This is a genomic window from Saccharothrix sp. CCNWYY140, from assembly GCF_037401995.1.
Taxonomy (GTDB): Bacteria; Actinomycetota; Actinomycetes; order Mycobacteriales; family Pseudonocardiaceae; genus Actinosynnema.
Genome location: NZ_JBBEGC010000004.1, coordinates 1 through 57671, shown reverse-complemented (window position 1 = coordinate 57671; position 57671 = coordinate 1). Strand labels below are relative to the sequence as shown.

Genomic DNA, 57671 nt, shown 5'->3' with positions numbered 1-57671 from the left:
CGCGCACACCTTGGACCGGGTCGCGGCGGACGGGCACCGCCGCACGCTGCTCGCCGTGCCGTCGACCACCGACCGGGCCACCGCGCACCGGGCCACGGCCCTCGCCGCGGAGCGCGCCACCGCCCAGCCCGCGGCCGACCTCGGCGCGGGCACCTCGACCCCACACCCGGCCGACCTGTCCGCCCTCGCGGGCTGGGAAACGGACGGTGGTCGGGTCCCGCAGCAGACGACCAGGAGCACATCATGACGACTTCGACTTACGTGTCCACCTACGAGCGCAGGGTCGAGCTGGTCCGGGAAGCGCTGACGGCGCATTCCCGACTCAGCCGGCAGGACGCCCGCGCTCTCGCCGTGCACGTGCTGGACGTGCTGGACCACATCCCGGAGAAGGTGCGCTGACCCTCGACCGGAGGATTCCGGAGGCCGCCCAGCGGGCGTTCGGAGCTCCGGCCTCCCCCGCGCCGCCCACCGCCCGGGTCGTGAAGTCCCGGATCCGTCCGTCGGTGCCGGCCTTCGTCGACAAGTCCGTCCACGGGTCCACGGTGTCCACTGTGGACCCGTTGAGCTGAGCCGGTCGAGCCGCCCGTCGGACGACCCGCGCCGCCCCACCGTGGCCACTGTGGATCCCGTTGTCACTCGATGGTGTCGACGGGATCTTGCGCGAAAGAAGTCCGCAATATTCGGGTGAGCAATCCTCTGTGGACTCGCCTGGCGGCATGGGTAACTCGTTCGAGTGGACATTTGCGTTGTTCGCGCTGTTCGCCCGATTTTCGCGTGGCGTTCCGCATTCAGCGCCCCTAGCGTCTGCCGACGGTGGCCGGGGCCGCCGAACCGGGTCATTGGCTGGTCCACAGTGGACTCGTGGCCCGGTCGCATGTCCGCGTGTGCGGAAGACCTCGATCACTTGGGCGGGCCGGTGCTGGTGCCGGCCGGTTGACTGATCGACCGAGGGCAACACGGATGAACCGCATACCCACAGCGGCGTCGCCAGAGGTGTCCCGGCACCTCAGGTGGGCCGCGCTGTTGGCCGTCGGTGCCGTACTCGGCACCCTGATCCTCTTCGGCACGTTGTCGAGACCACCCGAAGCGCACGCCGTCGAGGCGCCGGTGGACCTGGGCACCGCGGAGAGCTTCTCGGTACTGGGAGGTGCGTCGGTCACCAACACCGGTGACAGCACGTTGAACAGAGACCTCGGCGTGAGTCCGGGTACCAGCATCACAGGCTTCCCGCCCGGCATCGTCGGCGGCACCATCCACAACAACGACGCGGTGGCCGCTCAAGCGCAGTCCGACCTGACAGTCGCCTACAACGACGCCGCGGGCCGCGCGCCCACCGCCGAGGTCCCGGCCGACCTCGTCGGACTGACGTTGGTCGGAGGCGTCTACCGGGCGCCCGGGGCGCTCGGGCTGTCCGGGGCGATGACCCTCGACGGCCAGGGGGACCCGAACACGGTCTGGATCTTCCAGGTGGCCTCGACGTTGATCACCGCCTCGAACAGCTCGATCAACCTCGTCAACGGCGCTCGGGCGTGCAACGTCTTCTGGCAGGTCGGCAGTTCCGCGACCCTGGGCACGAACTCGGACTTCGTCGGCACGATCATGGCGCTGACGTCGATCTCGGCGAACACGGGCGCGGACGTCCAAGGCCGGGCGCTCGCACGCAACGGCTCGGTCACCCTGGACGACAACACCTTCACCACCGACCTGTGCGAGGTCATCCCGACCACGACCACCACAACCACGACGGACGCCACCACCACGACGACGGACACCACGACCACGACCACCGACACCACCACCACGACCGACACCACGACGACCACGACCGACACGACCACGACGACCACCGGCACCACGACCACCGGCACCACGACCACCGGCACCACGACGACCGGCACGACGACCACCGGCACGACGACCACCGGCACGACAACTACCGGCACGACGACCACCGGCACGACAACTACCGGCACGACGACCACCGGCACGACAACTACCGGCACGACGACGACTGGCACGACTACCACCGGTACGACCACTGGCACGACCACGACTGGCACGACCACGACCGGTACGACCACGGGCACCACCACGACCGGTACGACCACTGGTACGATCACGGGCACCACGACGTCGGGCACGACCACGGGCACCACGACGAGCGCCCCCACGTCCGGCACGACCACCACGACCTCGCACGGCGGTGGTGTGGTTCCCAGCACGACACCCAAGCCCGGCGACTTCAGGCCGACGGAGCACGTGCCGCCACATCCCACGGGGCTGGCGGCCACCGGATCGACGTCTCCCGTCGGCCTGCTGATCAGCCTGGGTGCCCTGTTCGTGGCACTCGGTGCCGCGCTCATCGGCGTCGCACGTCAGCGAGCACGTCTGAAGAGGTGACGACCTGAACGACGATGCCCGGTCGGTGCCGAGCACTACGCGCACCGACCGGGCATCACGTGCGAACTCGCCGACGTGCGCCGGCCGGTCAGCGACCGGTGGAGCGCGACCGCCGGCGGCGGCTCGCGTTCACGCGGACACGCCTGCGCCACCACGGGCTGCGGGCCGCGGTGGTGTCGGCGGGCTGGGGGACGGGTGGTGGCTGTGGGGCCGAGGGGTCCGGTGTGGTGGTCACGACGCGCTGCCTTCGGCGGGGTGCGCCGGGCGTCGTGGTTCGCGCAGTGCCGCTCGCAGGCCGCGCGTGGCCCCGTCGGCCGTCGTCAGGACGTCCTCGGTGGTCGGGTCGGTGAGGTTCGTGGTCATCGGGGTGGTCCCCGTCTCCGGTCCGCCAGGCTCTGCCGGACGTCGTCGTGCGCCCGCCGGTGGCGCCGGCTGGGATGTCGGCGGTCAAGGCGCATCGGTACGTCCCACCCTACGCCGAAATTCGCCGACCGACCGGCTTCGGTCGTTTTTTCGGTTCGACCGCCGCAGCCCGGCCGATTTTCTCGAGAATTTCACCCGGTGAGGTTTGAAACGGCCTTGTTCGGGGTTCTCGCCCGGCTCTATGCTGTGCGTGGCGAGTTCCTCCGCCCGGACCCCGCGGACGGCCACCTCCAGGTGAGAGGACCCTCATGGCCATCCCCGCTCGTAGTCCCGCTCGTCCACTTCCGCCCGATGCCGCCCTCCTGAGCTCCGGGCTGGCGTCCGCTCGACTGTTCACGGTCGTGACCCGGACGCTGTCGTCGTCCACCGTGGTGTGCGCGGTCTCCGGGGAAGTGGACCTCTGGACGGCGCCGCGGCTGCGCGACAGCCTGGTGGCGCAGCTGCGCCCGGCCGGTCCGGACCTGGTCGCCGACCTCGGCGAGGTCGGTTTCCTCGGCGCGGCGGGGCTCGCCGCGCTGGTGGAGGCCCGGTCCGAGGCGGACGCGTTCGGGGTGCGCTTCTGCCTCGTCGCCCGCACCCGCCCGGTCCTGCGGCCGTTGGCGGTCGCCGGACTGCTCCTCGCGTTCGACCTGTACGTCCACGTCGACGGCGTGCCGGCCCGGGCCGCGCCTCCGGGTCACCGCCTCCCGGGCTCCTGACGGCGGCACGCGCCGGGCGTGAGGCCGCACGGGGAGGCGCAACTCCTGCCGGCCGGCACTGACAACGCACCGCTCGTCTGATTGTCCGGGCGGTGGCGGAAAAGCTCGAATTCACCGTGGCCGGGTCGGAAGTCCGCGCGCGAATTTCCGGCGTTCCGGTGGTTTTCGATTGTTCTCAGCGGAATCTCAGCGGCAATTCCGCCGGCGCGGCGTAGCGTCGGATCACCCGCCCGGGGACGTGACCGCCGTCGCCGCTCCTCCACCTCGAAAGGTCTTGGCATGGCTCGAACCTACGGGTTCCTCAGCACGTACCCCCCGACGCAATGCGGTCTGGCCACGTTCACCGCCGCGCTGCTCGACCACCTGGTCGCCGCGACACCGGGAGGTCGCGGGAGGGTCGTCCGCGTGCTCTCCGACACCGACCGGCCGCACGGCCCGACGTCGCCCGTGGTGCACGAGATGGTCGCCGGTGGTGTCGAGGCGGGCGCGGACGTGCTCAACGACTGCGACGTGGTCGTGGTGCAGCACGAGTACGGCATCTACGCCGGCCGCGACGGCGAGGACGTGCTCGGTGTGCTCGCCCGGCTGCGCGTCCCGGTGGTCGTCGTGCTGCACACCGTCCTCACCGAGCCCACACCAGGGCAACGCCAGGTGCTGGAGGACGTGGTCGGCCAAGCGGACGCGGTGGTGACCATGTCGGAAGCGGCACGGGACCGGCTGCTCGCCGGGTACGCCGTCGCACGCGCCGAGGACGTGGTGGTCATCCCGCACGGGGCGCTGCCCGTCGACACCCCCACGACCGAACCGCCGCCGCGCGCCGACCGGCCGCTGATCCTCACGTGGGGGCTGCTCGGGCGTGGCAAGGGCGTCGAGTGGGGCATCTCCGCCCTGGGGATGCTGCGGGACCTGAACCCGCGCTACCTGGTGGCCGGTCAGACGCACCCGAAGGTGTTGGCGTCCGAGGGCGAGGCCTACCGCACGCACCTGGGTGCGCGGGCCGCCGCGTTCGGGGTCGCCGACCTGGTCGAGTTCGACGCGACCTACCGGCCGGTGGACGCGCTGGCCGAGCTGGTCGGCCGCGCCGACGTGGTGCTGCTGCCCTACGAGTCCTCCGAACAGGTCACCTCCGGTGTCCTCATCGAGGCCGTGGGCGCCGGCCGACCCGTGGTCGCGACGGAGTTCCCGCACGCGGTCGAACTGCTGGCGGGCGGGGCGGGGCTGGTGGTGCCGCACCGCGACCCGGTGGCCATCGCCGCCGCGCTGCGGCGCGTGCTGACCGATCCGGGGTTGGCCGCGGGGATGGGCGAGCGGGCCCGGCGGCTCGCGCCGAGCGTGAGCTGGCCCGCGGTCGCGCGCCGCTACCTCGGCCTGGCCGAGCGGCTCACCGCCGCCCGGGTCGTGGCCACCCCGTGACCGGCCCGAGCTTCGCCCACCTGGTCCGGCTCAGCGACGACGTGGGCCTGCACGAGCACGCCCTGGGTCCGCTGCCGCTGCGCGAGCACGGCTACTGCCTGGACGACGTGGCCCGCGGGCTGGTCGTGCTGTGCCGCGAGCCGGACCCGTCCGCCGAGCTGGTCGCGCTGCTGGAGCGCTACCTCGCCTTCACCGCCCACGCGCAGACCGCGGACGGGCGCTTCCACAACCGGCTCGGGCACGACCGGGTGTGGCGCGACGAGCCGGGTCTGGGCGACTGGTGGGGCCGCGCCCTGTGGGGCCTGGGCACCGCCGCCGCCCGCGCGCCGCTGCCGTGGCTGCGCGCGGCGGCCCTGGCCCGCTTCGACGCGAGCGCCCACCACCGCCCGCCGTCGGTGCGGTCGATGTGCTTCGCCGCGCTGGGCGCGGCCGAGGTGCTGCGCGCGGTGCCGGACCACGAGCTGTCGGTGAAGCTGCTGGCGGACATCCCCGCCGTCGTCGGAGGGCCGGACCGGGCGGTGCCGTGGCCGTGGCCCGAGGCACGCCTGTTCTACGCCAACGCCGTGCTGCCCGAAGCGCTCATCGCCGCCGGCGAACTCCTGCGCGACCGCCAAGTCCTCGACGACGGCCTGTGGCTGCTGGCGTGGCTGCTGGCCGCGGAGACCCACGGCGACCGGCTCTCGCCCACGCCCGTGCACGGGTGGCGCGCCGGCGAGCACCGCCCGGCGTTCGACCAGCAGCCCCTCGAAGCCGCCGCGCTCGCCGACGCCTGCGCCCGCGCCCACCGGGCGACCGGGGAGCGGGCGTGGCTGGCCGGGGTCCGGCGCGCGGTGGCGTGGTTCGGCGGCGACAACGACACCGGGGTGCCGCTGCTGGACGACGAGACCGGCGGCGGGTGCGACGGCCTGTCGCACGACGGGCGCAACCCCAACCAGGGCGCCGAGTCCACGCTGGCGCTGATCTCGACCCTCCAGCACGCCCGCGCGTTCACCGGGAGCGCCGGGTGAGCGCCCTGGTGACCCGGGGCCGGGTGCGGCTGCGGCCGGACCCGCGCCGGGTCGTCACCAGGCTGTTCGTGCCGGGGGAGGAGAAGCCCGAGCACGAGTCCCGTTCCGCGGCCGTGGTCCGGCGGGTGATGGCGTTGGACGAGCCCGCCGTGGAGGCCGCGCTGACCCGCACGGTGCGGTCGTTCGCGCGGCGGCACCGCGACCTGCGCGAGACCTTCGCCGACCACTTCGCGAGCGTCGGCCACCGCCTCGACCCCGGCGTGGAGCTGACCGAAGCGCGGCGGATGCTGATCGGCGCGTACTTCACCCACGAGTACTCCGTGGAGGGCGCGGCGCTGTGCAACCCGTCGCTGGTGGTGCACCCCGACCAGGAGGGCGTGCCGCGCGGCCACCTGCGGTGCGTGCTCAGCGTGCGCGGCATCGGTGAGGGTCACATGTCCTCGATCGGGTTCCGCACCGCCGTGATCGCACCCGACGGCACGCTCGCCGTCACCCCGCCCTCGGCGTTCGCCACGGTCGGCGTGCGGCGCGAGCCGGTGCACGAGAAGGCGCTGTTCCGGGGCAAGCTCGCCGAGTTCGGCCACGACGACGAGGTCTCCGCCGTGCTCAACCGGTACCTGCCCGAGCGCTTCACCGGCGGCGAGCTGGACCTGCTGCTGGCCACCCTGCACCCGCGCCTGGTCGCCCGGCAGGAGGCGCACCGCACCATCGAGCTGATCCGGTGGATCGCCGCGTGCAGCTACACCGCCGAGTTCGCCGAGGACACCTCGCTGAGCGAACGGGTGCTGTGGCCCACCGGCCCGTCCGAGCGGCAGGGCATGGAGGACGCCCGGTTCGTGCGCTTCACCGACGACGACGGCGAACGGACCCACTACGCCACCTACACCGCCTACGACGGCGTGGACGTCGCGCCACAACTGTTGGAGACCAAGGACTTCCGCACCTTCCGCGTCACCCAGACCACTGGTCCGGGCGCGCGCAACAAGGGCATGGCGCTGTTCCCCCGGCGGATCGGCGGCCGGTACGCGGCACTGTCGCGCGGCGACGGGGAGAGCACCTTCGTCACGACCTCCGACGACCTCCGCTGCTGGACGTCGCCACGCCGGGTGGCGGCGCCGTCCCGGGACTGGGAGCTGGTGCAGGTCGGCAACTGCGGCTCGCCCATCGAGACCGACGAGGGCTGGCTCGTGCTCACCCACGGCGTGGGCCCGATGCGGGTCTACTCGATCGGCGCGATGCTGCTCGACCTCGACCACCCCGAGCGGGTGCTGGCGAGCCTGCCCGACCCGCTGCTGGTTCCTTCCGGCGAGGAGCGTGACGGGTACGTGCCCAACGTCGTGTACTCGTGCGGAGGTCTGCTGCACGGCGACACGCTCGTGATCCCGTACGGAACAAGTGATTCCTCCATCGCGGTGTGCACCACGTCGCTGACGGCGCTGTTGGCCGCGATGGGGCGTGGGGTGGGGTGACGGCGTCGGTGGGTGGTCGTGGCGGGCCGGAGTGTGCCCGCCGCGCAGACCGGCTGTGCCCGTTTCTCGTTCGTCTCGGTGGGGTAGTACTTCCGGATAGTCGCCGGTGGTGCTCTTCTTGACAGGAGTCGGGATGTCCCGAGCGCGGATGACCGCACCTTCCCCGGTGCGTGTGGCGACCCTGGCCGTGAGCGCGCTGTTCATCGTGGTCGGCGTGGCGGGGTTCATCCCGTGGGTGACGGCCGACTACGAAGAGTTGCGGTTGGCGGGTCGGCACTCGCACGCCCTGCTGTTCGGCGTGTTCGAGGTGTCGGTCGTGCACAACCTCGTCCACCTCGCGTTCGGCGTCACCGGTGTGCTCCTGGGCAGGTCGGTGCGCAGCGCGACCCTCTTCCTGGTCACCGGCGGCGTGCTCTACCTGCTGCTGTGGCTGTACGGGTTGTTGATCGACGAGGACAGCGCCGCCAACGGCCTGCCCGTCAACGACGCCGACAACTGGCTGCACCTCGTGCTCGGCATCGGGATGACCGCGCTGGGGTTGAGGCTGGGCAAGCCGACCCCGCCGCGCGCCACCCGGTGACCGCTCGTCGGAGCCCAGCGGTGGACTGAACGTTCCGACCCGCTCGCCCGAATGGGCGGCGGAGGCTGCCCGCGGGACGGGGCGCGGGGGCGTTGTGCTCGTCGGACGCCCGGCGGAGCTTGGGGGCATGGGCACCGCCCGTGAAGACCGCACACCGCCCGTGCCACAGCCTGAGCCGGTCCGCAGACCCCGACCGGCCCCAGCCGGCCTGCTGGCCCTCCAACGCGGCGCGGGCAACGCCGCCACCTGCGCGGCGTTGCGCCGGATGCCCGTGGTCCAGCGGGCGATCGGGTTGGAGATCGAGGTCTCCATCCCGGCCGACCGGCTCACCGCGCCGCAGGCGGCGAACCTGGCCGCCTTCGAGGCGGCTGTGCCGCCGAACCGGCTCGGCGCGGCGGCGTACGCGCAGGCGAACGGGTGGATGCAGTACGGCACCATCGTCCGGCCGCTCGCCAACGGGTTCCACGTCGAGGCCGACCACGACAACCGCGTGGTGACGCAACCCGCGTTCCAGCAGCCGCTGCCCGAGGCCGGCATCGACACGATCCTGGAGATCGTCACCGACGCCAACGCCGCGGACACCGTGCCCCAGTTCCGCCAGGTCGTCCAGAACGTCCGCAACTGGATCACGGCCGTGGAGGCCGCCACCGCGGGGATGACCACGCGCGCCGCGCCACCCGGCGGCCTCGCCAACCGCCACATCGGCCCGATGACCTACGGCGCCCCGCTCGCGGCACGCCTGCCGCACCACAACTGGCTGGGCAGCGTCCAGGTCAACCTCGGCATCGACCTGCGCGAGTACCACAGCATGATGAAGTGGTACGCCGACTCGCGCTTCGCGAAGGCCAAGCGCGTCCCGCCCGGTGACCAGCAGATCTTCCGGGACATCAAGGCGCACATGCGGCTCGCGGTCGCCGTGGGCCGGACCGTCACCGCGGACATCATCGCGGGCAACCTGCCCGCCGGGGCCGGCGGGATCGTCGCGCCCCCGCTGCCCGCGCCGGTGGTCCAGCAGGCGGGCAACCTGCGCGGCATCCGCGGCTGGGTGACCCACATGGCCCTCTACCTGGCCCGCGCGCACGCGGCCGGGTTGGGCGGCAGCCTCAAGAACCTCACGCCCCTGCTGATGAAGACCCCGCCCGCCGTCGCCACGCACTACGGCCTGACCGCCGCCGAGATCGCCGTCTTCAACGCCCGCTCCCAGGCCATCCTGGAACACGTCCTGGCACTGGTCGGCCGCCCGGTCGGCCCGGGGGCGGGCGGCGGCACGGCGGTGTTCGGCGCGCACCTGGCCACCGCGCACGACGTCGCGACCAACCCCTGGACCGTCGTGGCGCCGACCGGCGGACACCTGGCCAACCTCGCCGGCGGCGTGACCCCGTTGACCGGCCGCCCCCTGCTGGGCGCCACCGGCGTCGGCCCGGCCCGCACCGGCGCCCACCTGGGCGGCCTCCCCGCACCCGCCCCCGGCGTCGTCGGCGGCCTGCACGCCCCCGGCGGCGCACCTGCCGTGGTGGGCGCGGGCGCCCGCGGCGGCTTGGTCACGGAGTTCCGCACCCTGCCCGGCCTTTATCCGCCCGACCAGTGGGAGGCCTTGGGCGTGGCGTTCCTCCGCGCGGCGATCCGGCGCAACTCCCGTCCGGGCGTGTGAAGCTGATTTCGACGACGATTCCGGGCCGACTACGAGGCGGCGCACTGACCGACGCGGCTGTGGCTACTCCCAGGTGACCTGGAGCAGGTCGGAGGTGAGTTGGGTGAGGCCGTTGACCGCGCAGTCGGCGTTGGTGTGCAGCACGATCGGGTAGGCGTTGGCGGTGTCGCCGGCCAGGGGGCCGCTGGTGAAGTAGGCGCTGATGGTCAGCCGGTCCGCGGTCGGGTCGGTGTTGACGGTGATGCGGAACTTGCTCTTCTCGCCGGTGTTCCAGGTGAGGACGGCGCCTTCGGTGATCGTCATCGCGGGCGCGCAGGGGGCGGTGCCCAGCGGCCTGGTGACCGTTCCGGTGCCGGTGCGGACGCCTGACTTGAGGCGGGTGTACTGGCCGTTGGGTGACACGCAGTCCACCAGCCCGCCGCCCACGTCGGCGGTGGAGGTGGTGTTGGTGGCGGTCAGCGGCGGGGTGAAGTTGAACTGGAAGTTGCCGGTGCAGGTCAGGTCACCGGTCGCCGCGTGCGCGGTGGGCCACTGCGTCCACGTCATCAGCAGGGCGGCGACGAGCACGGCCACCGCGCGGGACCGGCGCGGCACGCGTCCGGTGATCGGGTCGAGGGGATGCTTCATCGAGTACCTCCCGAACTGGCGAGCCGAACCGGTGCAAAACCCAGGGAATCTTCGACCGGCCACATGGCGGCTGCCAATCCGCCGTCGGAGTACCCGGACTGATCCTTTCGGGCGTCGGCCGAGGGGTCACCGGGGGAGCGGTCTGCCGCTCGTTGTCCGGTGGAAGGCGGTGGAGACCTCGCTGAGGAACAGGGTGTCGTCCACCAGGTCGGTGCCTCCCGACGGGGTGGCGGGGTGCGGGTGGGGTGGTGCACCTGTGGAGCGGGCGTGGAGGGCGGCGGCGATGGTCGCGGCTTCTGTTGCGGCGTCAGGGGTTCGTGCGGTCGGGTAGGGGCGGTAGGGCTGGAGGGCGAGCAGGCCGTCGCGGATTTCGATGACCCTGCGGTACAGCCGCAATCGCAGGTGGCGCAGCACCAGGACGTCGGGCACGGTCGTCCGGTCCAGTGCGATCGCGGGGTCGGCCCGGTACAGGGCGCGCCACAGCGGGCCGAGCCGGCGGTACAGGCGGTGGTGGTGCAGCCAGCCCAGGGCGGCGGGCAGGGCGGCGCCGAGCAGGACGAGCACGTACGAGGTGGTCGGGAGCACCTTGCCGGGCAGGACCGTGCGGCCGAAGGGGAATTCGAAGCCCAGGCGCGGCGAAACGGCCAGCACGGTCTTGTTGGCGAGGTACAGCAAGCCGAGCGCGGTCCCCGCGGTGAACACCCGCAGGCTGACGCGGATGGCGTGGTCGGGCGCCCGGCGGGCGTGGCGCAGGCCGAAGTGGATGACGGAGACCAGCGCGGGCGCCTGGGTGGCGGCGTAGGCCAGGCAGTACTCCATGACCCACGGGGACTGGGGGAGCAGGTCGGGCAGCGCGGCGAACAACGCGCACATCACCGCGAACCCGGAAATCACCCACCACGTCTGCCACCGGGGGCCACGCGGTCGGCCGTCGACACGGGCGATGAACTCCTGGGCGGCCCACGCGGTGAGCACCATGCCGGTGTGGCTGATCAGCCGGGGTGCGTGGGAGACACCGGTCGCCTGCCCCAGTGCCGCGTAGACGGCCGGCACCTGCACGGTCAGCGAGCACGCCAGGCCCACCAGCACCCAGCGCAGCCACACCCGCGTGCGGTCCCTGCTGCCGGAGGTCAGCACCAGCGCCCAGGCCAGGGCGGCCGGTCCCCAGTGCCGCAGCGCCTCACCCATGCAGCGCTCCACCATGCAGCGCCTCACCCATCAGCGCCTCACCCATATCGGGCGCCCTCCAACGCGGTGCGCAGCGATCCGGTGGGCACGTCCCGCTGGCGGATGAGGGAGGCGAGCAGTTCGGCCTCCCGTTCCTCCGCGGTCGAGTAGCCGGCGCGCCCCAGGACGCGCTGCACGAGGGCGGGGTCGAGGTCGGGCAGCAGCAGCCGCGCCCGTTCGGCCAGTGACACCGAGGCCGGGTAGTGGTCGCACAGCACGTGCGCGAGCTCGTGCAGGACGATGTGGTCGCGGTGGGGCGGGGTGGTGTCGCTCTCGTGGAAGATCAGGTCGGTGGTGTCCGTGGCGATCCACAGGCCGCACACGCCGGTGAGACCGGCCACGGGGATCAACCGGATCGGCCTGCCGCGGGCGTCGGCGACGGCCCGGCACAGCGGGCCGACGTCGAAGGGCACGGGTGTGGGCAGTTCGCGCAGCAGGGCCGCGTGCCGGCGCCGCATCCGCGCCCGGGTCACGGCGGCGGGTCCGGCGATTCGGGCTGGGGCAGTCCTTCCAGCTCGCGCACCCGCTCGACCATGTCGGCGATGGCTTCCAGGCTCCTGGCGGACAACCCGTTGGCGCGCAACGCGATCTGCCGCACCGGTGCGTCGCGCAGCGCGGTGAGCAGGGCCAGTTGCGCGTCGATGCGCTCGGTCTCGGCGTCGTCGAAGAAGTACGCGGGCGGCACGCCGAAGAACCCGGCGACCGCCTCCAGGTGGCGCTTGGTCGGGTTGTCGCGGATGCCCTTGCGCAGCTGCCAGAGGTAGGTGGCGGAGATCGTCGGGCCGCCCTTGTCGCGGATGGCGCGGGCGACCTCGTCGAAGGAGTACTCGCCGCCGTCGTGCGGGCGCACGGTGCGGAACAGGTGGTCCACCTTGGCGGCGAGCGTCCCGGCGTCCTCGGACATGGCGTCAGCCTAACCCGGCGACAACTGGTGTGGACGAACACCGCTTCACCCGTTTGCCCGCGTTGACCGCTCCGTTCACGCCGGTTTATGGTCTGCGCTGCCTTCGTCAACTGAGATGGAGGGGCGACCGCGAGCCGGGGGGACTCGCGGTCGGGGGAGCACGCCGCGCTTCTACCTCGGGGGGAACCCATGTCCGCACGGTCGGCGCGCTCCACCGGCAGACCTTCACCACGCAGGACGAAGGTGACGGCCGTCGCGTTGGCCCTGGTGCTCGCGGCCTCCGTCGCCGAGACCACCACGGCACCCGCCGCGATCGCCGCGCCGGAGCCGACGAAGGCCGCACCGGCGCCCGTCCAGTCCCGCCCGGACACCGTGTCCGCCGCCGTCAGCGCGCGGGCGCAGGGGTCGAAGGTCGAGGTGGAGTCCCTGCGGACGGAGTCCTCCACCACGTGGGCCAACCCCGACGGCACCATGACCACCGACGAGCACTCGGGTGCGGTCCGGTTCCGCACGGCCGAGGGCCGGTGGAAGGACGTCGACCTCGCCTGGCGCCGGAACCGGGACGGCACCGTGTCGCCCGGCGGACACCCGCTCGAGGTCAAGCTGGGCAAGGACCACGGCAAGGCCGGCGGTCTGCTGGTCGCGGCGGCGGCGCGGGACGGCGCCCGCGAGGTCCGCTGGGACGCGCCGTGGCCGCTGCCGAAGGCCTCCCTCGACGGCACGAAGGCCCGCTACGCCGACGTCGAGCCCGGCGTGGACTTCGTGGTGCACACCCGCCGCTCGGGTTTCGAGTACGACTTCGTCGTCAAGAGCCGCCCGGCGACCGCCCCGGTGTGGCGAATCCCGTTGCGGGTCAAGGGTTTGACGGCCCGGCAGGAACCCGACGGCACGATCGTGTTCGTGGACGCCGAGGGCAAGCCGCACTCGTCGATCCCGGTGGCGTACATGTGGGACGCGGCGGTCGAGGAGCGCAGCGGCGAACCCGTCCACCGCGCCAAAGTCGACCTGCGCGTCGAAGGCGAGCACCTCGTCGTGGCCCCGGACCCGGCGTGGTTCATGGACCCCGCGCGCAGCTTCCCGATCACGGTCGACCCGACCTACGCGGTGGCCAACGCGTTCCCGAACTTCGACACCTGGGTGCAGTCGGACTACACCAGCGACCAGTCGGCCTCGACGGAGCTGAAGCTGGGCACCTACAACGGCGGTGCGGTGAAGGCGCGGACGTTCCTCAACGTCCCGGTCGCCCCGTTCAAGGGCAAGCAGATCCTCGGCGCGACCCTGTCGCTGTTCGAGACCTGGTCCTACTCGTGCACCCCGTCCACGATGATCGTCCGCAGCGCCCAGCCCGCGTCCACGGCCACGCGCTGGACCGCGCAGCCCACGATCGGCTCCCAGTACGGCTCGGCGAACGTCGCCAAGGGCCACGACAGCGGCTGCCCCGCGGGCCGCATGTCGGTGCCGATCACCCCGCTGGTGCAGGCGTGGTCCAACGCGACCTACACCGTGGGCGGCATGGTGCTGATGGCCGGCAACGAGGCGGACTCCAACTCCTGGAAGCGATTCCACTCCAGCGAGGGCTCGGCGGACCCGTACATCTCGTACACCTACAACCGCCCGCCCACGGTCCCCGCGATGCCCACGATCGTCAACGCGGTCTCCTACGCCGCCCCCGGTGCCGCGAGCTACCTCTACACGGCGAACCGGCGCACGTGGGTGTCGTCGAAGGGCACCGACGCTGACGGCAACAACGTGCGCTACGAGTTCGAGTTCCACACCTCCACCGCCGGCACCGCGGCCACCCTGAAGGCGACCTGCTCCAGCTCCTCCTACCCCTCGGGCACCACGGCGGGCTGCCAACCCAACGCCGACCTGCCCGACAACACCGCGATCGTGGTGAGGGCACGCACCACGGACGGGTTCCTCAAGTCCGGCTGGTCGGCGTGGGCGCTGGTGCGCATCGCCGCGACAACCCCGGCCGTGCCGACGGTGTCCTGCCCGTACGCCAACGGGTCCTGGACCGACACCCCGCCCACGGCGGACATCACGTGCACGCTCACCGCCTCCGGCACCGGCTGGAGCGCGCCGGGCTACATCCGGGTCAACGTCGACTCCAAGCCCTACCCGACCAACTTCACCGGCGGCCCACCCGGCCACCTCAAGATCACCCCGACCAGCATGGGCGGCACCGGCAAGGCCACCGTCACCATCCCCAGGACCGCGGGCCAGCACTCCGTCTTCGTGCGCGCCGAAACCCCGTCCGGCCTGCTGTCCGACCTGGGCGGCTACTCCTTCGGCTACGGCGGCACGACCCTGTCCAGCCCCGCGGTGAACCCCCGCACGACCACCACGGGCGGCGTCCGCATCACCGCGTCCGGGCCGCCCAAGGGCACCTCCGGCGGCGTCACCGCCACGCTCAAGTGGCGCCTGTCCGGCTACGGCGGCGGCAGCGAGAGCACCGGGTGGAACACCGCCGTCGACGCTCCCCTCACCGTGGCCGACAACGGCAGCGCGGGCGTGACCGTGTCCGGGACCTGGAACACCACCGCCGAGACCCGGGACGCCCAACTCGACTCCGACCCCGCCACGGCGGGCGTGCAGCCGACACCGCTCGACGATCGCGTCCCGGCGTTGCTGGACGTGCAGGTCTGCCTCGTCTACTCCGCCTCGACGCAGTGCACCTGGTCGCAGTCCAGGACCACCGTGCTGCGCGTGCCGCACGCCTTCGGCAACGGGTTCCCCACCACGGACGCCGGACCGGGCCAGGTCGCGCTGTGGACCGGGGAGTTCAACCTCGACGCCACCGACGTGTCGGTCCCGGGCCACCACGGCGACCTTTCGCTGTCCCGGTCGCACTCGACCTTCGCCGGCCCCGCGGACGGGCTCGCGGGCGTCTTCGGTCCCGGCTGGACCGCGCAGTTCGACGGCGCGGACGCCGGGGTGGCCGGGCTGCGGGTCGTCGACAACACCCGTGCGGACGGCACGCTGGTGCTGCTCGACGGCGACGGCACGGCGCTGGTGTTCGAATCCCCGAGCGGAACCCGGCGCACCACCGCGACCCTCCAGTCCGGCACCTGGGTGCCCGCCGACGCGGACACCGCGCTCGACGCGGGCAAGCTGACCGTCACGGGCACCGGTGCGGCGACCACGATCGCCTACACCGAGGACGACGGCACGGTCACCACCTTCACCACGACCGCCGCCAGCGCCCCGACAGCGGGCGCGGCGGGGACCTTCCGGCCGGCGGCCATCGCGGAGGCCGGGGTCGAGCAGCAGACCACCTACACCTACGACACCGGCGGTCGCGTGGCCCGCATCCTCGCGCCCACCGCACCGGGCGTCGTCTGCGTCGACGGCCAAGGCGGGTACACCAACGCGGTGGGCTGCCGGTCGCTGCGCCTGGAGTACGGCACCTCCGGGTCTGCCGCCGGGCGGCTGGTCGCGGCGTGGCTGGACGCCTTCAACCCCGACCGCGGCGGCATGGACTCGATCAAGGTCGCGGCCTACACCTACGACTCGGCGGGACGCCTGGCCACCGCCACCGACCCGCGCAGCAACCTGGGCACGGCCTACGGCTACGACTCCGGCAACCGGCTCACCTCGGTGAAACCCGCCGGGCTGGTGCCCTACCAGCTGTCCTACACCGCCGCGCCGGACGTCAAGCTGGCCGCCGTCAAGCGCGACCGGCCGGTCGGCGACCCGACCGGGGGCGTCGCGGTCCTGGCCTCGTTCGTCTACGACGTGCCCACCACCGGCGCCGGCCTGCCGGACCTGTCGGCGACCTCGGTCGCGCGCTGGAACCAGGCCGTCGCACCGGCGAAGGGCTTCGCCGTCTTCGGCCCCGACCACCCGGTGTCCACCACCTCGCCCGCGGGCGTCGCCGCCGGCGACTGGGCGCACGCCGACCTCTGGTACACCGACGCCAGGGGCTACACCGTCAACACCGCCCGGTACGGCGCGGGCGCCTGGCAGCACACCGCCAAGGACTACAACGCCGAGGGCAACGTGGTGCGCGCGCTCGACGAACGCGCGCTGAGGCTGATCGTTGACGACCAGTTGCCGTCAGGCGCCACCGCGGACCACCTGGCCACGCTGACCGCCTACAACGGCGACATCACCAACGGCTCGACCGTGGTGACGCCGGCGGGCACCCTCGTCACCGACACCTTCGGCCCGGCGCGGACGGCGGTGACGGCGGACGGCTCGTCGCGCCGGCTGCGCACCCACACCCGGACCGAGTACGACCAGGGCGCGCCGCACGGCGGGATCAACCCGGCGACGGCCCTGCCCTACCGGTTGGCGACCGCGGAGACCACCTACGCCCACGACCCGGGCGCCGGGGAGGACGTCGAGGTGCTCTCCCGCACCCTCACCGACTACGCGGCGCCCGCGGCGGGCGACCCGGACGGGTGGGCGCTGGGCCTGGCGGGCCGGGTGACCACCGACGTCGACCTCGACGGCACGTCCTCGGCCGGTGACATCGTCAAGCTCACCCGGTACGACACCGAGGGCCGCGCGGTCGAGGTGCGCCAGCCGGACTCGTCCGGCGCGGACGCGGGCACCGCCCGGATCACGTACTTCACCGCCGCCGCCGGCGACGCGGAGTGCGGCGGCAAGCCCCAGTGGGCCGGGCTGGTGTGCCGGACCCAGCGGGCCGCGGCACCGGACTCCGGGCCGACGCTGCCCACGACCACCACCACCGCGTTCAGCTACCTGCTCGCCCCGACCTCGGTGGTGGAGACCTCCGGCCAGGTGACCAGGACGACCGCGACCACCCACCTGCCCGACGGCCGCACCGCGTCGGTCTCGACCACCGTCGCCGGCTTGCCGGGGTCCACCCCGAACACCCGCAAGGAAACCCAGTACGACCCGCTGACCGGCGCGGCGACGACGGTGACCGCGAAGAACGCGGACGGCTCGACCGCCGCCACGGTGACCACCGGCTACGACTCGTGGGGCCGTCCGACCACCTACCAACCGTCCGGCGAGCAACCCACCACCACCGCCTACGCCGCCTCGGGCGCGGTGGCGACCGTGACCGACGCCAACGGGTCCACCCGCTACACCCGCGACGGCACGGACGCCGCCGGCCGCGCCGAACACCGCGGCCTGGTCACCAAGGTCGAGGTCACCAGCGCGGGTTCGACGTGGACCGCCACCGGCGCCTACGACGCGGGCGGCGGCCTGACCACCCAGAAGCTGCCCGGCGGCATCACCCAGCACGTCGACCTCGACCACGCCGGTGAACGGGTCGGCCTGCGCTACACCGGCCAGATCACCACCCGCCACGACGACGGCACCACCACCGTCGACCCCGACGGCGGATGGCTCGCCTGGTCCCGGGACAACGACGTCACCGGGCGCGTGGCCCGGACGTGGACCCCGGACGGCACGCTCTTCACCGGACCCGCCGGCGACGACCCGGGTGACGCCGTCCCCTATGACCGCGCCTACCGCTACGACGGGGCGGGCCGGCTCACCGAGGTCCGCGACCGCACCGCGGCGACCACCGGCGTGGACGTCACCGATCCCGCGCAGGCCCCCGCGTGCACCACCCGCTCCTACGGCTTCGACGGCAACCACAACCGGCGCACCAAGACGACCTCCCCGGCCGCGGCGGACGGCTCCTGCGCCACGACCGGCGGCACGACGACCACCAGGTCCTTCGACACCGCCGACCGCCCGGTCACCGGAGCCGGCGGGCAGGGCGCCTACGCCTACGACCCGCTCGGCCGCACCCTCACCCTGCCCGCCTCGGACGCGCCGGACCCGAGCGGCGGCGACATCACGCTGACCTACCACGACAACGACCTGGCCAGGTCCATCACGCAGCGCGGCGTCACGACCACCTTCACCCTCGACGCCGTCGACCGCCGCGCCACGGAGACGACGGGGTCGACGCAGATCGTCCGCCACTACACCGACACCTCGGACAACCCGACCTGGATCACCCAGGCGGGCAGCACCCGGCGGTACGCGGAGTTCGTCAGCCGCGACCTCGGGCTGACCGTGGACCAGGACGGCACGGCCGAGCTGGTGGTCACCGACGGGCACGGCGACGTCGTCACCACCATCGCCCTGCCTTCCGGCGACCTCGCCGCCACCGCGATCACCGGCTGGCACTCCTACGACGAGTACGGCGCGGGCGCGACCCCGACCGCCGAGGGCACGTTGAACCACGGGTGGCTCGGCGCGGAACAACGCGCGGTCTCAGGGGCCGGTCTCACGTTGATGGGCGTCCGGCTCTACAACCCGGCGACCGGGCTGTTCACCAGCATCGACCCCGTCCCCGGCGGCAACGCGAACGCCTACACCTACCCGACCGACCCGATCAACAGCGCCGACGTCAGCGGGATGATCAACGCGCCGGAGAAGGGCGGCGGGGGCGGGAAGTGCCGCAAGACCTGGAAGAACAAGCGGTGGAAGCGGGCCTACACCTGGTACACCGGCCAGACGGGCTGGGTGCCGTCGCTCTACAGCCGGCTGCCCAAGGTGGTGCGCGGAGCCCTCAAGGCGATCATGGCCCGCTACACCTTCGGCACCGTGGTCGTCGACGGGACGTGGTGGCAGTCGCGCTACAAGCGCTGGGTGGACTGCCGCTGCCGCAACGGCTACTGGCAATTCCGCTCGGACTGGGAACTCCAGGTCCGCGGGCGCGCGACGCTGGAGTTCCTGATCCTGGACGAGCGCACGGTCACGACGAGGTGGGCGCAGCACGACGCGACCTACGGCGGCTGACGGAGGAGTCCCGTCCGGCCGCGGTGCCGGCCAGGGCGAGGACGGAGAGCAGGACGAGTGCGCCGGCCGGGCCGAGAGCGGTCCAGGGGGCCAGTTCCAGGTAGGGCTGGTTCTCGGCCAGCAGGCGGCCCCACTCCGGGGTGGGAGGCTGTTCGCCCAGGCCGAGGAAGCCCAGGGAGGCCAGGACCAGGACGGTGGTCGGCAGACGCAGCAGTGCGTTGCGGACTACGGCCGGGAGGACGGCGGGGAGCAGGTGGTGGCGTAGCAGGTGGGTGGGGCCGGCGCCGCAGGAGAGGGACGACAGGATGTGGCCGCTTGCTCGTTCCTGCTGGATCAGCGCGGTGGTCTGGGCGGCGTAGGGGGTCCAGGCGATCAGGCACACCGCGGCTGCCGCGCCCCACACCGACGGGCCGGTCACGGCGGTGGTCAGCAGTCCGATGAGGACGGCCGGCAGGGTCGACATGATCTCGGTCAGGCCGGCGGTCGCTCGTCCCGCAATGCCCAGCAGCAGTCCGGTGAGGACGCTGACCGCCGTGACGCCGAGGGCCAGGCTGGCGGTGTGCAGTGCTCCGTGGCCGAGTCTGGCCAGCAGGTCGCGGCCCAGGGCGTCGGTGCCCAGGGGGTGGGTCGGTGACGGCGGGAGCAGGCGGGCGGCGGTGTCGACGTGCAGCGGGTCGCGCAGGGAGCCGGCGACGACGAGTGCGAGCAGGGCCAGGCCGCAGAAGGCGACCAGGGCCCGAGTGGAGCGCTGCGGTCGGCGGAAGGGTGTGTGGGCGGCGATCAGGCCACCGTCTCTTAGAGCCGGTCCCAAGAGCGCGTGGCGAAGTGCGCCCACCAGCAGGCCGGTGGTGACGCCGAGCAGGACCAGGGCCAGGGTCGAGGCCTGGAGGGGTGGGAGGTCCTGGGCGGTGGCGGCGTCGAGGGCCAGTCTGCCCAGGCCCGGGATGTTGAAGATCTTCTCCACCGCGACCGCGCCGCCGACCAGGGCGACGACGTTGGGCAGGAACTGGGGGAGCACCCCGGCCAGCGCGCCGCGCAGCACGCGCACAGCGATGCGGCCCGGCGGGATACCGCAGGCGTGCGAGGTCCGCACCCACGGCTCGGCGAAAGCGGCGGGCAGGGCCTGGTCGAGCAGGCCCCCGATCACCGCCCCGGACGGCACGCCGAGCGCGAGCGCGGGCAGCACCATCGACGCCGGTCCCGCCCAGCCGCTGGAGGGGAACCAGCCCAGCCACACCCCGAACACGGTGGCCAGCAGCGCGGCGAGCACGAACTTGGGCAGTGCGGCGAGGAACGCGGCTCCGGTGCCCGCCGACCCGACCGCCGCCTGCCGCGCGCCCCGGCGCAGGGTGCGAGCGACGACCAGCGCGGCCACCGCGAGCGTGACCACGAGCGCGCCGAGCACCAACGTGGTCGAGACCGCGAAAGCGTTGGCCACCAAGGGCAGGACCGGTTCACCCGACACCCATGAGGTGCCCGCGTCACCGCGCGCCAGGCCGCCGAGCCAGCGCGCGAGGTGGGTGAACGGCCCCTCGTCCAGGCCCAGCTGCGCCCGCACCGCGGCCAGTTGCGCGGGAGTGGGGTCCTGGTCGGCGAACCGGGCACGCAGGACGGTCAGCGCCGGGTCGGCCGCCGACAGCCACGGCAGCAGGGCGACGGCCGTCAGCAGCGCCGCCCCGGCGACGACACGGCCCGCGCCCGCGCGCCACCGGAGCGCGCACGTGGTGCCACCCACTACTTCAGGCGGGTGTTCAGGTCGATCAGGGAGCGCTCGCGCGGGTCGAGGCGCACGCCCTCGACCGCGGTGCTGACGCCCTGCACGACCTTCTCGTGGACCAGCGGCACGATGGCGTCGGTGCGCAGGACTTCCGCCTCGACCCGCATGATCTTCTGCTGCCGCACCGCGATGTCACCCTCCTCGGCGGCGGAGGCGATGGCCTGGTCGACGCCGGCGTCCTTCAGACGGGCCAGGTTGTAGACGCCGCTGCCGGCGAAGTCGCTGGCGAGGAACGCCACCGCGTCGCCGGTGTCCAGCAGCGTCACCCGGGAGAAGACCAGCGCGTCGAACCCGCCCGCCAGCAGGTCGCTCTCCATCTGCGTGTACTCGCGGACGTCCTGCCGCACGGTGAACCCGGCCTTCTCCAACTGCTGCTGGAGGACGGTGGCGGCCTCGGGCAGCTCGGCGCGGTTGGTGTAGGTGGCCAGGCGCAGCGTCCGGCCCTCGGTCTTGGACTTGACCTCCGCGGTGGTGGCGGCGTTCGCGCGGCCGGTCACCTCGACGCGCTTGTCGGCCGCCCAGCCGACGGCGGGACCGAACAGGCCGCGCGCCGGGTCGGCGTACCCGCCGAAGACCGAGTCGACCAGGGCGGAACCGTCCACGGCCGCGCGGGCGGCGGCGCGCAGCGACGGGTCGGCGAACAGCCCGGCGGTGTTGAGCACGAGGCTGTCGGTCCGCACGGAGGGCACTTCGTGGCGGGTGGCCGGGTCGAGCAGCTTCGCCTGGGCGGTGGGGATCCACTCGGCGATGTCGAACTCGCCGGCGCGCAGGCCGTTGGCGCGGGCGGTGCCGTCGGCGATCCACGTGACGTCGATGCCGGGCGCCTGCGCCCGCCCGCCCCAGTAGTCGTCGAAGCGGTCCAATGTGGCCTTGGTCTTGCCGGTGAGGCCGGTGATCCGGAACGCGCCGGTCCCGGCGCCGATGGGGCTGACCGTGCCGTCCGCCGCGTAGGCCTTGGCGGCGAAGATGCCCAGCGCGGGGCTGGCCAGGCGCAGCGGGAGCACCGGGTCGGCGGTGGCCGTGGTGATCGTGACGGTGTCGGCGTCCTCGGCCTTGGTCTTCAGCGTCACGTCGCTGAGCACGCGGGGCTTGGTCTTCGCGGCGCCGGCGTGGTCGAGCGCGGTGACCACGGAGTCGGCGGTGACCTCGGTGCCGTCGTGGAACTTGGCCTTGCGCAGCTCGAACACCCACGTCGTGGCGTCCTTGCGGGTCCACGACTGCGCCAGCGCGGGCACGGCGGTCCCGTCCGGACCCAGCGCGGTGAGTCCTTCGGCGACGGAGAGCTTGCTCAGCACGGTGGCGTCGTTGCTGTGCGGCGACAGGGCCTGCACCGGGGGCACCGCGAGGGCGACGCGCAGTCTGCCGCCCGAGGTCTCGCCGGTTCCACCCGCGCCCGACGCGAAACAGCCTGCCAGCACGGGGAGGAGGGCGAGCGCGGCGACGATACCGGTGGGTGTGGTGCGCATGGTGGTTCCTGTCGTGCGGGGACGCGATCAACGGTCGCGGGGAGCGGCGACACCGTATAAGGCAAGCCTCACCAAAGTTGAGGCTCGGTGATTGAAATCTCAATGATCCGTCGCGAGCTAGGTGGAAATGATTGTCATGAGCTACGGTCCGGTCCGCCACTCCACGACGACCCCCGGGACAGGTTCATGCACCACCGCACGCTCTTGGGCGCCACCGGCCTCGTGGCGGTCTCCGTCCTCCTCACCGGCTGCTTCGCGACCGGGGCGACCGGAACCGACGACCCGTCCGGCACGGGCCGGATCAAGGTCGCGATGATGCTGCCGCCGAGGTCGGGGCTGTCGCCGTTCAGCGACGACGCCTTCAAGCTGTCCCGCTGGTCGACCGCCGAGACGCTGGTGACCCTGGACGAGAAGGGCGACGCGCGGCCCGCGCTGGCCACCCGGTGGACCCGCACGTCCGACAGCACCTGGGAGTTCACGATCCGGCCCGGGGTGAGCTTCCACGACGGCAGCGCGCTGACCCCGGCCGTGGCCGCGAACACCCTGACCCGCGCGATGACCGCCGCGCCCAAGCCGCGCATCCTCGACGGCGTCCGGTGGGACGTCCGCACCGCCGGCGACACGGTCGTGGTCACCACCGACACGCCGGATCCGCTGGTGCCGCAACGACTTTCCTCGCCGCAGCTGTCCATCCTGGCCGAACGCGCCTACACCCCGGACGGCAAGGTGAACCCGGTCGGCGCCGGCAGCGGCCCGTTCAAGCTCGTGGCCGTCGACGGCACCGCGAGCGCCACGCTCGACCGCTTCGACGGCTACTGGGGCGAGAAGGCCAAGGCCGCGGGCATCGACGTCTCCTTCGTGCCGGACGGCACCGCGCGTGCCGCCGCCATCCGCAGCGGAGCCGCCCACATCGTCGAAGCGGTCCCGGTGTCCCAGGCGGCGCTGCTGGATCAGCGGACCGTCACCGAGGTCCCCATGCCGCGCACCAACACCCTGTACCTGAACACGAAGTCCGGCCCGTTCACCGATCCCGCCCTGCGCGCCGCGGTCCGCGAGGCGATCGACGCCGAGGCGATCGTGAAGGGCGTCTACGAGGGACGCGCCGACGTGGCGCAGGGCCTGCTGGGACCCGCGCTGCCGTGGGCGGCCGAGGGCCGGAAACCGTTGGGGGAGCGGACGAAGGCCGCCGACCCGAAGGGCGTGACGATCACCCTGGCGACGTTCACCGACCGCGCCGAGCTGCCCGAGGTCGCGTCGGTGTTGCAGCAGCAGTTGCAGGACAAGGGGTTCACGGTCAACCAGGTCGTGCGCGAGTACGCCCACATCGAACAGGACATGCTGGCCGGCAAGTTCGACGCGTTCATCCTGTCCCGGGCCACGGTGCTGGACTCCGGCGACCCCGTCGCCTACCTGAGGTCGGACTTCGCCTGCGACGGGTCGTTCAACATCGCGCGGCTCTGCGTGCCGGAGGTGGACGCGGCCGTGGCGAAGGCCGCCGGTGTCGAAGCCGGCGACCGGCGGCGCGCGGCGATCCTGGAGGCCGAGGCGGCGGTGCTGCGGACCGACGCGGCGATCCCCATGCTGCACGAGCGCGTCATCCAGGGCGACGCGGCGTCCGTCGTGGACTCGGCCAAGGACCCGCGCGAGCGGCTCCTGATCACCGCGACCACCCGCCTCGGGTGAGCGGCGTGTCCGTGCGCGAGCGCGGCGGGGCGCTGCCGACCCGTGCCGGGGGGTCGCCGTCGCGGGTCGGGGTGTGGCCGTCGCGGGTCGGTGCGCTGCTGCCGCGCGCCGGGGTGTGGCCGTCGCGGGTCGGGGTGTGGCTGCCGCGTGCCGGCGCGCTCGTCGTGATCGTCGCGGCCCTGGGGTCGCTGCCGTGGCTGTCGGGCCGGGACGCGGCGCTGTCCGTGCTGCGGGCCCGGACCGCCGAGCAGGAGCCGACGCCCGAGGCGCTGGAGTCCGTGCGCCGGGAACTGGGGTTGGACGCGGGACCGGCGCGGCTGCTCGGCGATTGGCTGGGTGGGCTGACGCGCGGTGACCTCGGGCGGTCGTGGGTCAGCGGCGCCGATGTGCTGCCGTCCGTGCTGTCCGGTCTGGGGGTCTCGATGACCCTGATGGGCGCGGCACTAGTGGTGACGCTGCTGGTGGCGGGCGCGTTGTGCGCGCCGACGGTGGTGCGCGGAGCGCGTGGGACGCTGCGCGGTGGTTCGGGCGGCGGGCCGGCGGCGGCACTGGCGGCGTTGCCGGAGTTCCTGGTCGCCACGGTCCTGCTCGTCGTGGTGTCGGTGTGGCTGGGCTGGCTCCCGCCCTACGGCTGGCAGGGACCGCAGCACCTGGTGCTGCCCGCGCTGGCGCTGGGCGTCCCGGCGGGCGCGGTGCTGGGGCGGTTGGTGGCGGACGCGCTGCCCGCCGTGGTGCAGGAGCGTTGGGTCGGCCTGTGGCGGACCGCGGGGTGCACGCCTGCCGTCATCGGGTGGGCGACCCTGCGGCGGGTGCTGCCCGCTCTGCTGCCGCAGGTCGGTCTTGTGGTCGTCGGGTTGACCGGCGGCGCGGTGGCCGTCGAGACCGTGTATGCGGTGCCCGGAATCGGCCGCACCGCCCTGGGCGCGGCGGAGTCCCAGGACTTGCCGCTGTTGCAAGGGGCGGTGCTCGCCTTGCTGCTGTTGGGGGTGCTCGCGGGGGCGTTGACCGGCGTGGTCCGGGGTCGGCTGCTCGGACCTGGGCTGCGGGACGCCGCGTTGTCGCTGCCCGCGCCGGTCGCGCGGACGACCGGTCGGCGGCGGATCGCGCCGATCGTGTGCGCGGTGGTGCCGGCCGTGGTCGTCGGTGCGGGGCTGCTGCGGGAACCGCTGCGGCTGGACGTGGCCGCCCGGCTCGCGGTTCCGTCGTGGACGCACCCGCTGGGCACCGACTCGCTCGGCCGGGACGTCCTGGCCAGGGTCGGGCACGGCGCGGCGGCGACGCTCGGCGTGGCGGTGGCGGTGTGCCTGTGCTCCTACCTGATCGCGATGGTGCTGGGGTTCCTGCCGGGTCCGGCGGCGGGCGTGGCGGAGGCGGCCAACGCCGTGCCGCCGGTGATCGCGGGCATCCTGGTCGCCGCCGTGCTCGGCCCTGGGGTCGTGGGCGCGTCCGTCGCGGTGGCGCTCGTGTCCTGGCCGCCGCTCGCGGCCCACGCGGCGGCCCTGGTCCAGGAGACGCGCGCTGCGACGTACGTGACGGCGTTGCGCGCCATCGGGTCGCCGCCGTCGTGGATCCTGCTGCGGCACGTGCTGCCGTCGGTCGCCGGGCCGGTCGCCCGGCACGCCGTCCTGCGCCTGCCCGCCGTCGCGCTCGCCTTGGCGTCCCTGGGTTTCCTCGGGCTCGGGGCACAGCCACCCGCGCCGGAGTGGGGCTTGCTGCTCGCCGAGTCGTTGCCCTACGTGGAGCGCGCCCCGCTGGCGGTGCTCGCCCCGACCGCGATGCTGCTGGTGCTCGCGGCCCTCGCGGTCTCGTTGTCGACGCCGGGTGGGCGGATCGGGGTTGGTGCGCGGTGAACCCCCTGCTGGAGGTCCGCGACCTGCGGATCACCACCACCGGGCCGCACGGGGTGGACCTGGTGCGCGACCTGTCCTTCGACGTCGCGGCGGGCGAGCTGCTCGCCGTGGTGGGGGAGTCCGGTGCCGGGAAGTCCGTCACCGCCCGAGCCGTGGTCGGCTTGCCGCCCGCCGGGACACGCGTGTCCGGTGAGGTCCGCTTCGACGGCGAGGACCTGCTCGGCGCTCCGGAGGCGGTGTACCGGAGGCTGTGGGGACGCAGGCTCGCCTTCGTGCCGCAGGACGCGTTGTCCGTGCTCAGCCCCGTGCACACGATCGGGGACCAACTCGCGCTGGCCATCCGGTCGGTGCGCGGGGTGGGGCGCAGGGCGGCGCTGGAGCAGGCCGTCGCCGCGCTCGACCGGGTCGGCATCCCGGACGCCGCCCGCCGCGCCCGCGCCTACCCGCACGAGTTCTCCGGCGGCATGCGCCAGCGCGCGGTGATCGCCCTGGCGACCGTCAACGACCCCGACCTCCTCGTGGCCGACGAGCCGACCACCGCCCTGGACCCGACCGTGCAGGCCCGGGTCCTGGACCTGCTGGACGGCTTCCGCGAACGCGCCGGGATGGCGGTCGTGCTGGTCACCCACGACCTCGCCGTGGCCGCCGCCCGCGCCGACCGGGTGCTGGTGGTGTACGCGGGCCGGCACGTGGAGTCCGGTCCGGCGCACCGGGTCCTGCGCGAGCCGCGCGCCCCCTACACCGCCGGCCTGGTCGCGTCGCTGCCCGCCCGGCACTCGACGACCCGGTACCTGCCCGTGCTGCCCGGAACACCCGACGCGCCACCGACCGGCTGCCCGTTCGCGCCGCGCTGCCCCGCCGCCTCGGACGTCTGCGCGCGGCACGAACCCGAGCCCACCGAGTGGCGGGACGGGCACCGGGCGTCCTGCCACCGGCTCGCCGAACTGCCACCGCGCACCGCGGACCTGTTCGAGGGGATCACGGCATGACCCCGCTGGAAGGACTCACGGCATGACCCTGCTCGAAGTCCGGGACCTCGTGGTCCGCTACCCGGCACGGGGCCGCCGAACGCCGCCGGTCGTGGCGGTGGACGGGATCTCCTTCACCGTGGCGGCGGGGGAGACCCTCGGCCTGGTCGGCGAGTCCGGCTCGGGCAAGTCCAGCACCGCCTCCGCCGTGCTCATGCTGCGCCGACCGGAAGCCGGGTCCGTCCGCTTCGACGGCCGCGAACTGACCACTGTGGACGAACGCGGGCTCCGCGCGCTCCGGCACGGTTTCCAACCGGTGTTCCAGGACTCGTACGGCGCGCTCAGCCCGCGCAAGACGGTGTTCGACGCGATCGCCGAGCCGCTGCGCGTGCAGGGCCGCTGGGACGCCCGGACCGGCCCCGGCCGGGTGGCCGAGCTGCTCGACCTCGTGCGCCTGGACTCGTCCGTGGCCCGCAGGCGGCCGGCGGAGCTGTCCGGCGGGCAGTGCCAACGCGTCGGCATCGCCCGTGCGCTGGCCGTCGAGCCGAGGCTGCTGGTGCTCGACGAGCCGGTGTCCGCGCTGGACCCGTCCGTGCGGGCCGGTGTGATGAACCTGTTCACCGAGTTGCAGGACGAGCTGGGGCTTGCCCTGCTGTTCATCTGCCACGACCTCGCGCTGGTCCGGCACGTGGCGCACCGGGTGGCGGTGCTGCACCGGGGCCGCATCGTCGAGTCCGGTCCCGCCCGCCGGGTCTGCGACGCGCCCACCCACGACCACACCCGCGAACTGCTGTCCGCGGTACCCGACCTCGACCACCTTGTCGCCTCCGGAGGATCGACGCAGTGATCACCAACACCACCCTCAGCGTCGGCAAGCTGTCCGCCACGCCGGGCACCAAGGTGCGCGGCAGCGTGCCTGTCGACCTGGGCACGCTCACCGTGGACGTCCCGTTGGTCCTGGTCAACGGCGGCCGGCCCGGTCCCCGTGTGGTGATCACCGCCGGCGTGCACGGTGGCGAGTTCACCGGCATCGACGCGGCGCACCGACTCGCGGCCCGCCTCGACCCCGCCGAGGTCCGCGGTCAGGTGCTGCTCTGCCTGGTCGCCAACCCTCCCGCGGTCTACGGCGGACGGCTGGGCACGTCCCCGCTCGACGGCGTGAACATCAACCGCGTCTTCCCCGGCGACCCCGAGGGCGGCCCCACCGAGCGGCTGGCGGCGTGGCTGTTCGCCACCCTGGTCGAGGGCGCCGACGCCTACGTGGACCTGCACGCCGGTCGCATCGACGAGTTCCTGCGCGACTTCGTCGGCTACCGCCTCAGCGGCAACCCGGACCTGGACGCCAAGACCGCCGGCATGGCCCGTGTCGTCGGCTACGACGACGTGGTCGTGGGCCTGCATGCCGACGACGGCAACAGCCACGCGGCGGCGGTCCGGCGGGGCATCCCGGCCATCCTGATCGAGACCGGCCAACGCGGCGAGCGCGACCCGCGGGTGGCCGAGCGACTCGTCGACACCCTGCTGCGGCTGCTCGACTTCATCCTGACCGGCGAGGACGTCGAAGCCCCGCCCGCCCGCGAATGGGTCTGGGCCGGTTTCGTCAGCGCCGAGGCCACCGGCCTGTGGTACCCGACCGTCACCGCCGGGGACGACGTGACAGAGGGCCAGGTCATCGGCCGCATCACCGACCCGGCAGACGGCACTGATCACGAAGTCCGCGCGCCGGCCACCGGGCGGGTCTTCTACGGCATGCACGGCCTGACCGTGGTGCCCGGCACCGACCTCGTCGCCATCGCAGCGCCGCGCTGACTGCTGCGAGGCCGCCTGCGGGCGATTCGTAGACTGCGTGCCGTGGACGAAGTCGTGCTCGGCTGGGTGACCTGTCCATCGGGGCAACTCGTCCTGGTGGACGGGGGATACCTCGGGCTGTGGTGCGGGGATCGCTCCCCCGGCGAGGACGGTGCCCCGGCGGTCGACTTCGCGGTGGTCGGCCCCGACGCCGACGCCGCCGCGCTGTCCTTCGACCACCAGCCCGGTCGCCGGCTGTACGACATCCCCGAGCACGCGGCGGAGCGGTTCGCCGCGAAGTTCGACGAGCACTGCCGCCTGCACGGCTTCGACGCCGCGCTGCACCGGTTCCCCGGCCGGGTCCCGCACCGCGAGCGGGTGCGGCACGCGATCGAGGCGGACGACCCGGGTTTCCTGATCACCGGTGTGCCGGTCGTCGCGGTCGGCGGTGTGCCGACCGACCGTCCGCTGCGCGTCGTGGCCACGCGTGGACAGTGGGGGTGGGCGCGCATCCGGATCGAGCTCGGCGACGGGCCGGCCACGCGGCAGCGCCCGCTGTCGCCGATCAGGGTCGACCAGGCCCGGTTCGCCTTCGCCGACGCGGACGCGCTCGGGTCGTGGGTCCACGACGATCCCCTCGACGGCCTCGCCGACGTGGTGTTCTGGGGCAGGGACGAAGACGAGGTCGCCGCCGAGTTCGACGCACAGCGCACCGGCACCCCGGGAGACGACCCCTACGGCTGGCTGGACCTGCCGATCCGCGAGGCCTACCACCGCGCGGTGGCGCTGGAGGAGCGCAGGAACACGGCCCCGGAACGCAAGTTCGCCTTCGACTTCCGCCCCCACTCCCACCACTGGCAGGTCATGGCGGCCCTCCGAGCCTCCGACCACGAGGCCGCCACCCTCACCATCGACGGCGCCGACATCATGATGGCGATGACCTCCACCGGCGACGGCTTCTTCCCCACCCACCTCCACTCGGACGCCCACGGCACCCCCACCGCCGTCGAGATCGTCATCGGCGACTGACAGATGAGGTGGGGAAGATGGACAAGCAGGCGAGAAAAGCGGCGAAAGGGGCCTATCGACAGCGCCGCCGGGACGCCGACTGGCAGGAGCTGGGCCTGGACTTGAATGCGGACTGCGGTCGCAAGCGGCGTTCTGCGACTGCGAAGTCCTGACGGTGGATCCCGATGCCTCTAACTGACCGGCCCGGAGGATGTTCATGACAGCAACGGCCCGTGACGCGCTGGTGGCCGTGGCCGCTCTGCTCGCGCCGGACGCCTCGCAGGTGGCCGCTCGTGTGGTGGCTGCTCACGATGATGCCGACGCCTACCTGCGGGAGCACGCCGACCAGCTCGACGAGCGCGGTATCGACGAGCCGATTCCGGAGTTGGCGTGGATCGCGCTGGTGGACGCCCTTGCCGACCACGGTCTGCTGGCCGAGGTCGACTGGAAGGAGGCGGCGGACGAGATCGTCGGCGAGTTGCGGGCGTTGCGGTCCGCGCCGCGGGCGGAGGAGTTGTGGGACTCGTTGGCGCAGAGCGAGTTGCCGACCTACGAGTTCCTTGAGGCGGCGGGGGAGCGGCTGCACGGCACGGGGACGGCGCTGGCGGTCCTGGACATCGAGTCCGACTGCTACCCGTTGGTGCTCCTGCCGGCCGCGCACGCCGACGAGCTCGTCGCTTCCGCCGCCACGGCCGGGTTCGAAGCCGCGGTGCTCGGACAGCGGTACCAGGTGGAGTTCGAGGACAGGTTCGACGGCACGACCCTGGACACGAGCAAGTGGCTGCCGCACTATCTGCCGCAGTGGAGCACCCGCGAACGTTCGGCCGCGCGCTACCGCGTCGCCGACGGCGAGCTGCGCCTGCGGATCGACGAGGACCAGCAGCCGTGGTGCCCCGAGTTCGACGGCGCGCTCAAGGTCTCCTCCTTGCAGACCGGGGTGTTCTCCGGCCCGCTCGGCAGCCGGATCGGCCAGCACCGCTTCACCGACGCCGCCGTCGTGCGCGAGGAACAGTCGCCGCTGCGCCTGTTCACGCCGCAGTACGGGCGCTTCGAGCTGCGCGCGAAGGTCAGCGACGACCCCGCCACGATGGCGGCGCTGTGGATGATCGGCTTCGAGGACGAGCCGCACCGGTCCGCGGAGATCTGCATCATGGAGGTGTTCGGCCGCGACGTGCACCCCGACCGGGGGACGATCGGGATGGGCCTGCACCCCTTCGGCGATCCGGCCATCGTCGACGACTTCGCCAAGGTCGAGGTACCGGCGGACCTCCGCGAGTTCCACGTCTACGGCGCCGAGTGGACGCCGGAGCAGGTCGTCTTCTACTTCGATGGCCAGCCGGTGCGCACGGTGGCCCAGTCGCCGGACTACCCGATGCAGTTCATGCTCAACATCTACGAGTTCCCGGACCAGGTGACGGACCCGCGTCCGTACCCGAAGGAGTTCGTGGTGGACTGGTTCCGCGCCTACTCCCTCCGCTGACCGGACTCAGGTCCGGTCGCGCGACCGCCTGCGCAGCACGAACACGAGTGCGCCCAGCAGCGCGAGCGCGCCGACCGCCGTGACCCACCACCACGGTCCGGAACCCGACGCGCTCGCGGTCTGCGGCGTGGTGGCGTCGGATCGGGCGGACTCGCTCGTCAATGCGACGTCGTTGCCGTCGCCACCGCGGTAGGTGAGTCGGAGCGCGCCGACTGCGGCTCCCTCCGGCAGGCCGTCGAAAGTGCCGCTCACCTCGGCGGTTCCCCTGTTGTCGATGATCACGCCGGGGTCCCGGGCCGGGTCGAGCGTGCCCGCGAGCGTCACCGCGCCGGTGACGCTCATGCGGGTCGCGCTCAAGCGTGCGCCGGGTCGCTGAGTGTAGGGGCCGCGCACGGTCGCACCGGTCGCGTCGACCGTCCCGGCGTTGTCCACCGCGCCCTCCACCGTGCCGGTGACCCGCAGCGTGCCGGCGGGTTCCACGGTGAGCTGCCGCACCTGCGCGGACCCGGTCAGCGCGAGGGTTCCCCCTCGGACGGTCCAGGGAGCGGCCGGTGTGACGTGCGCGCCGGTCACGGTGAGGGTTTCGGCGCCGGTCTTGGTGACGCTGCCGGCGGTGACGGTGCCGCCGAACGTCGTCGCGGTGGTGGCGTGCACGGTCAGGGCTCCGGCGGCGGCCACCGCGCTGCCCTCGACGCCGGAGAGGTTGTTGACCGTCTGGTCGCCGGCCCGGGCGAGGTCCAGCGTCGCGCCCGTCGCCGGGAGGTCGACCGCGGTGCTCGCGGCGAGGGAACCGCCGGTGACCGCGAGCGTGCCCCCTCGCACCGTGGTCCTGCCCGTGTAGGTGAGGTCGCCGGTCAGGGTGGTGGTGGCCGGGCCGGCCTGGGTCACCGAACCGCCGCCGCTGATCCGGGCGAGTTCGACGCCCCGGGTGGCGTTCTGGAGGACCAGTTCGCCGTTGTCGACGATCCGGCCGGATCCGAGGAGTGAACTGTCGCCCTGCGGGCTGCCGTCGCCGAGCCGCAGCGACGCGCCCTCGCCGATCGTCGTGTCGCCGTCGTAGTTCTGCGGCGCGGTGAAGGTGACCGCGTTGCCGCGGGTGCCCGCGATCACCACGTCGCCGCGGCCCACGTCCGCCATCGTGTCGTGGTACCTGCCGCCGGAGATGGGCGCGTCCAGCGTGACCGGGCCGTTGTAGTCGAACGTCAGCACGCTGCGGGTGCCGTTCCGCTCCGCGTGCATGTTGATGTAGACGGTGTTCTCGTTGCCCGGTAGGAAGAAGCGGTTGTGCGTGCCGTCGCCCCAGATCACGGTGGCGCCCTCGATGTTGACACCGCGCTTGTTGTCGCGGTGCGGCACGGTGGCGAAGTTCCGCGACGGGTCGCTGAGCGCGGGATCGGTGTCCGACCCGTTGTCCGACCAGCTGTACACGCCCGACATCCGCACGACACCGGAGCCCCAGGTGTGGAAGTTGACGTCGTTGCCGTAGAACTGCGAGTAGAGGTCGGCGGTGTCGGTGACCTCCTCGCCGTCCGGGGCGTTGTGGATGAACGAACCCTGGGCGACCACCTTGCGCACGTTCGGCATGGCGGTGAGGTAGTGCAGGCTGCCGTAGTCCGCGCCGGTGCCGACGTAGAGCGTGCCCGAGAACGGGTGCGTGCCCGGCAGGTCGATGCCGGGCCAGGTGCCCCTCCGCTGCTTGACGAGGCCGGACCCGCTGATGACACCGAGGTTCACCCGCCGGTGCACGGCCAGGTCCAGGGTGCCGTCGACCTGGTGGTTGAGCGTGTTCAGCGACACCCCGGGCGCCTGGGTGAAGTGCCCGATGACGCCGTCGCCGCCGGATCCGCTGCCGTACTGGAGGGTCGCGCCGCGCTGCACGACCACCGCGGGCGGGTCGGGGTTCTCGATCGTGGTGACCGGGTGGTTGCCGCCCACCGTGACGACCTTCTGCCGGCGACGGTCGGCCGGGAGGGTGAAGTCGCTGTTCTTCACCAGCACCAGGGTCCCCGTGCCACTGACGGTGAAGACCCCTTCGCCGGTGATCACGCCCGTGTAGGTGGTGGTGCCGCCCGTGAGCCGCACGACCGCGTCGCCGCTCAGCGCGACGTTCCGGTTGGCTCGGATGTCGGCGGTGACGTCCCTGGTCGCGGGCTGTGCGACCGCGCCGGGCGAGCCGGTGACGACGAGGAGGGCCGCGGTCACCGCCGCGACAACCCGGCAACCACCACGCACGACCCGGACTCCACGATGTTAACGATCACATTTGGGGCGCGCCCAGTGTTCGTGGTCAGTCCGACCCTGTCAACCCGGGGGCAGCCGCGCGGCGGTGGCGGCTGTCCTCGTCCGGTGCCGGTCAGGCCTTGGCCCAGCGTTGGTTGGCGGCGCCGGTGCAGGTCGCCACGGTGACGGCGGAGCTGTTCGCGGTGCCGTTGACGGTGAGGCACAGTCCGGTTTGGACACTGGTGATCGTGCCGTTGTCGTTGGTGTTCCACTGCTGGTTGGCGCCGCCGTTGCAGTCCCAGATGCGGGTGCGCGTGCCGGGGGCGGCGTTGATCGGCGCCTCCAGGCACTTGCCCAGCACTTCCAGGGCCTTGTTGTTCTGGGTGAACCGCTGGTTGGCGTTGGTGTGGCAGTCCCAGACGATCATCTGGGCGCCGTTGGCCGAACTGGCGCCGTTGACGTCCAGGCAGCGGCTCGCCGACTCGCTGCGCAGCCGGAACGATTGCGGCGTGGGCGTCGTCTCCCCGGTGAAGAACCGCCACACCTCGCCGGGGGTCCAGCTCCGCCAGCCTTCGCCGCCGCCGTCGATGGGGCCGGGGGTGTGTCCGCCGTCGAAGGCGGCCCACACGACCGGGTACCCGGTGCGGCAGCCCGAGTAGGTGGTGGTGATGTGGGTGCGGCTGCCCGCGGCGGGCTCGGGCGCGTTCTGCGGGGTGCAGCCGTTGTTCCTGACGAACGTGTCCCGAAGTGCCCGGCCACCGCCGATGTTGTCGCTGATGCCGTGGATACCCATGTACGCGACGGGTTGAGTGCCGCCGCTGCACCCGCTGAGGCTCGCGCCGGAGTAGACCGCGACCGCGCGGAAGGTCGTGGGCCGGGAACAGGCCAGCGAGTAGCTCATGGCGCCGCCGTAGCTGAAGCCCAGGGCGAAGCGCTGTGCCGTGTCGACGCACAGGTCGTTCTCGACGCGCCTGATCATGTCGTCGACGAAGGTCACGTCCTGGCCGCCGGGGTTGGCCCAGCCGTTGCCGTTGCCTTGGGGCGCCACGAAGATCGTGCCGTTGTTGGCGCTGTCGGCCAGGCGCCGCAGGCCGTAGTACGACCAGTTGTAGCCGTCGGTGCCGCCGGAGTCGACGTCGTTGGCGGTGCCGCCGTACCAGTGGAACCCGAAGACCAGCCGGTACTGGCGGGTGTTGTCGTAGTTGGCGGGGATCCGCAGGATGAAGGTGCGGTTCTGGCCGCTGCTCTGGATCGTGTGCGTGCCGCTGGTCAGGGTCGGGCTCTTGCCGCAGCCGGGGGACGCGGCGAGCGTGCCGGTGTCCGCGGGCGTGGGTGCGGCTTGGGCCTCGGCCGCACCGACACCGGCGAGAACCAGTGCGGCGGCGGCGATCAGTGGTCGGAATCGGACGTAGTGGATCCGCAAGGGCGTTTCTCCTTCGTCGTTGAAGGCACCGGTCTTCTGGGAGCGCTCCCAGAAGGTCGAACCGGTTCGACCGTACGCGCCCTGTTGCAGATAGCGCAATGCTCCAGCCAGCGGCCGGGCGGGCGAACCGGATCCGCCCAGCCGCCGGCTGCGTCGCCTCCTACGCCGCGTCGTCGAGGCATTGCCGCTGGTCGGCGGTCAGCTCCAGGGACACGCCCGCGAACGCGTCGTCCAGCTGCTCGACCGTGCTGACGCCGACGATCGGCGTGATGTCCAGGCCACCGCCGGTCAACCAGGCCAGGACGACCTGGTTGCGGTTGGCTCCCGTCTCGGCGGCGACCTCGTCCAGCGCGGCGAGGCGGCGGAGCGTGCCGGGGTGGTCGTACTCGGCGGGCAGGGGTTTGTCCGCGCGGGTGTAGCGACCGCTCAGCAGCGGCGTGTAGGCCCACAGCGCCATGTCCGGGTGGTGCTCCAGGTAGTGGATCACCTCGTCGGAGACCTCGCCGAACCGGTGCACGACGGTGGGCCGCGTGCCGGGGCGCGGTCGCAGGTAGGTGTGGTGCTGCTGCACGGCGGTGAAGCCGGCGCGTCCGCCGGCCCGGGCGATCTGCCGTGCCCGCTCGACCTGCCACACCGGGTAGTTCGAGCCGCCGAGCCGGCCCACCGACCCCGCCGACACCAACTCGTCGAACGCGGCGACCGTCTCCTCCAACGGTGTCACCGGGTCGGGCTTGTGCGCCCAGTACAGCTCGACGTGGTCGGTGCCGAGCCGGCGCAGGCTGCCCTCGATCCCGTTCTTGACCACACCGGCCGACAGGCCCTCGGCCGTCTCCGGGAACCGCCCGGCCTCGGTCGGCTCGCAGCCCACCTTGGTGCTGATCCGCACCCGGTCCCGGACGCCCGGTCGGCGGGCCAGCCAGCGGCCGAGCACCTCCTCGCTCTGCCCGCCGAACCCGCTTTCGTGTTCCCAGAACGAGTAGCAGTTCGCGGTGTCGATCCACACGCCTCCGGCGTCCACGAAGCGGTCCAGCAGGTCGAACGAGCGCCGCTCGTCGGTGGCCGTGCCGAACAGCATCGCGCCCAGGGCCAACTTGTCCGTCATGCCCGTCACGCTATGACCGTTCGGCACGGCGGTACTGTCCAATCCCGTGGCGGTTTCCCAGACCAATTTCGCGTGGGCGACGCTGGTGGACGTCGGCGGGCGGGGACGCCTGCACGACCGGCTGGCGCACGCGCTGCGCACCGCGATCCGGGAGGGCAGGCTGGCGGAGGGTGACGCCGTGCCGCCGAGCCGGGCGCTGGCCGAGCAGCTGGGCTGCTCGCGCTGGGTCGTGACCGAGGCGTACGGGCAACTCGTCGCGGAGGGCTACCTCGCCGCCCGGGTCGGTTCGGCCACGCGGGTCTCGTGGTCGCCCGAGGCGACACCGCCCCGGCCGCGCGCACGGCGCACCCCGGCCCCGCCCCGGATCCGCTACGACCTCGCACCCGGCCTCCCGGACCTGCGCGCGTTCCCGCGCCGGCGGTGGGCGGACGCGGTCCGGTCGGTCATCGGCTCGGCCGTCCACTACGACCTCGACATCCCCGACCCGGCCGGGCACGCGGTGCTGCGGTCGACCCTCGCGCACTACCTCCGGCGCTCCCGCGGCGCGGACGCGGACGACACTTCGGTGTTCGTCTGCGCCGGCGTCACCGACGGCTTGGTCCGCACGTGCCGCGCCCTGCACGCCAGGGGGATCACGGACATCGCCGTGGAACACCCCGGGTGGCCACGGCTGCGTGACGCGGCGACGAGCGCGGGCCTGCGCCTGCACTTCGTGCCGGTCGACGACGACGGCCTCAGGGTGGAAGACCTGGCCCGCACCCCGGCGCAGGCGGTCGTCGTCGGCGCGGCACACCAGTTCCCGACCGGCACGGTGCTGTCCCCGGCGCGCCGGGCGGGTTTGGTGCGCTGGGCAAGGGAAGTAGACGGCTTCGTCGTCGAGGACGACTACGACGCCGAGTTCCGCTACGACCACCACCCGGTAGCCGTGATGCAGGGCATGGACCCCGGCCGGGTCTTCCTCCTCGGCTCGGTCAGCAAGACGCTCTCCCCGGCACTGGGCCTGGGCTGGCTGGTCGCACCCCCCAGCACCGTCCCCGCACTGCGAGCCGCGAACCCGGTGTCCGCCGCCCCACCGGTGCTGGACCAACTGGCCCTGTCCACGTTCATCGACCGCGGCTGGTACGACGCCCACCTCCGCGCCGCAAGACGCCGATTCCGCACCCGCCGCGACCTCCTGCTCACCACCCTGTCCACCGCCCTACCAGAAGCCCAAACCTCCGGCACCGCCGCCGGCCTGCACGTCCTGCTGCACCTGCCGGAGGGCACCGACACCCGGGCCACGGTCCGGGCGGCGGCTTCGGCCGGCCTGCGCTTGGCAGACTTGGACGATTACCGCGTCAGGCCCGCGCCGGACCGCGCTTTGGTCCTCGGGTACGGCAACATCGGCGACACGGAGATCCCCGCGGCCGTTGCGCTCCTACGACAGGCCCTGACCGGCTGATCACGACCGACGGTCAGAGGGGGGAGAAGTGGGTGGCGTTGCCGGTGATCGGGGTGCTCGTGATGCCGTCCACGCTGGTGGGGATGTCGCCTGCGAGGGTGATGCGGTGGAGGCGGCGGTGGGCGTTGTCGTAGTCGGCTACGCCGTAGTGTTGGGTGGCTCGGTTGTCCCAGATTGCCACGTCGCCGTCGGCCCATTGCCAGCGCACGGTGTTCTCCAGGCGGGTCACGCGGGCTTGGAGCAAGTGGTAGAGGGTGTGGGACTCCGTGGGGGTCAGGCCGACGATGCGCTTGACGAAGTGGCCCAGCAGGAGGGCTCGTTCGCCGGTTTCCGGGTGTACGCGCACCACCGGGTGCTCTGTTTCGTAGCGCTGGGACTGGAATTCGTCCCGGTACGACTCCTCCTTCACGTCCACGCCGCCGATGCGGGTCGAGTCCGCGTGGCCGGCGTAGTCGTAGACGTTGCTGTGCACCGCCCACAGCCTGTCCGCCAACGCTTTCAGGGCCGGCGGCAGCTCCTCGTACGCGCGGGCCGTGTTGGCCCACACCGTGTTTCCCCCGTAAGGCGGCAGTTCCACAGCGCGCAGGACGCTGATCGCGGGCACGCGGTCGACGAAGGTGACGTCGGTGTGCCAGCTGTTGGCCTTGCCGTAGTCGGAGTCGATGGGTAGCACGTTGGTGTGCTCGCGGCCCTTGACGGTGGGGTGGGCCAGGGTCGGCTCGCCGAGCAGTCGGGCGAAGGCGAGCTGGCCCTCGTCGTCGAGGTGTTCCTGGTCGCGGAAGAACACGACCTTGTTGGCCAGCAACGCCTCCCGGACGGCCGTCACGGTGTCGGCGGGCAGGTCGCCGCTCAGCCGGACGCCGTCGATGCGTGCGCCGATGCCCGCGCCGAGCCGGTGGATGGTGATCGTGTCGGAAAGCTGTGCGGTCATCGTCGATGTCCTTTCGTGGAAAGCGTTCGCGGATCAACGATGGCCGGCAAGCCAGAAAGCGGACAACATTGCGCGGTGGTCAATTAAGTCGTCCCAGCGGGCGGACGTGGTTGACGGCCGCCCGCCGGATCGCACCGATCCGGCACACGGGCGGTGATCGGTTCAGTACTGTCGGTTCCATGTCCGTTCTGCTCAACCAGGCCGTGGTCCGGGTCCGGGCGGCCGGCGGCGTGGTCGGTGCGGGGTTCCTGGTGGCGTCGGATGTGGCGGTCACCTGCGCGCACGTCCTGGGGGACCCGGAAACCCCGGTGCGGCTGGAGTTCCCGCTGCTGCCCGGCGCACCGGGCGGGTCGGCGCGGGTGGTCCGGTGGGAGCCGGAACTCGACGTCGCCCTGGTGCGGTTGGACGCCCCGGTCCCGGGCACCGCGCCGGCGCCGGTCGTGGACCTGGCCGACGGGTGGCACCGGGCGGTCCGGGTGTTCGGGTTCCCCAAGGACAACGACGACGGCGTGTGGCTGGCCGCGCGGTTGCTCGGGCGGACCGGCTCGGGCTGGGTGCAGCTGGAGGTGGACGCCGGCGGTCAGCGGCTGCGGCAGGGCTACAGCGGCGCGCCGGTGTGGGACGACGACGCCGGTGCGGTCGTGGGCATGGCGGTCGCGGCCCAACCCCGCGCCACCACCGCCTACTGCCTGCCCCCGGCGGCGTTCCTCGACGGCCTGCCCGACGTGGTGCCCTCGCCGTACCGGGGGTTGCGCCCCTTCGACGTGGGCGACGCGGCCGTGTTCCACGGGCGGCGGGAGGAGACCGAGCGGCTGGTCGAGCTCGTCGAACGCCGGTCCCTGGTGGCGGTGACCGGCCCGTCCGGCGTCGGCAAGTCGTCGCTGGTGCGCGCCGGCCTGCTGCCGCGGACCACCCGCCCGGTCGCGATCCTGCGGCCGGAGGAGGACCTGGGCGTGGCGGACCTGCTCGCCGCCGCGCTCCTGCCGGTGATCGCCCCGGGTCTGGACGCGGACGAGCGCCTGGCCCGGGAACGAAGGCTCGCGGGCCTGCTGGAACCCGGACGGGTGCGCGCGGCGGCCGGTGACGTGCTGCTGTTCGTGGACCAGTTCGAGGAGTTGGCCGACCTGGACCCCGGCCGGGCGCTGGAGCTGCTGCGCTGGGTCCGGGGCGTGCGCACGGTGGTGACGCTGCGGCCCGCGTCGCTGGACCGGTTGCTCGCCGCGGAGACCGGTCGGGCGCTGGCGGACGGCCTGTTCGTGCTCACGCCGATGACTCCCGACCAGTTGCGCGAGGCGATCACCGCCGCGCCCGGCGCCTGGCACGAGCCGGGCCTGGTCGACCTCGTGCTGCGGGACGCGGGCGGCGAACCCGGCGCGTTGCCGCTGGTGCAGTTCACCCTCGACCTGATGTGGGCGCGGCACCGCGGTGTGCTGACCGTCGACGGGTACCGGCGGATCGGTGGCATCGCCGGCGCGCTCTCGCGCTACGCGGACGGCGTGTGGTCCGACGAGTTCGCCGACGACGACGCGGTGCGCCGGCTGCTGGTCCGTCTGGCCCGGCCCGACGCTGACGGCAGGTTCGTCCGCCGGTCGGTGCGCGTGCGCGACCTCGACCCCGAATCGGCCGCGGTCGCCGACCGGCTGGCCCGGACCCGCCTGGTCGTGACCGGTCACACGCTCGGCGACGAACCCGTCGTGGACCTCGCCCACCAGGCGCTGATCGACCACTGGGACCGGCTGCGGGAATGGCTGGCCGACGCCCGGGACCTGCGGACGTGGCAGGAGCACGTGGACACCAGGGTCGCGCGGTGGCACGAGGCGGAACGCGACCGCGGGTGGCTGCTCGGCGGCGCCGAACTCGCCCAGGCCGACAGGTGGGACCCGGCCGAGCTGACCGCCGAGCAGCGCGAGTACCTGGCGGTGAGCCGCACCCACCGGCGGCGTTCGGTGCGACGGTTGCGGGCCACGGTCGCCGTGCTCGCCGTGCTGCTCCTGGTGGTGGCCGTGCTCACGGGTCTGGCCCAACGCCGGGGCGACGCCCTGGCCAGGCAAGCCGCACAGGCCATCGCGCGGGTGCTGGCCACCGAGTCGACGAGCAGGCAGCACAGCGCGCCCACCACCGCGCTGCAACTCGCGCTGGCCGCCCACCGCACCGACCCGGAGGGCGCGGAGGCCCGAGCCGCCCTGCTCAAGCAGTACGCCGGGCTGGCGCAGGCAGACCGGGTGTTCGCCAACCTGATCGACGAACAGCTGGAAGGCATCCAGGTGAGCGCCGACGGCGACACCGCCGCGCTGTCCGACGGCGACCTTGTGACGGTCGTGACCGGCCTGGCGCACGACGAACCCCGGCGCTGGGACCCGACCGACGTCCCGGCGAAGGCCCAGTACGCGCTGAGCCCGGACGGCCGCCGGCTGGTGGCGGGCGACGAGACCCGCCTGCTGCTGTGGGACGTGGGGCAGCGGACGGCTCCGGTCGTGCTGCGCGACGGCCCGCCCGCGGGCTCGGACCAGGTGCTGACCTTCGACACCACGGGCGGTCGGATGGTCTGGGTCGGCGGGGGACGGGTCGAGCTGTGGGACCTGGCGACGGGCAAGCAGGTGCCGCACGGCCTCGACCCGACGACCGCGACGAACGCCACGGCCGCGTGGCTGCACGGCGGCGAGGTGCTGGTGCGCAGGTCCGCGCCCCCGGCCCCGGGCGCGCCGCTCAGCACGGACCCGAACACGGAGATCTCGGTGCACGACCTGACCACGGGCGTGCAACGCGCCGTCCTGCCGAGGGGCAGCGTGGTCGCCCGGTCGGGAGCCGCTTTCTACACGTGCGACAACGATCCCGAGGTCCCGGGCGGTCAACGCCTGTCGGTGTTCGACACCGCGAACGGCGAACTCCAGCACACGACCCGGCTGACGACCTGCGTCCCGGTCAAGCTCGATGCGGGGAGCGCTTTCGTGGTCGTGCGCCCGTCCGACGCCGACGCCGCGGACTTCACCAGGCTCCGGATCGTCGACCTCGCCACCGGTGCGTCGCGCACGTTCCTCACCCCACCGCTGGCCGAGCCGGCACCGGACGACCGGGCGACGCGCACCCTCCTGGTCGGCACCTTCCGCACCGCCTCCGGTGAGCCCGGTGTGCTCGCCGCCGTCGGCCGCTCGCTGGTCCGCTACCACAACCCGCCGCCCGCACTGCCGCAGCCGAGGGCCGAGTACAGCCGGGTCACCGCCGTCCACGACAAGTGGATCGCGCGGATCGACGGCGACGCCGCCACCGTGATCGACCACCGGACCGGCGCGGAGGTGTCCCGGCTGCCGGCCTCGGCCCTGCCCGAGGGGCACTCCCTCTACGCGGTCGGGTTCGCGGGGGACTGGCTGGAGGTGACCAGCCACCGGCTCGGCGCGCGGACCGTGACGCTGTACTCCTTCCCCGAACTCGTGCCGCGCCACCGGTTCGACCTGCCGACCGCCGACATCCGCCCGGGCACGGACGCACGCTTCACCCTCATGCCCTCCACCGCCACCGTCGACGGTGACCGGCTGATCACCTTGTACCAGGGCAAGGTGGCCGCGTGGGACATCCCGAGCGGCGCGATGCTCGGTGAACCGCTGGACCTCGCCGCGAACCAGGCGGACCGCAACTGGCTGGCCGGCTACGCCCTGCCGACCGTCCGCCCGGGCCACCCGGACGAGATCGCGGTCGTGCACGGCGACGGGACGTTGCGCCTGTGGGACCTGCGAACCCGCAAGCCCCGCATCGAGATCACCACCAACCTCCGCCACGACGACATCGGCGCCATCTCCTTCGAGCCCGCGTTCTCCCCGGACGGCACCCGCCTGGCGGCCGTGACCAGGATCGGGCGCATCGACGTGTGGGACGCCGGGACCGGGGACCGCACCGACAGCATCCCGGCCACCGAGGTGCACCACGTCAGCGGCTTCACCGCAGGCGGACTGCTGATGGGCGCGGAGGACGACTACGGGTCGACCAACCGCGTCCGCTTCTGGCGTCAGCCGGGCGGTCAGGTGGCCGCTGACCTGGCGGTGCACGGGTTCTACCCGTCGGTCCACCTGCTCGACGACAAGTCGCTGGTGATCCTGGACGAGGCGAGCGCCACCACCGTGTCCCTCGACCCCGCCGCGTGGTTCGCCCACCTGTGCCGGGTGGCCGCACGCGACTTCAGCCCCGACGAACTGCTACTGCTGCCCGGAGGTGCCGACACGACCGCCCCGTGCTCCTGAACCCGATCGCCGCTCTTGCGTGCCCTCGGCACGGGAACCGACCTGGCGAAGGTCGCCGGGGACGTGCGGACGGAGGGTCAGTCGACGCGGGAGGCGTAGAAGTAGTAGCCGTTCTGCCAGGGGTATCCCATGTCGCGGTAGAAGCAGCCGGTCGTCACGTGGCCGGCTGCCTGGAAGCCCTGTTCGGAGGTCTCGCACTCCGCGTACGTCGGGTACGGACCGATCGGCGCCCACTCCTCGGCCGCCGCGACACCGGCGCCGGCCAGCGCCAAAGCCGCGGAAACCCCCAGCACGCCAAGAATTCTTCGCATGGGAGTAGCACACCGGTCGGGGAGTGGGGTGACAATCCTCTGTTGTGTGCATTCGCCCGGCGAACGGGCGCGATCCGGCCGGGCGCAGGTGCCCGGCCGGTGGTCGTCAGGGCTGTCCCTTGCGGGTGCGGCGGGGGGTGGCGGAGCGGGGTGGTGCGGCTCGCATGTGGTCGCGCACGCGGGTGAGCACGCCGCCCAGAGCGGTGACGTCGCGCGGTGTCAGCGGGTCGAGCAGGAGGCGCCGCACGACGTCGACGTGACCGGGTAGGACGCGGGCCACCAGGGCGCGGCCGGTGTCGGTGATGGTGACCACGACGCTGCGCTCGTCGTCCTTCGCGGTGGTGCGGGTGACGAGCTGCGCCTTCTCCAGCAGGCCCGCCTGGTAGGTCAGGCCGCTGCGGCTGTAGACGACGCCGTCGGCGAGTTCGGTCATCCGCCTGCTGCCACCGGGGGAGTCGGCCAGTCGCGCCAGGATCTGGAACTGCACGTAGCTGATGTCGCCGTCGGCGCGCAGGTGCTGCTCCACGGCGTGGTGCAGCAGGCTGCTGACCTCCATGAGGGCGAAGTACGTGTTCAGCTGCCCGGCGTCGAGCGGTGCGTCCTGTGTCACACCGCGCAGTCTAGTTGCTTCGAGTTCGAAGCGTGCTACGGTGGTGATGTGCTTCAGATTCGAAGCAACTGGACGGAAGGTGCACGTCGTGAAGGCGATCAAGTTCAACGAGTACGGTGACGCGGCAGTCCTGCGGCTGGTGGACGCTGACCGCCCGGTCCCCGGTCCGGGCCAAGTGCTCGTGCGGGTGGCGGGGACGTCGTTCAACCCGGTCGACGCGACCATCCGCGCCGGTCACCTGGCGCAGGTGTTCCCCCTCGACCTGCCGCACACGCCGGGGATCGACGTGTCCGGCACGGTCGCCGAGGTCGGACCGGGCGTCACGCGCTTCGAGGTCGGCGACGAGGTCGTCGGGTTCCTGCCCATGACCTCCGACGGGGCGGCGGCCGAGTACGTGGCGGCGCCGGTGGAGGTGCTGGCCGCGGCACCGCAAACCCTCGCGCTCGCCGACGCCGCCGCCCTGCCCGCCGTCGGCCTCACCGCCTGGCAGTCGGTGGTCGAGCACGCCGACCTCCGGCCCGGTCAGCGGGTCCTGGTCAACGGCGCGGGCGGCGCGGTCGGCGGCTACGCGGTTCAGCTCGCCCACCAGGCCGGCGCCACCGTCGTCGCCGTCGCCAGGCCGCGCCACGCCGAACGCCTGCGGGAGTACGGCGCGGACGAGGTCGTCGACCACGACGCCGGCCCCCTGTCCGAGCAGGTCTCCGGTCAGGTCGACGCCGTGCTGAACTTCGCGCCGGTCCCGCCGGAGGAGGTGGCGACGCTCGCTGCCCTGGTGCGCGACGGGGGCGTGCTGGTCAGCACGACCGCGCCCGGCCCGGAGGGCGACCCCCGTGGCGTCCGGTCGATCAGCGTGTTCGCCCGCGCGGACGCCGAGCAGCTCGCGGGACTGGTCGACCGGGTCGACGCGGGCAAGCTCCACGTCCACGTCGCCGAGCGGTTCGACCTGGCCGACCTGGCCGACGTCCACGCCCGCGCGGCCGAAGGCGCTCTCGCGGGCAAGACCGTCGTCCTCGTCTGAGCGCTCGCCTCAGACCGCGGCCGGTTCGCGGGCGGACAGCCAGGACTGAACGCCCATCGACATGGTGGGCACGTGTTCGCGCATCAGCTGCTGGAAGTGTGGTGCGCTCGGGCTGCGGTGGTCGACCGTGAACTCTCCTGCCAGGGAGAACCACGTGATGGGCACCGCGCCGGCCTGGACCATGCGTCGCACGGCGGTTTCGTGGGTTTCGGCGGTGATGCTGGCCGAGGCGTCGACGACCAGGTGGACGTCATAGCCCTCGCGCAGGCCGCCCAGCACTGTTTGCAGCACGCAGCCCTCGGTGGACACGCCGGCGATTGCGAGCCTGCGGCGGCCGGTGGCGCGGACGGCGGCGGCGAAGTCGTCGTCGAGGAAGGCGTTGAAGTTGCCGCCGCGTTCGACGACGGGGTGGTCGCCGAGGACTTCGCGCAGCTGCGGGTAGAGCGGGCCGGAGGGCTTGGTCGGCAGGCCGTTGGTGACCACGAGTCCGCTGCCGTAGAGCTTGGCCGTCTTGGCGAGGCCGACGACGTTGTTGAGGTGCGTGGCGGTGTCGTGGGAGCGGAGGACGTTGGCGAAGCCCACGGCGTGGTCGACCAGCACGACGGTGGTGTTCTCCGGGGTGAGCGGTTCGAGGGACATGGGAGGCGCCTCCTGCTAATGAACGCTTGGTCATTAGCGACGGTACACGCTAATGACCGGCCGTACACTAAGCGGCGTGACGCAGGAGACACCCCGCAAGCGCGTGCGCGACCCCGACGCCCACCGCGCGGCGATCCTCGACGCCGCACGCGCCGCGTTCGCCGAAGCCGGCTACGACCGGGCCACCATCCGGGACATCGCCGGCCGCGCCGGTGTCACCCACGGCTTGGTCATGCGCCACTTCGGCTCCAAGGAGCAGTTGTTCATCGCCGCCGTGCCCGGGCCGCGCGACCTCGCCGACGTCCTGCCCGGCGACCCGGACACGCTGCCCGAGCGCATCGCGGCGGCGTTCGTCGAACGGATGGAGAACGCCGACCACGCGGACCCGTTCCTCACCCTCGTGCGCAGTGCCCCGTCACCGGAGAAGGCGGTGAAGCTGTACGAGGAGATGCGCCGCGCGAGCCTGGACTTCTACCGCGAGTCGGTCGAGGGTCCGGACGCGGAGGAACGCGTCGACCTGCTCGCGGCGCAGTTGATCGGCGTCACCTTCAGCCGTTACGTCGTGCGGAGCGGCCCGCTGGCGCGCATGACGCCCGAGCGCCTGGTCGACCACCTGGCCCGGACGTTGCGCGCCGCGCTCTTCGGGTGAGCCGCGGTCGGGTCACACCACCGGGCTGAACGGAGCCCAGCGCTTGACGGCGAACTTCTCGCCGTCGCGGGTCACCTCGGCGGCGCCAGGGCCGGGGAGGTGGGCGGGCAGGACGAGGGCGTTGGTGTCGGCGGCGTGCTCGAGGATGCGGCGGCGCTGGCGGGCTGCCGCATCCTCGTCCTCGCTCAGGCACGCCTCGCAGTCCGGTTCCACGAACTGCAACGGCGTGTGCACGAGGTCGCCGATGAACAGGGCGCGTTCGCCTCCGCCGGGGCGATGGGGGAGTGCCACTCGACGACGCGGCTGATCCGCACGTCGCCCAGTTCGCGCGGGCACGCCGCACCGGGACGTGGGGCAACAGGTTCGGCTGTGCGGCGCCTACCGGCTGGACCGCGGCCAGGCACACCCGTTCCTGAAGACCCTGCCCGACGTGGTGCACCTACCCGCGTCGGCCGGGCACCGACACCTGAGGTCCGCGGTCGACCTGCTCAGCACCGACCTCGCCGCGCCACGCCCCGGTGCCGACGCCGCCCTGCCCGGCGCTGATGGACCTCCTGCTGGTGTACCTGCTGCGCGCATGGCTGGAGGACGAGTCCAACCGCCACCCCGACCGCGGCTGGCCCGCAGCCCTGACCGACCCTCTACTGGCCACCGCCCTGCACCACATCCACGACGACCCAACCCGCAGGTGGACCGTCCAGGACTTGGGTGCCGCTGTCGGAATGTCGAAAACCGCCTTCGCCCGCAGATTCACCGCCGTCGTCGGCCAGCCACCGCTCACATACCTCACGTGGTGGCGCCTGAGCACCGCCGCCCGCCTGCTCAGAGACACCGACGACCCCTTGGCCGCCATCGCCCGCCGAGTCGGCTACTCCTCGGAATTCGCCTTCTCCAACGCCTTCCGCCGCGAATTCGACACAGCCCCAGGCCGCTTCCGCCGCGACTCACGCGTGCTCACGCCCGGCGAGGTCGCCTGACCCAGTGCTCCGGCACCGAGTCCGCCCGCACCGCTCGGAGACCGCTCAGGGCTGCTTGGGTCCCAGCGGGCTGCCGTCAGCGTGACCGGCCGCTCTCCTCCTTCGGAAGTTCACTCCATCGAGGGATGGGCTTGGTCGTGATGGGGTGGGGGTGGGCGAGGACTATCCAAGGGGGGTGTTCTGTTCGGCGGGAGGCGGCCGATGTTGTTCAAGGTTCGCGACCTGATGGTTTCGTTGTTGCCTGGGGCGGTGGGGGATTGCACTGCCGATACTCGGTGCAACGGGTGTACCAACCAGTACAGCGATTGCGACGGTGGTTGTAGCAACGCGCGGTCCGACTTCAGTGCTGGTTGTCCTGAGTGGCGGTACGACCCTGCCGATCTGGAGGATCTGCGGCTCCTTGTGCGTTACGCGCAGCTCCGGATGGAAGCCGCGCAGATCGAAGCGCAGTGGGAGAAGCGGGCTGAGGAGAACCTTGACGAGACCGAGAAGCGGCTCAGCGAGGCGCTTGAAGAGACGCGGCGGGTGGGGGGAGAACTGCCCGACGAACTCGACACACCGCGTACCTCGCCGACAGCCTTCCGGGTGAAAGACCTCCTGGTGACCGTGTTGCCGGACCGCCTGGGCGACGACGCAGCGGGCAGCGGGTGTCCGGGGTGCACCTGTGTGGCGGGGTGTTCCGGGGCCACCGGGTGCACCAACGCCAGCACGCACATCGAGCAAGGGTTCCCCGAGGAAGCCGTGCTGCCCGAGTTGCGGCTCCTCCTCGCCGCGGCCACGGCCCGGCTCGACGCAGGCCCCGGACCCGTTGCGGTCGCGCCGCGGACGCGAGGCGAAGCAGACCTGCTCGCAGAAAGGTTGACGGACGCGTTGGCCGGTATCGCGCGGCGCAGGCAGGTTCGGGATGCCGGGGGAGACGGCCCGGGCCGATGAGCGGCTTGGCGGAGTTCGCGTTGTTGCGGGCCAATCCGGCCTACGAGCTCGTCGAGTACTCGCGGCTGGACGTGGGTGAGCGGGCCGGGCTCGACGGGTTGTTGCGGGACAGCTCGTTCTTCGGCGTGCTGCGGCCGATCTCCGGGACCGGCAGTGTCAAAGCGGTGTGCCAGAACACCGCCTTGCTCTGGTACGCACTGCGTGAGCCCGGACCGCCGCCGGACTACCTGTCCAGGGCGGGCGTCGGTGACGACATGCTCCGAGGCCTGGTGCGCGACGGCGTGTTGCAGTGCTGGGACGGCACCTCGTGGCGGGACGGCCCCACACCGCTGAAGGACCAGGGAAATCTCGATTCCCTCGCGCAAGGAGCGCTCGCGCACGGCGCGATGATGGTCCGCTGCGGTGAACGGGATCCCCTCACGTTGTCCCTGCGCCTCTACGCCCACCACCACGAGCCACTCACCCCACGGCGACGCAGAGCGCTTGCCACGCCGGAGGACGTGCTCCGGTACTGCGGACTCGACAACACGCCGGCCGGGTGGGAGCGCTCCGCCCCGGGTCCGACAGACCCGTGGATCAGGTGGCGGCCGGCGCGACGCGGTGGTCGGTCGCGGTGCAAGGCGTACGTCAGTCCGGATGTGGCGAGCCTGCCGGCCGTGCTGCCCGCCGCGGTCCGGCTGGCGGACCGCCTGGACGCCGCCGGGTGCAAGCTGGGCGGCACACCCAGCGGGGTCAGTCGGCCGGACCGTTTCGTCTGCTACTTCGCCGATCTCGACGCCGTCGAGGAGTTCGCCGACGCACTGCGCGTCGAGGTCGACGGCGTTCGCGGTCGTGGTGTGCCGTTGACCGCGCCGCTGGGCCCCGACAACCTCGTGTCGTGGGGGACCGACCCGGATCCGGCCCGGGTACCGGTGCCGTGGCTCGGCGGCTCGTGGCGGCGTCAGATCACCGACGTGTTGGCCACGGCCTTGGCGCACGCCGGTCCCGACCACACGGTCACCGAACTGGTCGCGATCGCCCGCGCCGGCGCGACGGAGCACGGCATCGACCCGATGACCTGGACGCCGGCCGATGCGCGCCGCTGAACGACTCGTCCTGGCCGAAGGGGTCACGATCACACCGGTCCGCGAACTCCCCGACTCGGTGCGCCAGGGCGTCGCCGCCGAGGACGGTGACCAGCTCGTCGCCCGCGCGGGCGTCCGGTCGACGTCCAGGGTGGTCTCCGCGGCGACCGCCGACCTCCTGACCGCCTTCCACGCGCCGGCGACGATCGTCGACGCCGTGCTCGACTACGCGCGCCGGACGGGGCTGGACCCGGAGACCGTGCTGGAGGCCGCCGCGCCGGTCGTGGTGAACCTGGTCAACGCGAGGCTGCTGGCCGTCGAGGGGTCGTCGGCGGTGGCCGGGCCGCAAGCCCTCCTCGATCCGGGCGACGTGATCACGGGAGAGCTGGGCGCGCGGATCAGAGAGGTCGTGCAGGTCCAGGAGGACGTCGACGTGTACCGGGCCGGTCGCGGCGGTGACGAGGTCGCCGTCAAGATCGCGCGAGGACCGGGCGTCGCCGACCGCGTCGAGCACGAGCGGCGTGTCCTGCTGCGGCTCGACGGAGTCACGGGTGTCCGGCTGGTCGACCACGGCCGGCGTGACGGGCTGCCCTGGCTGGCCGTGGGGTGGGTGACCGGTCAGAGCCTGGACCGGTTGGCGGCCGGACAGCGGTCGACGGGCCGGTACGACGAGGTCGCGCGGGTGTGCGTGCGGCTCGCGCGCGCCTACGCCGCCATGCACGGTCGGGGCGTCGTGCACGGCGATGTCCACCCACGCAACGTCATCGTCACCCCGGACGCGCGGGTGGCTGTGATCGATTACGGCTACGCGGTGGTGGACGGGCACCATGACGGTCCGCGCGCAGGGGTCGGCTATTACCTCGAACCCGAACTCGCCCGTGCACGGCTCGCGCACGAGCCCGACCCGCCGGCGACCACCGCGAGCGACCAGTACGCGCTCGCCGTCATGATCTACACCGCGCTCACCGGCGCCCACCCGCTGGACCTGCCGCTGGAGCGGGACGAGGCATTGCGGCGGATCACCACCGGCCGGCCCGCCCCGTTCCGCTGGCAAGGCGTGCCCAGCTGGGAACCGGTCGAGGCCGTGCTGCGCCGCGCCCTGGCCACCGACCCCGCGCGCCGCCACCCCACGATGTCGGCCTTCGCCGACGCCCTGTCCGACGCGTCCCGCACCACTCGCCGCCAGTCCGCCACGGCCGGTCACCCGGACCTCGACGCGTTCGTCGACCGCACCGCCGCCCGCTACACCGACGAACCGGACCGGCGGCTGATCGCGGCGGACGCGCCGGCGTGCTCGGTGTACTGGGGCGCTGCGGGAATCGCGTGGGCGCTGGTCGAGTTGTCGCGCGCGACCGGCCGCCCCGAGCTGCTCGAAGCCGCATTGCGGTGGACGGTGTTCGGCCGGAGCCGGGTCACCGCCGCCGACGCGTTCAGCGCCCCCTCGCTCGACCTCCCCACCGGGCTGGGTGGTTCACCTTCGCTGTTCCACGGCGAGATCGGGCTCGACGCGGTGCACGCGATCGCCGCCGTCGAACTCGGCCTCACCGCTGAGATAACCGGTGCTGCTGCGGCGCTCACGGCGTGCGTCGAGCGCGCCGACCGGTGTGGTGACGACCCCTCGCTCGGCCCCATCAGCCTGGTGTGGGCCGCCGCGGCCTTGCTCGACGCGGCCATCGGCGAGGTGACCGTCGACCTGTCGCCGTTGACCAGGGCCGTGGACGACCTGGTGAGCCGCACCTGGCCGGCGCTCGGCGACGCGGACGTGCAGTACCTGGGCATGGCCCACGGCTGGGCGGGTTTCTGCCACGCGACCCTGCGCTGGGCGCAGGCGGGCGGCACCGTGCCGACGGACGCGGTCGCGGACCGGCTCGCCACGGTCGCCGGGCACGCCGTCCGCCGCGACGGCGCGGCGAGCTGGCCGGTGCGACCGACCGCCGCCACCCCCGACCACTGGAGCGGCTGGTGCCACGGCACGGCCGGACACGCTCAGCTGTTCGCCCTCGCCGCACGGGTCCTCGACGACGACGGCCGGTACGCCACCCTCGCGCACGAGGCCGGCGCCCACCTGGTCAAGCACCCCCAGCGGCAGGTCGCCCACCTGTGCTGCGGGAGTGGCGGCCAGGCCGCGGTCCTGGTCGACCTCTGGGCCCTCACCGGCGACGACCGGTGGCTCGACCGGGCCGCCGGCCTCGCCGAGAGGTCCACCGCCACCGCGTTCGGCCCGGCCTCGCGCCACGGCAGCCTCTTCAAGGGCGACCTGGGCATCGCCCTCGCCGCCGCCGCGGTGACCGGCCGGACCGCGATCTTCCCGGTCGTCGGCGGGACATCCCGATGACGGCGGCGGGAACGGGCACCTGATCCCGCGCAGCTGCGGAAAAGCTGGTCCGGCTCAGCTGCGGGAACGGGCACCGGTCCCCGCTCAGCCCGGCACCACCTCGGCCGCGCGGCGCACGGCCTCCGTCCGGATCCGGCTCGCCTCGGCCAGGACCGCCCGGTCGGCCTCGGGCAGGCCCGCGACCAGCCGCTCGACGACCGTCTCGCCCAGCTGCGGCAGGCCGGCGGTCAGGGCGCAGTCCGCGTCGGCGACCGCCAGCGCCACCTCCTGCTCGCGCAGCGCGGGGGAGACGCCCTCTGCCCGGTAGCGGTCGCTCATAGCCGTGCGGGCGGCGGTCGGGGTGGGGTGGTGGTGGCCCCGTTCGGCCATGCACGTCGACCACGCGTCGAGGCCCCGGCGGTAGTCGGGGTCGGCCGGGATGCGCGGTGCCAGGGCGAGCGCGGCGTCCTGCACGGTGTAGAACGACCGCGCCGCGCGTTCCGGTGTCCCGTACAGGGCGGCGCGCGCCTCGGCCAGGCAGCCGTCGGTGGAGAAGTCGAACCTCCGCCCGCTGGGCAGGTCGATGTGCGACCGGGCGGCGTGCGTCCCCAGCAGCGCGAGTTGCTTGGCCGGGGGCTCCGGCTCGGGCACCGGGCTCGCACCCCGGTAGGCGTCGTGGAAGCCGTAGCCGATCACGGACCGCTTCTCGCGGTCCGGGTGGCGCTCGTCGTCGTGGCTGTCCACCGAGGGACCGGCGGGCGGCTCGGGTTGCTCGGGCCACCCGGCGGCGGTCATGCAGCGGCGGATCAGTTCGTCCTCGGCCGAGCGCAGCAGCCGGTCGTCGGCGGCCACCGTGCCGGTGCCCGCCACCAGGTCCAGCGCGGCCCTGTCGAGCACGACGGCCGCGGCCCCGCCCGCGGGCCGCGCCGAAGCGCAGCCCGCGAGCACGACGACCGCCGCGAGCAGGGAGACTGTCACCCGCGAGCGCGGGGACGGCGTGCGGTCGATTCCGGCCATCAGACGCAGTCCACCCACCAGTTGGAGCTGATCTTGTCGTTCCAGTCGGTGAACGGCCAGGTGATGTAGTGGTCGGTCAGGTTGATGTAACCGTTGCCGCGCAGCACTCTCAGGCCGGCGCCGCCGTACCCGGGGTGCTGCCAGACCATCGCGTTGCAGCTGCGGCCGTTGTTGATGATGCTCGACGCGCAGTCGTTCCAGTTGCCGGTGCCCTCGCACTGCGACTGCGGGAAGTCGTCCCACTCGGCGTTCGTGCCGGACAGCCTGCCCTTGGCGCCGGCCCGGTTGATGTGCACCCAGAAGCAGATGTACCCCGCGTCGCACGAGGTGTCCTGCACGCCGATCGGGTCCGCGGTGGTGTCGGGCGCGGTGTGGGAGCCGGCCGCCGGCGGCGTCGGGCCGCCCTCCGCGCTCGCCGCGGTCGCCGAGGTCAGGGTCAACGCGGTGAGCGCCGCGACCAGTGCCAGGCCGCGCAGCCACCGGCCGGGCCGGGTGGTTCGTGTGGATGTCATCGAGGTACCTCTCGCAGAACGGATCGGACCTCGACACCGTCGACCGCTGCCCTTAACGCAACCCTGCCGCACGCCTAACCGGCAGGTCCCACTCCTGAAAGCGACCCTCGACGTGCGCGCCGGGGTGCCACCGCTGCGGCCACTCGTCGGTCTCCTGCGCCTCGCGCGTTCCCAGCCGCCGGAACACCTCCTCCGCCGCCCGCCAATGGGCCGTCGCGGCGGCGGTGTCGCCCGCGCACGCGTGGACGGCCCCCAGGTCACGACGGGTGCGGGCCTGCCACAGCCCGTGGTCCAGCTCGACCCACTCCGCCAGCGCCCGCTCCAGCTCCCGCAGCGCCTCGGGCAGCCGCCCGGCGGCCAGGTGCAGTTCGCCGACCGTGCGCCGCACCAGGGCGGCACCCAGCCGGTCCCCGTGGTCGGCGCACACGCGCCGGGCGTGCAGCAGCGGCTCCAGGGCACGCTCCGGCCGGCCGGAGCGGATCCACACCTTCGCCAACGCCTGCACCGTGTAGCACGACAGCAGCCGTTCACCGGCCGCCACGGCGAGCCGGTGCGCCCGTTCGCTCCAGATCTCGGCCTCCTCCAGCTCGCCGCGCGCGCGGTGCACCAGGCCGACGCCCCGCACGGCGATCGCCTCGCCCGCGCGGTGCCCGAGGTCGCGGTAGCGCTCGACGGCCTTGCGCAGGTGTGCCAGCGCCGGCGTGTCGAGCCCGCGTTCCCGGTAGGCGTGGCCGAGGCCGTAATGGGCGCCGGCACTGCCCTCGCCGACGCCCATGCGGTCGAACTCGGCCAGGCACTGCGACAGCAGCGGAACGGATCGCGCGTGGTGGCCCAGCTCCCGGTACGCGGTGGCCAGGCCCGCCGTCACCGCCGCCGCGCCCAGCGCGTCGCCCTCCGCGCGGAACAACGCGATCCCGCGCTCGAACAGCCCCGTCGACTCGGCGAACCGGTCCTGGGCGCAGCGCAACCGGCCCAGGCTGTCCAGCGTCCCGGCCAGCACGGCCCGCTCACCCGCGCCGCTCGCCGCGGTCGACACGGCGTCGCGCACGCGTGCCCAGCCGGTGAAGTCGTTGGTCCTGGCGAACGAGGCGGACACCAGCGCGTCGGCCAGCCCCGCCGCCCGCCGCACCAGGCCACGCCGTGCCGCCGTCTCCACCAGCAGGACCAGGGTCGGCTCCTCGGCCGCCAGGTCGATCGCGACGCCCCGGCACACCGGCGGCTCGGGCGGCGCGGCGTCACGGACCTGGCACACCAGGTGCGCGCGGCCGGTGTCGTGCCTGCGCACCAGGAACTCCGCCGCGGTCAGCACCCGGTCGAGCACCGCCGTCACCTCTTCCGGTGGCTCTTCGGCGTGCGCGCGTTCGGCGGCGTAGAGCCGGACCAGGTCCGGGACCCGGTAGCGGGCGTTCACCCCGTCGCCCGTCGCGGCGTCCAGCAGCCGGGCGTCGACCAGGTGCTCGACCAGGTCGTCGGCGGTGTCGTGGTCGACGTCCAACGCGGCGGCGAGCAACCACGGCGCCAACTCGCCGACGTCCGCCGCGCCGATGGCCCGCAGCGCGCGCCGGGCGTCCTCGGGCAGGCCGCGGTAGCCGGCGTCGATGCCGGTCCGCACGCGCAGGTCGTCCACGGCCAGCTCGTCCAGGCGGCGGCGCGGGTCGGCCAGCCGCGTGACCAGCTTCGCCACCGGCCAGTGCGGCCGGGCGACCAGCCGGGCGCCCACGATCCGCAGCGCCAGCGGCAGGCCCGCGCACAACGACACCAGCCTGGCCGCCGCCTCCGGCTCCCCGCGCAGCCGGTCGCGGCCCACCACCCGTTCCAGCAGCCGGTCGGCGTCCTGATCGCCCATCAACCGCAGCTCGACCCGGAGCGCCCCGGGCAGTGCCGTGAGCCGGGCGCGTGTCGACACCAGCAGCGCGCAGCCGGGTCCGCTGGGCAGCAGGGGCCGGACCTGGTCGGCGCTCGCGGCGTCGTCCAGCACCACCAGCACCCGTTTGTCGTGCGTCACGGCCCGGTAGCGCGCCAGGTCGGTGTCGAACCCGGCGCCGGACGGCGGGTCGAGCGCACACAGCGCCCGGCTCAGCGCTTCGGCGGGCGGCATCGGCGTGGGCGTCCCACCGAGGTTCAAGAACAGCACGCCGTCCGGGAAGTCGGTGCGCACCAGGTGCGCCAGGTGCACGACGAACGCCGTCTTGCCGACACCGGCCTGCCCGGACACCACCACCAGGGGCGTCCGGTCCCGCAGCCACGTCCTCGCCTCGGACAGCGCCTCGGCACCGCCGGTGTAGTCGGGCAGATCGGGCGGCAGTTGGCACACCGGGACCGGCCGCGGGGGTGTCTCGTCCGCCTCCTCGCGCAGCAACCCCGCGTGCAGTCGGCGCAACTCCGGACCCGGCTCGACACCCAGCTCGTCGGCGATCCGGGCACGAGCCCGCGCGTAGTGGCTCAACGCCTCCGCGGGCCGCCCGCACCGGGCCAGCGCCGTCATCAGCACGCCCACCGGCCGTTCCATCAGCGGGTACTGGCCGACCAGGTCCACCAGCGGGCCGACGGCCGCTTCCGGCGCGCCCGCGTCGACCTGCGCCTGCGCCCACCCGACCAGCGCGTCGGCGTGGCCGCGCTGCCAGGTCTCGCGCACCCGGTCCGCCCAGTCCCCGGCCACGTCGGCCAACGGCGTGCCCCGCCACAGGCTCAGCGCCCGGTCGAACAGCTCCGCGCGCCCGGCGGCGGGCAGGTCGGCGGCCTCCGCGCGCCGCAGCAGCGCCCGGAACCGCAGGGCGTCGACGTTGTCCGGCTCGATGCCCAGCACGTAACCGCCGGACCGGCGCGACAACGTGACCGTCGGCCCCAACATCCGCCGCAACCGCGTGATGTGCACGTACAGCGACTCGCGTGCACGGACGGGCGGTTCTTCACCCCACACCCGGTGGAGCAGCGTCTCGACGCCGACCGGCTGCCCGGCCTCCACCGCCAACGCGGCCAGCACGGCCCCCTGCCGCGGCTGCACCGCCACCACCTCCCGACCGGCCCCCCACACCTCGACCGAGCCGAGCAGCCTGACTTCCATCGCAACCCCCCGCTGCGCCACAGCTCCCCCACGCAGCGCCGTTAAGGATTTCGCAATGCCCGGCGGCTGCCGGGCGACGGTGGGCTCATCGGTCGTCCTTCCGATCGAGCGGGTCTTCGTTTCGCGAGGAACGTTCGGCCCGAGGGCTGAAACTTCGCTGAAAGCCGGCGGAGGCGACTCGACCGCGGGGAAGGGCGCCGCTCCGGCGACCGTCCACTGTGGACTGGCGCGGCACCGGGAATCGCGGTCTCGACCGGTGGGCGGCTCTCGGTATCCGCAGCGAGTACCCGGCGACTGAGCGTGGTCGCTATATTGCCGTCGTGACTGAGAGCGAGGGGAGGCTGGTCGCTGGGCGTTATCGCCTGCGCCAGTCGCTCGGTCGGGGTGGGATGGGCGTCGTCTGGCAGGCGCACGACGAGTTCCTCGACAGAGAGGTGGCGATCAAGGAGATCGTGCCGCCGCGGGGACGGGAGATCCGGGACGACGACCCGGAGGTGCGGCGCGCGTTGCGCGAGGCCAGAGCCGCCGCGAAGCTGAGCAAGCACCCCCGGATCATCACGGTCCACGACGTCGTGACCGACGGTGGCGGGCTGCCGTTGATCATCATGGAGCTCCTGCACGGGCGTCCGCTGAGCGACGTGCTGGCGGCCGAGGGTCCGATGCCGGTGGACCGGGTCGCGCGGCTCGGGGCCCAGATCCTCGACGCCCTCGACTACGCCCACGGCAACGGCGTGCTGCACCGGGACGTCAAACCGGGCAACGTCATGATCGTCGACGACCACGTCGTGCTCACCGACTTCGGCATCGCGCTGATCGACGGCGACTCGGTGCTCACCGCGACCGGGCAGCTCCCCGGGGTGCCGGAGTACATCTCGCCGGAGCGGATCCGGGGCGAGGAGGCGCAGGCGGCGGCCGACCTGTGGTCGGTCGGGATCATGCTCTACGGCATGGTCGTCGGCCGGACACCGTTCTCGCGCGGCGACGTGCAGGCCACGCTGGGCGCGGTGTTGTCCTGGGAGCCGGCCCCGGACCCGAAGGTCGGCCGGTTGGCGCCGGTGATCGACGGGCTGCTGCGCAAGAAGCCCGCCGAGCGCATGACGGCCAGGGACGCGATCGAGAAGCTGACCGAGATCGCGGCCGTGCCGAGCGCGGGACCGCCGGGGAGCCGGGTCCGGCTGGATTTCCCGACCACGGTGGTCGACCCGGCCGGTGAGCAGACCGTCGTGCACGGGACCGTGCCCAACACCCGCACCGGGGTCCCGCCGTGGCACACGCCGGGACTGGTCGCGCCCGACGCCCCCACACTGCCCCCGACCTCGCCCGTCAAGCCGAGGTCGTCACGTGTGCCGCTGCTGGTGGTCGCCGGCGTGGCCGTGGCCGTGGTGGTCGCGGTGGTCCTGGCGAACGCCCCTTGGGGAGGCCAGGGCACCGCGTCGCCGACGACGACCACCTCGACCGGGGCGAGCACGACCGGCCCGACGCCCGGCAAGCTCAAGAACTACCAGGAACGCCTGGGCTTCGAGATCGGCATCCCACCCGACTGGCAGCGCACCTCCACGATCGACGGCCCGCTCAGCGCCGTCGCGTGGGAGGGCAAGCGGACAGACCCGAAGTTCGGCGCCCTGAAGGTCGAGGTGCAGCGCAACAGCGGCAAGCCGGGCGTGGCGGCGATCGACGTGCTGACGGCCGAACACACCGACCTGAGCAGCAAGCAGAACTCGGACTACCACAAGATCGAGCTGTCCGGCGGCGCGTCGACGGCGGACTTCGAGTGCACCTACCGAACCGGCACCGCGCACTACCGCACGCGCACGAGGGCCGTGGTGTCCGGGGCGCTGTACAAGCTGACGTTCTCCCTGTACGCAACCGACCAGGAGACACTGGCACGGCAGTGGGCGGCGGCCGAACCGCTGATCGCGGGCATCCGGGACAGCTGGAAGCTGGTTTAGACGAGTAACGCGCAAGTCGGGAGGGCGCGCGCTTTTCGAAGTAGCTCGCGCAGCAGACCTCCCGACTTGGGCTTCTTCCGTCATCCCCGTATGGCCTGCCCGAAGGGCTAC

The 57671-nt window shown here is 73.1% G+C and carries 44 protein-coding genes and 1 pseudogene (1 of these 45 running past the window's edge); 27 read left to right on the top strand and 18 right to left on the bottom strand.

The features are described from left to right. The 3 genes from WBN91_RS03725 to WBN91_RS03715 form a co-directional block, all read left to right on the top strand. A protein-coding gene (locus WBN91_RS03725; protein ID WP_337724179.1) for a DUF5994 family protein crosses the window boundary here: on the top strand, positions 1 to 247 show its 3' portion. Its footprint begins 251 nt before the window's first position; 247 of the gene's 498 nt are visible here — the last part of the coding sequence; the start codon falls outside the window, past its left edge; it ends in the stop codon at positions 245 to 247. Then, positions 244 to 399 (top strand): DUF6307 family protein, encoded by a 156-nt coding sequence (locus WBN91_RS03720; RefSeq protein ID WP_337724178.1) that lies wholly within the window; start codon positions 244 to 246, stop codon positions 397 to 399. The genes WBN91_RS03725 and WBN91_RS03720 overlap by 4 nt, the downstream gene beginning before the upstream one ends. A gap of 624 nt (positions 400 to 1023) precedes the next feature. Continuing rightward, positions 1024 to 2400, top strand: a complete 1377-nt coding sequence (locus tag WBN91_RS03715) for an ice-binding family protein (RefSeq protein ID WP_337724177.1) — start codon at positions 1024 to 1026, stop codon at positions 2398 to 2400. Positions 2401 to 2631: 231 nt separating this feature from the next. On the opposite strand, the gene WBN91_RS03710 is transcribed toward WBN91_RS03715, so the two are convergent. Further along, positions 2632 to 2763 carry a hypothetical protein gene (locus WBN91_RS03710; protein WP_337724176.1) on the bottom strand — a complete coding sequence of 44 codons (132 nt, stop codon included), beginning with the start codon at positions 2761 to 2763 and terminating at the stop codon, positions 2632 to 2634. A gap of 401 nt (positions 2764 to 3164) precedes the next feature. On the opposite strand from WBN91_RS03710, the gene WBN91_RS03705 reads away from it, so the two are divergent. The 6 genes from WBN91_RS03705 to WBN91_RS03680 all read left to right on the top strand — a co-directional run bounded on the left by WBN91_RS03705 (position 3165) and on the right by WBN91_RS03680 (position 9641). Next, positions 3165 to 3521: an STAS domain-containing protein gene (locus WBN91_RS03705; protein ID WP_337724175.1), complete on the top strand. Its 357-nt coding sequence runs from the start codon at positions 3165 to 3167 to the stop codon at positions 3519 to 3521. 279 nt (positions 3522 to 3800) lie between these two features. Further along, entirely contained in the window at positions 3801 to 4934 is a 1134-nt protein-coding gene (locus WBN91_RS03700; RefSeq protein ID WP_337724174.1) for a glycosyltransferase, read from the top strand. After that, positions 4931 to 5941 carry a hypothetical protein gene (locus WBN91_RS03695; protein ID WP_337724173.1) on the top strand — a complete coding sequence of 337 codons (1011 nt, stop codon included), beginning with the start codon at positions 4931 to 4933 and terminating at the stop codon, positions 5939 to 5941. The genes WBN91_RS03700 and WBN91_RS03695 overlap by 4 nt, the downstream gene beginning before the upstream one ends. Next, the gene (locus WBN91_RS03690; protein WP_337724172.1) at positions 5938 to 7410 is read left to right on the top strand and encodes a glycoside hydrolase family 130 protein; all 1473 of its coding nucleotides are present in this window, start codon (positions 5938 to 5940) and stop codon (positions 7408 to 7410) included. The genes WBN91_RS03695 and WBN91_RS03690 overlap by 4 nt, the downstream gene beginning before the upstream one ends. 133 nt (positions 7411 to 7543) lie before the next feature. Continuing rightward, a complete protein-coding gene (locus WBN91_RS03685) occupies positions 7544 to 7990 on the top strand; it encodes a DUF4383 domain-containing protein (protein ID WP_443217658.1) in 447 nt (148 codons plus the stop codon). Positions 7991 to 8117: 127 nt separating this feature from the next. Next, the gene (locus WBN91_RS03680; RefSeq protein ID WP_337724171.1) at positions 8118 to 9641 is read left to right on the top strand and encodes a hypothetical protein; all 1524 of its coding nucleotides are present in this window, start codon (positions 8118 to 8120) and stop codon (positions 9639 to 9641) included. Positions 9642 to 9704: 63 nt separating this feature from the next. On the opposite strand, the gene WBN91_RS03675 is transcribed toward WBN91_RS03680, so the two are convergent. The 4 genes from WBN91_RS03675 to WBN91_RS03660 form a co-directional block, all read right to left on the bottom strand. Then, positions 9705 to 10268, bottom strand: a complete 564-nt coding sequence (locus tag WBN91_RS03675) for a hypothetical protein (protein WP_337724170.1) — start codon at positions 10266 to 10268, stop codon at positions 9705 to 9707. A 126-nt stretch (positions 10269 to 10394) separates the two neighbouring features. After that, positions 10395 to 11456: an MAB_1171c family putative transporter gene (locus WBN91_RS03670; protein WP_337724169.1), complete on the bottom strand. Its 1062-nt coding sequence runs from the start codon at positions 11454 to 11456 to the stop codon at positions 10395 to 10397. Between the two features lie 38 nt (positions 11457 to 11494). Beyond that, positions 11495 to 11953, bottom strand: coding sequence for a hypothetical protein (locus WBN91_RS03665; RefSeq protein ID WP_337724168.1), 459 nt, complete (start codon positions 11951 to 11953; stop codon positions 11495 to 11497). 11 nt (positions 11954 to 11964) lie between these two features. Further along, positions 11965 to 12399, bottom strand: coding sequence for a helix-turn-helix domain-containing protein (locus WBN91_RS03660; protein ID WP_337724167.1), 435 nt, complete (start codon positions 12397 to 12399; stop codon positions 11965 to 11967). 243 nt (positions 12400 to 12642) lie between these two features. On the opposite strand from WBN91_RS03660, the gene WBN91_RS03655 reads away from it, so the two are divergent. Further along, a complete protein-coding gene (locus WBN91_RS03655; RefSeq protein WP_337724166.1) occupies positions 12643 to 19134 on the top strand; it encodes a DNRLRE domain-containing protein in 6492 nt (2163 codons plus the stop codon). On the opposite strand, the gene WBN91_RS03650 is transcribed toward WBN91_RS03655, so the two are convergent. Both WBN91_RS03650 and WBN91_RS03645 read right to left on the bottom strand, forming a co-directional pair. Then, the gene (locus WBN91_RS03650) at positions 19091 to 20869 is read right to left on the bottom strand and encodes an ABC transporter permease subunit (RefSeq protein ID WP_337724165.1); all 1779 of its coding nucleotides are present in this window, start codon (positions 20867 to 20869) and stop codon (positions 19091 to 19093) included. The two genes, WBN91_RS03655 and WBN91_RS03650, sit on opposite strands and share 44 nt — an antisense overlap. Then, entirely contained in the window at positions 20869 to 22377 is a 1509-nt protein-coding gene (locus WBN91_RS03645; RefSeq protein ID WP_337724164.1) for an ABC transporter substrate-binding protein, read from the bottom strand. The genes WBN91_RS03650 and WBN91_RS03645 overlap by 1 nt, the downstream gene beginning before the upstream one ends. 186 nt (positions 22378 to 22563) lie before the next feature. Here WBN91_RS03645 and WBN91_RS03640 point away from each other — a divergent pair, with 186 nt between their 5' ends. From WBN91_RS03640 to WBN91_RS03610, 7 genes are all read left to right on the top strand, one after another. Beyond that, positions 22564 to 24060 (top strand): ABC transporter substrate-binding protein, encoded by a 1497-nt coding sequence (locus tag WBN91_RS03640; protein WP_337724163.1) that lies wholly within the window; start codon positions 22564 to 22566, stop codon positions 24058 to 24060. A gap of 5 nt (positions 24061 to 24065) precedes the next feature. Then, complete coding sequence (locus tag WBN91_RS03635; RefSeq protein WP_337724162.1) at positions 24066 to 25910, top strand: ABC transporter permease subunit; 1845 nt, start codon at positions 24066 to 24068, stop codon at positions 25908 to 25910. Next, positions 25907 to 26899 carry an ABC transporter ATP-binding protein gene (locus WBN91_RS03630; RefSeq protein WP_337724161.1) on the top strand — a complete coding sequence of 331 codons (993 nt, stop codon included), beginning with the start codon at positions 25907 to 25909 and terminating at the stop codon, positions 26897 to 26899. The genes WBN91_RS03635 and WBN91_RS03630 overlap by 4 nt, the downstream gene beginning before the upstream one ends. Positions 26900 to 26921: 22 nt before the next feature. Continuing rightward, positions 26922 to 27725, top strand: coding sequence for an ATP-binding cassette domain-containing protein (locus tag WBN91_RS03625; RefSeq protein ID WP_337724160.1), 804 nt, complete (start codon positions 26922 to 26924; stop codon positions 27723 to 27725). Then, positions 27722 to 28687, top strand: coding sequence for a succinylglutamate desuccinylase/aspartoacylase family protein (locus WBN91_RS03620; RefSeq protein ID WP_337724159.1), 966 nt, complete (start codon positions 27722 to 27724; stop codon positions 28685 to 28687). The genes WBN91_RS03625 and WBN91_RS03620 overlap by 4 nt, the downstream gene beginning before the upstream one ends. Before the next feature lie 42 nt (positions 28688 to 28729). After that, positions 28730 to 29695, top strand: coding sequence for a hypothetical protein (locus WBN91_RS03615; RefSeq protein WP_337724158.1), 966 nt, complete (start codon positions 28730 to 28732; stop codon positions 29693 to 29695). A 196-nt stretch (positions 29696 to 29891) separates the two neighbouring features. Continuing rightward, on the top strand, positions 29892 to 31154 hold the full coding sequence (locus WBN91_RS03610) for a glycoside hydrolase family 16 protein (RefSeq protein WP_337724157.1): 1263 nt from the start codon (positions 29892 to 29894) through the stop codon (positions 31152 to 31154). A 6-nt stretch (positions 31155 to 31160) separates the two neighbouring features. On the opposite strand, the gene WBN91_RS03605 is transcribed toward WBN91_RS03610, so the two are convergent. The 3 genes from WBN91_RS03605 to WBN91_RS03595 all read right to left on the bottom strand — a co-directional run bounded on the left by WBN91_RS03605 (position 31161) and on the right by WBN91_RS03595 (position 35899). After that, positions 31161 to 33386, bottom strand: a complete 2226-nt coding sequence (locus WBN91_RS03605) for an autotransporter-associated beta strand repeat-containing protein (RefSeq protein ID WP_337724156.1) — start codon at positions 33384 to 33386, stop codon at positions 31161 to 31163. Positions 33387 to 33507: 121 nt separating this feature from the next. Beyond that, positions 33508 to 34797 (bottom strand): ricin-type beta-trefoil lectin domain protein, encoded by a 1290-nt coding sequence (locus tag WBN91_RS03600; protein WP_337724155.1) that lies wholly within the window; start codon positions 34795 to 34797, stop codon positions 33508 to 33510. Between the two features lie 160 nt (positions 34798 to 34957). Further along, on the bottom strand, positions 34958 to 35899 hold the full coding sequence (locus WBN91_RS03595; RefSeq protein ID WP_337724154.1) for an aldo/keto reductase: 942 nt from the start codon (positions 35897 to 35899) through the stop codon (positions 34958 to 34960). A gap of 46 nt (positions 35900 to 35945) precedes the next feature. On the opposite strand from WBN91_RS03595, the gene pdxR reads away from it, so the two are divergent. After that, on the top strand, positions 35946 to 37340 hold the full coding sequence (gene pdxR / locus WBN91_RS03590) for a MocR-like pyridoxine biosynthesis transcription factor PdxR (RefSeq protein WP_337724153.1): 1395 nt from the start codon (positions 35946 to 35948) through the stop codon (positions 37338 to 37340). Positions 37341 to 37353: 13 nt separating this feature from the next. Here pdxR and WBN91_RS03585 read toward each other — a convergent pair whose 3' ends face one another. Beyond that, positions 37354 to 38271, bottom strand: a complete 918-nt coding sequence (locus tag WBN91_RS03585; protein ID WP_337724152.1) for a TauD/TfdA dioxygenase family protein — start codon at positions 38269 to 38271, stop codon at positions 37354 to 37356. A gap of 179 nt (positions 38272 to 38450) precedes the next feature. Here WBN91_RS03585 and WBN91_RS03580 point away from each other — a divergent pair, with 179 nt between their 5' ends. After that, complete coding sequence (locus WBN91_RS03580) at positions 38451 to 42503, top strand: nSTAND1 domain-containing NTPase (RefSeq protein WP_337724151.1); 4053 nt, start codon at positions 38451 to 38453, stop codon at positions 42501 to 42503. 77 nt (positions 42504 to 42580) lie between these two features. On the opposite strand, the gene WBN91_RS03575 is transcribed toward WBN91_RS03580, so the two are convergent. Together WBN91_RS03575 and WBN91_RS03570 are read right to left on the bottom strand one after the other, a co-directional pair. Next, complete coding sequence (locus WBN91_RS03575; protein WP_337724150.1) at positions 42581 to 42814, bottom strand: hypothetical protein; 234 nt, start codon at positions 42812 to 42814, stop codon at positions 42581 to 42583. A 106-nt stretch (positions 42815 to 42920) separates the two neighbouring features. Further along, positions 42921 to 43370 carry a MarR family winged helix-turn-helix transcriptional regulator gene (locus WBN91_RS03570; protein ID WP_443217659.1) on the bottom strand — a complete coding sequence of 150 codons (450 nt, stop codon included), beginning with the start codon at positions 43368 to 43370 and terminating at the stop codon, positions 42921 to 42923. Positions 43371 to 43512: 142 nt separating this feature from the next. Here WBN91_RS03570 and WBN91_RS03565 point away from each other — a divergent pair, with 142 nt between their 5' ends. Then, positions 43513 to 44442 (top strand): NADP-dependent oxidoreductase, encoded by a 930-nt coding sequence (locus tag WBN91_RS03565; protein ID WP_337724148.1) that lies wholly within the window; start codon positions 43513 to 43515, stop codon positions 44440 to 44442. 9 nt (positions 44443 to 44451) lie between these two features. Here WBN91_RS03565 and WBN91_RS03560 read toward each other — a convergent pair whose 3' ends face one another. After that, positions 44452 to 45081, bottom strand: a complete 630-nt coding sequence (locus tag WBN91_RS03560) for an isochorismatase family protein (RefSeq protein ID WP_337724147.1) — start codon at positions 45079 to 45081, stop codon at positions 44452 to 44454. Positions 45082 to 45157: 76 nt separating this feature from the next. Here WBN91_RS03560 and WBN91_RS03555 point away from each other — a divergent pair, with 76 nt between their 5' ends. Then, positions 45158 to 45730 carry a TetR/AcrR family transcriptional regulator gene (locus tag WBN91_RS03555; RefSeq protein ID WP_337724146.1) on the top strand — a complete coding sequence of 191 codons (573 nt, stop codon included), beginning with the start codon at positions 45158 to 45160 and terminating at the stop codon, positions 45728 to 45730. A 12-nt stretch (positions 45731 to 45742) separates the two neighbouring features. On the opposite strand, the gene WBN91_RS03550 is transcribed toward WBN91_RS03555, so the two are convergent. Beyond that, positions 45743 to 46021 carry a hypothetical protein gene (locus tag WBN91_RS03550; RefSeq protein WP_337724145.1) on the bottom strand — a complete coding sequence of 93 codons (279 nt, stop codon included), beginning with the start codon at positions 46019 to 46021 and terminating at the stop codon, positions 45743 to 45745. A 58-nt stretch (positions 46022 to 46079) separates the two neighbouring features. Here WBN91_RS03550 and WBN91_RS39105 point away from each other — a divergent pair. From WBN91_RS39105 to WBN91_RS03530, 5 genes and pseudogenes are all read left to right on the top strand, one after another. Continuing rightward, a pseudogene (locus WBN91_RS39105) lies at positions 46080 to 46256 on the top strand (cupin domain-containing protein); the annotation flags it as partial. Positions 46257 to 46275: 19 nt separating this feature from the next. After that, positions 46276 to 46707, top strand: coding sequence for a helix-turn-helix transcriptional regulator (locus tag WBN91_RS03545; protein WP_337724144.1), 432 nt, complete (start codon positions 46276 to 46278; stop codon positions 46705 to 46707). A gap of 201 nt (positions 46708 to 46908) precedes the next feature. After that, positions 46909 to 47640: a hypothetical protein gene (locus WBN91_RS03540; protein WP_337724143.1), complete on the top strand. Its 732-nt coding sequence runs from the start codon at positions 46909 to 46911 to the stop codon at positions 47638 to 47640. Continuing rightward, positions 47637 to 48725, top strand: a complete 1089-nt coding sequence (locus WBN91_RS03535) for a hypothetical protein (RefSeq protein ID WP_337724142.1) — start codon at positions 47637 to 47639, stop codon at positions 48723 to 48725. Before WBN91_RS03540 ends, WBN91_RS03535 begins: the two co-directional genes overlap by 4 nt. Further along, on the top strand, positions 48712 to 51039 hold the full coding sequence (locus WBN91_RS03530; RefSeq protein WP_337724141.1) for a lanthionine synthetase LanC family protein: 2328 nt from the start codon (positions 48712 to 48714) through the stop codon (positions 51037 to 51039). Before WBN91_RS03535 ends, WBN91_RS03530 begins: the two co-directional genes overlap by 14 nt. Positions 51040 to 51123: 84 nt before the next feature. On the opposite strand, the gene WBN91_RS03525 is transcribed toward WBN91_RS03530, so the two are convergent. Genes WBN91_RS03525 through WBN91_RS03515 form a run of 3 tightly spaced genes read right to left on the bottom strand, consistent with a single transcriptional unit; the run spans position 51124 to position 55611 of the window. After that, positions 51124 to 52035, bottom strand: a complete 912-nt coding sequence (locus WBN91_RS03525; RefSeq protein ID WP_337724140.1) for a hypothetical protein — start codon at positions 52033 to 52035, stop codon at positions 51124 to 51126. After that, positions 52035 to 52547: a peptidase inhibitor family I36 protein gene (locus WBN91_RS03520; protein ID WP_337724139.1), complete on the bottom strand. Its 513-nt coding sequence runs from the start codon at positions 52545 to 52547 to the stop codon at positions 52035 to 52037. Before WBN91_RS03520 ends, WBN91_RS03525 begins: the two co-directional genes overlap by 1 nt. A 52-nt stretch (positions 52548 to 52599) precedes the next feature. Then, positions 52600 to 55611: an AfsR/SARP family transcriptional regulator gene (locus tag WBN91_RS03515; RefSeq protein WP_337724138.1), complete on the bottom strand. Its 3012-nt coding sequence runs from the start codon at positions 55609 to 55611 to the stop codon at positions 52600 to 52602. A gap of 320 nt (positions 55612 to 55931) precedes the next feature. Between WBN91_RS03515 and WBN91_RS03510 the strand changes: the two genes are divergently transcribed. Further along, a complete protein-coding gene (locus WBN91_RS03510; protein ID WP_337724137.1) occupies positions 55932 to 57560 on the top strand; it encodes a serine/threonine-protein kinase in 1629 nt (542 codons plus the stop codon). The last annotated feature ends 111 nt before the right edge of the window (positions 57561 to 57671 follow it).

Bases quoted from the DNA above. Each gene is read 5' to 3' on its own strand.
- WBN91_RS03660 (WP_337724167.1), bottom strand. From the start codon at position 12,399: ATGTCCGAGGACGCCGGGACGCTCGCCGCCAAGGTGGACCACCTGTTC.
- WBN91_RS03595 (WP_337724154.1), bottom strand. From the start codon at position 35,899: ATGACGGACAAGTTGGCCCTGGGCGCGATGCTGTTCGGCACGGCCACC.
- WBN91_RS03670 (WP_337724169.1), bottom strand. From the start codon at position 11,456: ATGGGTGAGGCGCTGCGGCACTGGGGACCGGCCGCCCTGGCCTGGGCG.
- WBN91_RS03610 (WP_337724157.1), top strand. From the start codon at position 29,892: ATGACAGCAACGGCCCGTGACGCGCTGGTGGCCGTGGCCGCTCTGCTC.
- WBN91_RS03520 (WP_337724139.1), bottom strand. From the start codon at position 52,547: ATGACATCCACACGAACCACCCGGCCCGGCCGGTGGCTGCGCGGCCTG.
- WBN91_RS03645 (WP_337724164.1), bottom strand. From the start codon at position 22,377: ATGCGCACCACACCCACCGGTATCGTCGCCGCGCTCGCCCTCCTCCCC.
- WBN91_RS03625 (WP_337724160.1), top strand. From the start codon at position 26,922: ATGACCCTGCTCGAAGTCCGGGACCTCGTGGTCCGCTACCCGGCACGG.
- WBN91_RS03545 (WP_337724144.1), top strand. From the start codon at position 46,276: ATGGACCTCCTGCTGGTGTACCTGCTGCGCGCATGGCTGGAGGACGAG.
- WBN91_RS03535 (WP_337724142.1), top strand. From the start codon at position 47,637: ATGAGCGGCTTGGCGGAGTTCGCGTTGTTGCGGGCCAATCCGGCCTAC.
- WBN91_RS03710 (WP_337724176.1), bottom strand. From the start codon at position 2,763: ATGACCACGAACCTCACCGACCCGACCACCGAGGACGTCCTGACGACG.
- WBN91_RS03560 (WP_337724147.1), bottom strand. From the start codon at position 45,081: ATGTCCCTCGAACCGCTCACCCCGGAGAACACCACCGTCGTGCTGGTC.
- WBN91_RS03580 (WP_337724151.1), top strand. From the start codon at position 38,451: ATGTCCGTTCTGCTCAACCAGGCCGTGGTCCGGGTCCGGGCGGCCGGC.
- WBN91_RS03640 (WP_337724163.1), top strand. From the start codon at position 22,564: ATGCACCACCGCACGCTCTTGGGCGCCACCGGCCTCGTGGCGGTCTCC.
- WBN91_RS03525 (WP_337724140.1), bottom strand. From the start codon at position 52,035: ATGGCCGGAATCGACCGCACGCCGTCCCCGCGCTCGCGGGTGACAGTC.
- WBN91_RS03665 (WP_337724168.1), bottom strand. From the start codon at position 11,953: ATGCGGCGCCGGCACGCGGCCCTGCTGCGCGAACTGCCCACACCCGTG.
- WBN91_RS03585 (WP_337724152.1), bottom strand. From the start codon at position 38,271: ATGACCGCACAGCTTTCCGACACGATCACCATCCACCGGCTCGGCGCG.
- WBN91_RS03530 (WP_337724141.1), top strand. From the start codon at position 48,712: ATGCGCGCCGCTGAACGACTCGTCCTGGCCGAAGGGGTCACGATCACA.
- WBN91_RS03570 (WP_443217659.1), bottom strand. From the start codon at position 43,370: ATGGAGGTCAGCAGCCTGCTGCACCACGCCGTGGAGCAGCACCTGCGC.
- WBN91_RS03680 (WP_337724171.1), top strand. From the start codon at position 8,118: ATGGGCACCGCCCGTGAAGACCGCACACCGCCCGTGCCACAGCCTGAG.
- WBN91_RS03575 (WP_337724150.1), bottom strand. From the start codon at position 42,814: ATGCGAAGAATTCTTGGCGTGCTGGGGGTTTCCGCGGCTTTGGCGCTG.
- WBN91_RS03720 (WP_337724178.1), top strand. From the start codon at position 244: ATGACGACTTCGACTTACGTGTCCACCTACGAGCGCAGGGTCGAGCTG.
- WBN91_RS03675 (WP_337724170.1), bottom strand. From the start codon at position 10,268: ATGAAGCATCCCCTCGACCCGATCACCGGACGCGTGCCGCGCCGGTCC.
- WBN91_RS03515 (WP_337724138.1), bottom strand. From the start codon at position 55,611: ATGGAAGTCAGGCTGCTCGGCTCGGTCGAGGTGTGGGGGGCCGGTCGG.
- WBN91_RS03685 (WP_443217658.1), top strand. From the start codon at position 7,544: ATGTCCCGAGCGCGGATGACCGCACCTTCCCCGGTGCGTGTGGCGACC.
- WBN91_RS03700 (WP_337724174.1), top strand. From the start codon at position 3,801: ATGGCTCGAACCTACGGGTTCCTCAGCACGTACCCCCCGACGCAATGC.
- WBN91_RS03540 (WP_337724143.1), top strand. From the start codon at position 46,909: ATGTTGTTCAAGGTTCGCGACCTGATGGTTTCGTTGTTGCCTGGGGCG.